The sequence below is a fragment of the Methylobacterium sp. J-118 genome, from assembly GCF_057836565.1.
The window spans coordinates 4,665,962-4,719,775 of sequence record NZ_JBYQFA010000001.1 but is presented as its reverse complement, the minus strand read 5'-3'; the positions used below and the strand labels follow the sequence as shown (position 1 = coordinate 4,719,775).

The 53,814-nt window shown below is 67.4% G+C and carries 59 protein-coding genes, 1 tRNA gene and 1 pseudogene (2 of these 61 only partly in view); 29 read left to right on the top strand and 32 right to left on the bottom strand.

The annotated features are described in order from the left end of the window. Positions 1 to 589, bottom strand: the 5' portion of a protein-coding gene (locus AC3IF3_RS23135) for a sensor histidine kinase (protein ID WP_489230487.1). It extends 389 nt beyond the left edge of the window; 589 of the gene's 978 nt are visible here — the first part of the coding sequence; its start codon is at positions 587 to 589; its stop codon lies off the left edge, out of view. A gap of 183 nt (positions 590 to 772) precedes the next feature. On the opposite strand from AC3IF3_RS23135, the gene AC3IF3_RS23130 reads away from it, so the two are divergent. Then, positions 773 to 1,147 carry a response regulator gene (locus AC3IF3_RS23130; RefSeq protein ID WP_243970181.1) on the top strand — a complete coding sequence of 125 codons (375 nt, stop codon included), beginning with the start codon at positions 773 to 775 and terminating at the stop codon, positions 1,145 to 1,147. A gap of 29 nt (positions 1,148 to 1,176) precedes the next feature. Here the strand turns inward: AC3IF3_RS23130 and AC3IF3_RS23125 are convergent, their stop codons facing one another. The 9 genes from AC3IF3_RS23125 to AC3IF3_RS23085 all read right to left on the bottom strand — a co-directional run bounded on the left by AC3IF3_RS23125 (position 1,177) and on the right by AC3IF3_RS23085 (position 14,087). Then, on the bottom strand, positions 1,177 to 3,831 hold the full coding sequence (locus AC3IF3_RS23125) for an ATP-binding protein (RefSeq protein ID WP_489230486.1): 2,655 nt from the start codon (positions 3,829 to 3,831) through the stop codon (positions 1,177 to 1,179). Positions 3,832 to 3,999: 168 nt separating this feature from the next. After that, positions 4,000 to 5,088, bottom strand: coding sequence for an acyltransferase family protein (locus tag AC3IF3_RS23120; RefSeq protein WP_489230485.1), 1,089 nt, complete (start codon positions 5,086 to 5,088; stop codon positions 4,000 to 4,002). 120 nt (positions 5,089 to 5,208) lie between these two features. Continuing rightward, positions 5,209 to 5,547: a hypothetical protein gene (locus tag AC3IF3_RS23115; protein WP_489230484.1), complete on the bottom strand. Its 339-nt coding sequence runs from the start codon at positions 5,545 to 5,547 to the stop codon at positions 5,209 to 5,211. Next, positions 5,544 to 7,508 (bottom strand): hypothetical protein, encoded by a 1,965-nt coding sequence (locus AC3IF3_RS23110; RefSeq protein ID WP_489230483.1) that lies wholly within the window; start codon positions 7,506 to 7,508, stop codon positions 5,544 to 5,546. The genes AC3IF3_RS23115 and AC3IF3_RS23110 overlap by 4 nt, the downstream gene beginning before the upstream one ends. Position 7,509: 1 nt before the next feature. Then, positions 7,510 to 8,388, bottom strand: a complete 879-nt coding sequence (locus tag AC3IF3_RS23105) for a CorA family divalent cation transporter (protein ID WP_243970188.1) — start codon at positions 8,386 to 8,388, stop codon at positions 7,510 to 7,512. Positions 8,389 to 8,443: 55 nt separating this feature from the next. Further along, on the bottom strand, positions 8,444 to 10,903 hold the full coding sequence (locus AC3IF3_RS23100) for a heavy metal translocating P-type ATPase (RefSeq protein WP_489230482.1): 2,460 nt from the start codon (positions 10,901 to 10,903) through the stop codon (positions 8,444 to 8,446). Between the two features lie 24 nt (positions 10,904 to 10,927). Further along, positions 10,928 to 11,392, bottom strand: coding sequence for a hypothetical protein (locus AC3IF3_RS23095; protein ID WP_489230481.1), 465 nt, complete (start codon positions 11,390 to 11,392; stop codon positions 10,928 to 10,930). 47 nt (positions 11,393 to 11,439) lie between these two features. Continuing rightward, complete coding sequence (locus tag AC3IF3_RS23090) at positions 11,440 to 12,018, bottom strand: exopolysaccharide biosynthesis protein (RefSeq protein WP_489230480.1); 579 nt, start codon at positions 12,016 to 12,018, stop codon at positions 11,440 to 11,442. Positions 12,019 to 12,419: 401 nt separating this feature from the next. Continuing rightward, on the bottom strand, positions 12,420 to 14,087 hold the full coding sequence (locus tag AC3IF3_RS23085) for an ATP-binding protein (RefSeq protein WP_489230479.1): 1,668 nt from the start codon (positions 14,085 to 14,087) through the stop codon (positions 12,420 to 12,422). Between the two features lie 106 nt (positions 14,088 to 14,193). On the opposite strand from AC3IF3_RS23085, the gene AC3IF3_RS23080 reads away from it, so the two are divergent. Further along, complete coding sequence (locus AC3IF3_RS23080; RefSeq protein WP_489230478.1) at positions 14,194 to 14,439, top strand: hypothetical protein; 246 nt, start codon at positions 14,194 to 14,196, stop codon at positions 14,437 to 14,439. A gap of 1,211 nt (positions 14,440 to 15,650) precedes the next feature. On the opposite strand, the gene AC3IF3_RS23075 is transcribed toward AC3IF3_RS23080, so the two are convergent. Both AC3IF3_RS23075 and AC3IF3_RS23070 read right to left on the bottom strand, forming a co-directional pair. Then, the gene (locus AC3IF3_RS23075; RefSeq protein ID WP_489230477.1) at positions 15,651 to 16,439 is read right to left on the bottom strand and encodes a hypothetical protein; all 789 of its coding nucleotides are present in this window, start codon (positions 16,437 to 16,439) and stop codon (positions 15,651 to 15,653) included. Further along, positions 16,436 to 17,419, bottom strand: a complete 984-nt coding sequence (locus tag AC3IF3_RS23070) for an endonuclease domain-containing protein (protein WP_489230476.1) — start codon at positions 17,417 to 17,419, stop codon at positions 16,436 to 16,438. The genes AC3IF3_RS23075 and AC3IF3_RS23070 overlap by 4 nt, the downstream gene beginning before the upstream one ends. Before the next feature lie 234 nt (positions 17,420 to 17,653). On the opposite strand from AC3IF3_RS23070, the gene AC3IF3_RS23065 reads away from it, so the two are divergent. From AC3IF3_RS23065 to AC3IF3_RS23040, 6 genes are all read left to right on the top strand, one after another. Further along, positions 17,654 to 17,730: transfer RNA gene (locus tag AC3IF3_RS23065), tRNA-Arg, on the top strand. Positions 17,731 to 17,854: 124 nt separating this feature from the next. Then, positions 17,855 to 18,601 (top strand): transporter substrate-binding domain-containing protein, encoded by a 747-nt coding sequence (locus tag AC3IF3_RS23060; RefSeq protein ID WP_489230475.1) that lies wholly within the window; start codon positions 17,855 to 17,857, stop codon positions 18,599 to 18,601. 61 nt (positions 18,602 to 18,662) lie between these two features. Continuing rightward, entirely contained in the window at positions 18,663 to 18,887 is a 225-nt protein-coding gene (locus AC3IF3_RS23055) for an Asp23/Gls24 family envelope stress response protein (RefSeq protein ID WP_489230474.1), read from the top strand. Positions 18,888 to 19,051: 164 nt separating this feature from the next. Beyond that, entirely contained in the window at positions 19,052 to 19,450 is a 399-nt protein-coding gene (locus AC3IF3_RS23050) for a hypothetical protein (RefSeq protein ID WP_489230472.1), read from the top strand. Then, entirely contained in the window at positions 19,440 to 19,940 is a 501-nt protein-coding gene (locus AC3IF3_RS23045) for a hypothetical protein (protein ID WP_489230471.1), read from the top strand. Before AC3IF3_RS23050 ends, AC3IF3_RS23045 begins: the two co-directional genes overlap by 11 nt. A gap of 568 nt (positions 19,941 to 20,508) precedes the next feature. Next, positions 20,509 to 20,772: a hypothetical protein gene (locus AC3IF3_RS23040; RefSeq protein ID WP_489230470.1), complete on the top strand. Its 264-nt coding sequence runs from the start codon at positions 20,509 to 20,511 to the stop codon at positions 20,770 to 20,772. 44 nt (positions 20,773 to 20,816) lie between these two features. On the opposite strand, the gene AC3IF3_RS23035 is transcribed toward AC3IF3_RS23040, so the two are convergent. Further along, the gene (locus AC3IF3_RS23035) at positions 20,817 to 21,140 is read right to left on the bottom strand and encodes a DUF3761 domain-containing protein (RefSeq protein WP_489230469.1); all 324 of its coding nucleotides are present in this window, start codon (positions 21,138 to 21,140) and stop codon (positions 20,817 to 20,819) included. Positions 21,141 to 21,750: 610 nt separating this feature from the next. Between AC3IF3_RS23035 and AC3IF3_RS23030 the strand changes: the two genes are divergently transcribed. After that, positions 21,751 to 22,134, top strand: a complete 384-nt coding sequence (locus AC3IF3_RS23030; RefSeq protein WP_489230468.1) for a phospholipase A2 family protein — start codon at positions 21,751 to 21,753, stop codon at positions 22,132 to 22,134. A 532-nt stretch (positions 22,135 to 22,666) separates the two neighbouring features. Here AC3IF3_RS23030 and AC3IF3_RS23025 read toward each other — a convergent pair. Then, complete coding sequence (locus AC3IF3_RS23025; RefSeq protein WP_489230467.1) at positions 22,667 to 22,930, bottom strand: GNAT family N-acetyltransferase; 264 nt, start codon at positions 22,928 to 22,930, stop codon at positions 22,667 to 22,669. A gap of 765 nt (positions 22,931 to 23,695) precedes the next feature. On the opposite strand from AC3IF3_RS23025, the gene AC3IF3_RS23020 reads away from it, so the two are divergent. After that, positions 23,696 to 24,820, top strand: coding sequence for a branched-chain amino acid ABC transporter substrate-binding protein (locus AC3IF3_RS23020; RefSeq protein ID WP_489230466.1), 1,125 nt, complete (start codon positions 23,696 to 23,698; stop codon positions 24,818 to 24,820). 148 nt (positions 24,821 to 24,968) lie between these two features. Here AC3IF3_RS23020 and AC3IF3_RS23015 read toward each other — a convergent pair whose 3' ends face one another. Genes AC3IF3_RS23015 through AC3IF3_RS23005 form a run of 3 tightly spaced genes read right to left on the bottom strand, consistent with a single transcriptional unit; the run spans position 24,969 to position 25,914 of the window. After that, positions 24,969 to 25,232: a hypothetical protein gene (locus AC3IF3_RS23015; RefSeq protein ID WP_489230465.1), complete on the bottom strand. Its 264-nt coding sequence runs from the start codon at positions 25,230 to 25,232 to the stop codon at positions 24,969 to 24,971. After that, positions 25,229 to 25,498: a hypothetical protein gene (locus AC3IF3_RS23010; protein WP_489230464.1), complete on the bottom strand. Its 270-nt coding sequence runs from the start codon at positions 25,496 to 25,498 to the stop codon at positions 25,229 to 25,231. The genes AC3IF3_RS23015 and AC3IF3_RS23010 overlap by 4 nt, the downstream gene beginning before the upstream one ends. Then, positions 25,495 to 25,914 (bottom strand): DUF5681 domain-containing protein, encoded by a 420-nt coding sequence (locus AC3IF3_RS23005; protein ID WP_489230463.1) that lies wholly within the window; start codon positions 25,912 to 25,914, stop codon positions 25,495 to 25,497. The genes AC3IF3_RS23010 and AC3IF3_RS23005 overlap by 4 nt, the downstream gene beginning before the upstream one ends. 180 nt (positions 25,915 to 26,094) lie before the next feature. Here AC3IF3_RS23005 and AC3IF3_RS23000 point away from each other — a divergent pair, with 180 nt between their 5' ends. From AC3IF3_RS23000 to AC3IF3_RS22990, 3 genes are all read left to right on the top strand, one after another. Next, positions 26,095 to 26,304: a hypothetical protein gene (locus tag AC3IF3_RS23000; protein ID WP_489230462.1), complete on the top strand. Its 210-nt coding sequence runs from the start codon at positions 26,095 to 26,097 to the stop codon at positions 26,302 to 26,304. A gap of 12 nt (positions 26,305 to 26,316) precedes the next feature. Then, positions 26,317 to 26,520, top strand: a complete 204-nt coding sequence (locus AC3IF3_RS22995; protein ID WP_489230460.1) for a hypothetical protein — start codon at positions 26,317 to 26,319, stop codon at positions 26,518 to 26,520. Positions 26,521 to 27,184: 664 nt separating this feature from the next. Further along, positions 27,185 to 27,679 carry a hypothetical protein gene (locus tag AC3IF3_RS22990; protein ID WP_489230459.1) on the top strand — a complete coding sequence of 165 codons (495 nt, stop codon included), beginning with the start codon at positions 27,185 to 27,187 and terminating at the stop codon, positions 27,677 to 27,679. Positions 27,680 to 27,786: 107 nt separating this feature from the next. On the opposite strand, the gene AC3IF3_RS22985 is transcribed toward AC3IF3_RS22990, so the two are convergent. Then, positions 27,787 to 28,173: a hypothetical protein gene (locus tag AC3IF3_RS22985; RefSeq protein WP_489230458.1), complete on the bottom strand. Its 387-nt coding sequence runs from the start codon at positions 28,171 to 28,173 to the stop codon at positions 27,787 to 27,789. A 134-nt stretch (positions 28,174 to 28,307) separates the two neighbouring features. Here AC3IF3_RS22985 and AC3IF3_RS22980 point away from each other — a divergent pair, with 134 nt between their 5' ends. Further along, positions 28,308 to 28,619 (top strand): GCG_CRPN prefix-to-repeats domain-containing protein, encoded by a 312-nt coding sequence (locus AC3IF3_RS22980; RefSeq protein ID WP_489230457.1) that lies wholly within the window; start codon positions 28,308 to 28,310, stop codon positions 28,617 to 28,619. A 146-nt stretch (positions 28,620 to 28,765) separates the two neighbouring features. Then, positions 28,766 to 29,431: a metal ABC transporter permease gene (locus AC3IF3_RS22975; RefSeq protein WP_489231356.1), complete on the top strand. Its 666-nt coding sequence runs from the start codon at positions 28,766 to 28,768 to the stop codon at positions 29,429 to 29,431. Between the two features lie 502 nt (positions 29,432 to 29,933). Here the strand turns inward: AC3IF3_RS22975 and AC3IF3_RS22970 are convergent. The 6 genes from AC3IF3_RS22970 to AC3IF3_RS22945 form a co-directional block, all read right to left on the bottom strand. After that, positions 29,934 to 31,352 carry a primase-helicase family protein gene (locus AC3IF3_RS22970; RefSeq protein WP_489230456.1) on the bottom strand — a complete coding sequence of 473 codons (1,419 nt, stop codon included), beginning with the start codon at positions 31,350 to 31,352 and terminating at the stop codon, positions 29,934 to 29,936. Beyond that, positions 31,349 to 32,257: a DUF7146 domain-containing protein gene (locus tag AC3IF3_RS22965; RefSeq protein ID WP_489230455.1), complete on the bottom strand. Its 909-nt coding sequence runs from the start codon at positions 32,255 to 32,257 to the stop codon at positions 31,349 to 31,351. Before AC3IF3_RS22965 ends, AC3IF3_RS22970 begins: the two co-directional genes overlap by 4 nt. Next, positions 32,254 to 32,724, bottom strand: coding sequence for a hypothetical protein (locus tag AC3IF3_RS22960; protein ID WP_489230454.1), 471 nt, complete (start codon positions 32,722 to 32,724; stop codon positions 32,254 to 32,256). The genes AC3IF3_RS22965 and AC3IF3_RS22960 overlap by 4 nt, the downstream gene beginning before the upstream one ends. Continuing rightward, positions 32,721 to 33,038 (bottom strand): hypothetical protein, encoded by a 318-nt coding sequence (locus tag AC3IF3_RS22955; protein WP_489230453.1) that lies wholly within the window; start codon positions 33,036 to 33,038, stop codon positions 32,721 to 32,723. The genes AC3IF3_RS22960 and AC3IF3_RS22955 overlap by 4 nt, the downstream gene beginning before the upstream one ends. Further along, positions 33,035 to 33,277 (bottom strand): hypothetical protein, encoded by a 243-nt coding sequence (locus AC3IF3_RS22950; protein ID WP_489230452.1) that lies wholly within the window; start codon positions 33,275 to 33,277, stop codon positions 33,035 to 33,037. The genes AC3IF3_RS22955 and AC3IF3_RS22950 overlap by 4 nt, the downstream gene beginning before the upstream one ends. 674 nt (positions 33,278 to 33,951) lie before the next feature. After that, complete coding sequence (locus AC3IF3_RS22945; RefSeq protein ID WP_489230451.1) at positions 33,952 to 34,212, bottom strand: hypothetical protein; 261 nt, start codon at positions 34,210 to 34,212, stop codon at positions 33,952 to 33,954. 159 nt (positions 34,213 to 34,371) lie between these two features. On the opposite strand from AC3IF3_RS22945, the gene AC3IF3_RS22940 reads away from it, so the two are divergent. Continuing rightward, the gene (locus AC3IF3_RS22940) at positions 34,372 to 34,968 is read left to right on the top strand and encodes a hypothetical protein (protein ID WP_489230449.1); all 597 of its coding nucleotides are present in this window, start codon (positions 34,372 to 34,374) and stop codon (positions 34,966 to 34,968) included. 422 nt (positions 34,969 to 35,390) lie between these two features. Here AC3IF3_RS22940 and AC3IF3_RS22935 read toward each other — a convergent pair whose 3' ends face one another. After that, positions 35,391 to 35,693: a hypothetical protein gene (locus AC3IF3_RS22935; RefSeq protein WP_489230448.1), complete on the bottom strand. Its 303-nt coding sequence runs from the start codon at positions 35,691 to 35,693 to the stop codon at positions 35,391 to 35,393. 98 nt (positions 35,694 to 35,791) lie between these two features. Here AC3IF3_RS22935 and AC3IF3_RS22930 point away from each other — a divergent pair, with 98 nt between their 5' ends. Beyond that, positions 35,792 to 36,064 carry a hypothetical protein gene (locus AC3IF3_RS22930; protein WP_489230447.1) on the top strand — a complete coding sequence of 91 codons (273 nt, stop codon included), beginning with the start codon at positions 35,792 to 35,794 and terminating at the stop codon, positions 36,062 to 36,064. A gap of 45 nt (positions 36,065 to 36,109) precedes the next feature. Here the strand turns inward: AC3IF3_RS22930 and AC3IF3_RS22925 are convergent, their stop codons facing one another. Then, a complete protein-coding gene (locus AC3IF3_RS22925; RefSeq protein WP_489230446.1) occupies positions 36,110 to 36,475 on the bottom strand; it encodes a hypothetical protein in 366 nt (121 codons plus the stop codon). Positions 36,476 to 36,819: 344 nt separating this feature from the next. Between AC3IF3_RS22925 and AC3IF3_RS22920 the strand changes: the two genes are divergently transcribed. From AC3IF3_RS22920 to AC3IF3_RS22905, 4 genes are all read left to right on the top strand, one after another. Beyond that, entirely contained in the window at positions 36,820 to 38,169 is a 1,350-nt protein-coding gene (locus AC3IF3_RS22920) for a hypothetical protein (protein WP_489230445.1), read from the top strand. Then, positions 38,169 to 39,989: a hypothetical protein gene (locus tag AC3IF3_RS22915; protein WP_489230444.1), complete on the top strand. Its 1,821-nt coding sequence runs from the start codon at positions 38,169 to 38,171 to the stop codon at positions 39,987 to 39,989. Before AC3IF3_RS22920 ends, AC3IF3_RS22915 begins: the two co-directional genes overlap by 1 nt. Before the next feature lie 104 nt (positions 39,990 to 40,093). Then, a complete protein-coding gene (locus AC3IF3_RS22910; protein WP_489230443.1) occupies positions 40,094 to 40,525 on the top strand; it encodes a cupredoxin domain-containing protein in 432 nt (143 codons plus the stop codon). Positions 40,526 to 40,686: 161 nt separating this feature from the next. Next, entirely contained in the window at positions 40,687 to 40,938 is a 252-nt protein-coding gene (locus AC3IF3_RS22905; protein ID WP_489230442.1) for a hypothetical protein, read from the top strand. Between the two features lie 245 nt (positions 40,939 to 41,183). Here AC3IF3_RS22905 and AC3IF3_RS22900 read toward each other — a convergent pair whose 3' ends face one another. From AC3IF3_RS22900 to AC3IF3_RS22885, 4 genes are all read right to left on the bottom strand, one after another. Further along, positions 41,184 to 41,474, bottom strand: coding sequence for a hypothetical protein (locus AC3IF3_RS22900; protein WP_489230441.1), 291 nt, complete (start codon positions 41,472 to 41,474; stop codon positions 41,184 to 41,186). Positions 41,475 to 41,713: 239 nt separating this feature from the next. Continuing rightward, entirely contained in the window at positions 41,714 to 42,805 is a 1,092-nt protein-coding gene (locus tag AC3IF3_RS22895; RefSeq protein WP_489230440.1) for a helix-turn-helix transcriptional regulator, read from the bottom strand. Positions 42,806 to 43,294: 489 nt separating this feature from the next. Beyond that, positions 43,295 to 43,459, bottom strand: coding sequence for a Flp family type IVb pilin (locus AC3IF3_RS22890; RefSeq protein ID WP_489230439.1), 165 nt, complete (start codon positions 43,457 to 43,459; stop codon positions 43,295 to 43,297). Positions 43,460 to 43,620: 161 nt separating this feature from the next. Beyond that, positions 43,621 to 43,845 carry a hypothetical protein gene (locus AC3IF3_RS22885; protein ID WP_489230438.1) on the bottom strand — a complete coding sequence of 75 codons (225 nt, stop codon included), beginning with the start codon at positions 43,843 to 43,845 and terminating at the stop codon, positions 43,621 to 43,623. Between the two features lie 460 nt (positions 43,846 to 44,305). On the opposite strand from AC3IF3_RS22885, the pseudogene AC3IF3_RS22880 reads away from it, so the two are divergent. From AC3IF3_RS22880 to AC3IF3_RS22865, 4 genes and pseudogenes are all read left to right on the top strand, one after another. Further along, a pseudogene (locus AC3IF3_RS22880) lies at positions 44,306 to 44,461 on the top strand (HU family DNA-binding protein); the annotation flags it as partial. Positions 44,462 to 44,882: 421 nt separating this feature from the next. Continuing rightward, positions 44,883 to 48,032, top strand: coding sequence for a sensor domain-containing phosphodiesterase (locus tag AC3IF3_RS22875; RefSeq protein ID WP_489230437.1), 3,150 nt, complete (start codon positions 44,883 to 44,885; stop codon positions 48,030 to 48,032). 557 nt (positions 48,033 to 48,589) lie between these two features. Further along, positions 48,590 to 49,585 carry an MCP four helix bundle domain-containing protein gene (locus tag AC3IF3_RS22870; RefSeq protein WP_489230436.1) on the top strand — a complete coding sequence of 332 codons (996 nt, stop codon included), beginning with the start codon at positions 48,590 to 48,592 and terminating at the stop codon, positions 49,583 to 49,585. 136 nt (positions 49,586 to 49,721) lie between these two features. Continuing rightward, a protein-coding gene (locus AC3IF3_RS22865) for an IS5 family transposase (RefSeq protein WP_489230435.1) occupies positions 49,722 to 50,527 on the top strand; the annotation gives its coding sequence in 2 pieces (ribosomal slippage) (positions 49,722 to 50,058 and positions 50,058 to 50,527; 807 coding nt in all). A gap of 88 nt (positions 50,528 to 50,615) precedes the next feature. Here the strand turns inward: AC3IF3_RS22865 and AC3IF3_RS22860 are convergent. Beyond that, positions 50,616 to 51,068 (bottom strand): hypothetical protein, encoded by a 453-nt coding sequence (locus tag AC3IF3_RS22860; RefSeq protein ID WP_489230434.1) that lies wholly within the window; start codon positions 51,066 to 51,068, stop codon positions 50,616 to 50,618. An 11-nt stretch (positions 51,069 to 51,079) separates the two neighbouring features. Further along, positions 51,080 to 51,370, bottom strand: a complete 291-nt coding sequence (locus tag AC3IF3_RS22855; protein WP_489230433.1) for a hypothetical protein — start codon at positions 51,368 to 51,370, stop codon at positions 51,080 to 51,082. An 88-nt stretch (positions 51,371 to 51,458) separates the two neighbouring features. Here AC3IF3_RS22855 and AC3IF3_RS22850 point away from each other — a divergent pair, with 88 nt between their 5' ends. The 4 genes from AC3IF3_RS22850 to AC3IF3_RS22835 form a co-directional block, all read left to right on the top strand. Then, the gene (locus AC3IF3_RS22850; protein ID WP_243970340.1) at positions 51,459 to 51,683 is read left to right on the top strand and encodes a helix-turn-helix domain-containing protein; all 225 of its coding nucleotides are present in this window, start codon (positions 51,459 to 51,461) and stop codon (positions 51,681 to 51,683) included. A 261-nt stretch (positions 51,684 to 51,944) separates the two neighbouring features. Then, entirely contained in the window at positions 51,945 to 52,232 is a 288-nt protein-coding gene (locus tag AC3IF3_RS22845) for a hypothetical protein (RefSeq protein WP_489230432.1), read from the top strand. Between the two features lie 249 nt (positions 52,233 to 52,481). Next, positions 52,482 to 53,150 carry an SOS response-associated peptidase gene (locus AC3IF3_RS22840; protein WP_489230431.1) on the top strand — a complete coding sequence of 223 codons (669 nt, stop codon included), beginning with the start codon at positions 52,482 to 52,484 and terminating at the stop codon, positions 53,148 to 53,150. 298 nt (positions 53,151 to 53,448) lie between these two features. After that, on the top strand, positions 53,449 to 53,814 hold the 5' portion of the coding sequence (locus AC3IF3_RS22835) for a hypothetical protein (protein ID WP_489230430.1). 27 nt of this gene lie beyond the right edge of the window; 366 of the gene's 393 nt are visible here — the first part of the coding sequence; it begins with the start codon at positions 53,449 to 53,451; the stop codon falls past the right edge of the window.

Below are 53,814 nucleotides of genomic sequence, written 5' to 3'. Positions count from 1 at the left end.
TGCCGTGGTCCGACCCGTGCCGGCGCGTCGCCAGGGTCGTTGCCTCGTGCAGGACTCCGAACCGCCGGGAGAGGTCCTCGGCGAAGCTCGGGGCCGACTTGGCTTCCCGGGCGACCATGGCGGTCAGCGCCCTGGCGACCGTGAACATGTTCGAGACGCGGTGGGCCAGTTCCGCGGTCAGCAGCCGCTCGGCCTCCTCGGCGCGCTTGCGATCGGTGATGTCGAGGAAGATGGCCTGCACCCACTCCCCGACCCGGCCCTCGTCACCGCCCACACCGCGGGCGGAGATCCAGCGGGCGTCCGCCCCCGCGCCGATGCGGAAGTCGAACGCGTAGGCACGCGGCTCGGTGGCGCTCGCCGCCCAGTCCAGCATCATCGCGTCCCGGTCCTCCGGGTTCACCTGCGCGAACAAGGTGTCGATGCCCACGGTGGATTCGGCGGTCCCCCAGAACGTCCGGCACAGGCCATCGAGCTGCGCCAGGCGACGCTCCGGGGACCAGGCCCAGAGGCCGACCCCGCCCCGGTGGATCGCGCCGGTGAAGCTGGCGAGGGTCCACGCGTCGCCGGTCAAGGCAGGATCGTCAACCATGTGCGTTCTGTTCGGTCTGGGAGGCAGGAGGGCCGGTTTCAACCGACGGGACTGGAAACCCGGCGCCGGCCCGTTTGCTCCATGCCGCGGCATGCGCGCCGTCACGGACGGATGCCGACGCGACACATGCGCAATCGCCGTCGTGGCCGTGCAACCGATGGCGGCCTTGCCTGTTGACCGGCCATGTCGCTGAAGCGCGCCCCTGAAGCATCCATCATCCTCGTCGTGGAAGACGATGATCTCGTGCGGATGAATGCCGTCGCGTTGCTCGAGGATGCCGGGTTCGCGGTGATCGAGGCGCGCCATGCGGACGAGGCGTGGTTCATCCTGCACGAGCGGTCGGACATCGGCGTGCTGTTCACCGATGTCGACATGCCGGGCTCGATGTGCGGGATGACCCTGTCCGAGCGCGTCCACCAGGCCTGGCCCGACATCCGCCTGGTGCTGACCTCCGGGCGGCATCGCTTCGCCGACCGGGACGTGCCCGACCACGGCCAATTCGTGCCGAAGCCCTACAATCAGGCCCAGGTCGTCAGGGCCATCCACAGGGCGGATTGACGGACGGCACCCGTCGCCGGACGACCGGATCACCCCTGGCTGGTGGCCTCCTCGGCCGGCATGGGCGGTGATTCCGCATGGGCCGGCGGGCGGAAGCGCTCCATCACCTCGTGGAGTTCATCCCAGTCCAGCGGCTTCTGGAGGTAATCGGTGGCGCCGAGGGAGAAGGCGAGGTTCCGCTCGTTCAGAACCGTCACGATGACCACGGGCGTGCTGCCGAGCTCGGCATCGCCCCGGAGCGCCCGCAGCACCGACCACCCGTCCATCTGCGGCATGGTCACGTCGAGCAGGACCACCCGCGGCTTCAGGGCCCGGGTCTTCTCCATGCCCTCCCGGCCGTCGGCCGCCACCGCCACCCGGAACCCGTCGCGCTCCAGGAAGCGGGCGACCAGCTCCCGCGTCGCCGGGTCGTCGTCCACGACGAGGACGAGGCCCTGTCCGGGGCCATCGGCCTCGGAAGGCCGGCCCTCCGTATCGGGCAGGGTCGGGGCCGCATCGCCGGCCGCGGTGCCGGCGATGCGCGCGGGCATCGACACCGTGAAGGTGGTCCCGCGTCCCTCGTCGCTCGCCACGGAGATCGCGCCGCCCAGCATGCCGACGAAGGCGCGGGTGATGGAAAGGCCGAGCCCGGTGCCGCCGAACTTGCGCGTTGTCGAGGCATCGGCCTGGGTGAACCGCTCGAACAGCCGCTCCTGCTGCTCGGAACTCATGCCGATGCCGGTATCGGCCACGCGGAACGTCAGCCAGTCGCCCCCCTCCCCCGCGTCACGCCCGACCGACAGCGTGATCTGCCCCGCCTCGGTGAATTTGGCGGCGTTGCCGAGGAGGTTGATCAGGCATTGCCGGAGCTTGGTCACGTCGGTGCGCGCCTCGCCCAGGTCCGCGCCGAGGTCGAGGCTGAGGACGTTGCCCTTCTTGGCGACCAGCGCCTCGACGGTCGAGGCGACGTCGCGCACGACGGATTCGACCGAGAAATCCTCGACATAGGTCTCCATCCGCTCGGCCTCGATCTTCGAGAGGTCGAGGACGGCGTTGATCAGCCCGAGGAGATGGCGGGCGTTCGCCTCGATCTTGCGCATGTCGGGCAGGAGGTTCTCGTGGCCGAGATCCTCCATCTCCTCCTGCAGCATCTCGGAATACCCGATCACCGCCGAGAGCGGGGTGCGCAGCTCGTGGCTCATGTTGGCGAGGAACTCGCTCTTGGCCCGGTTGGCTTCCTCCGCGGCGTGCTTGGCGGCCGCGAGCTGCAGCTCGGCGCGCTTGCGTTCGTCGATATCCGTGACCACCACGACGGCTCCGACGACGCGGCCCTCGTCGTCGCGCATCGGGACGCCGGAGAACCCCACCCAGGCGCGGGTGCCGTCCCCCCGGCGATAATCGACCTCGAGCTCGGCGGCCGCCGCGCCGTCCCGCGCCACGCGCACGAGCGGCCACTCCGCGGGCGCGACCGGGCGCCCGTCCGCGTGCAGCCCGACCCAGTCGGTGGAGGCGCCGTCGAACGCCCCGGGGGGCATCGCCTGCCCAAGGATGGCCTCGACCCGGGCGTTGTGCCCGACGATGCGGCCGCTGGGGGCCTCGGCGATGAGGACGCCGACGGGCAGCGTCTCCATCACGGTGCGCAGGGTCGCCTCGCTGGCGCGGATCCCGCGGCGCGCCTCCGCCTCGCCGGCCTCGGCCAGGCCCGCCGGGATCGCCCCGGCGAACAGGGTCGCGATGCGGAGGTCGCGGCCCGAGAACGCGTCCGTATGGCTCGACTGCAGCTTCAGGACGCCGATGGTCGCGTGGCCCCGCAGGATCGGGACGCAGATGGCGGAACGCAGGCCGAGCTGCGCCAGGAGTTCGCGCTTGACCCGGGGGTCGAGGACCACGTCGGGGCAGAGCACCGGCTTGCCGGTCGTCAGGCAATGGCCCGCGAGGCTGCCGTCGATGGGGACCCGCAGGCCGGCATGGGCCGCCAGCGTGCCGCGCGCGGCGCGGTAGGCGAGCGCGTCGCCGTCGCGCAATTCGATGACGCCGCCCTCGGCCTGGGGGATGGCATCCATGACGCCGCCGACGAGGGCGTCGAGGATGGCGTCCCGGTTCCCATCCGCCCGCGTGACCGCAGCCTGTGCGGCGATCAGGGCGTTCTGCTGCGCGATCAAGGCGGTCTGGCCCGCCAGGATGCGCTCCCGGTCGGCGGTCCCGCGGCGCAGGTCCATCTGGGACATGACCTGCCCGGCCAGCGCCCGCAGGGCTCCGGCCTGCCGGTCGTCGAGGCCCCCCGGACGGGGGACGAGGTCGATCACGCAGAGGCTGCCGAGACGCTGGCCGCCCCGCTCCTGCAACGGCGCGCCGGCATAGAAGCGCAGGTGCGGCGCGCCGGTCACGAGGGGATTCTCCCGCGTGCGGGGGTCCTGGGTGAGGTCGGGGATCACCAGCAGATCGGGGGCGCCCAGGACATGCGCGCAGACGGACTTGTCGAGGGATGTCTCGCACGGCGCGAAGCCGGCCCGCGCCTTGAACCATTGCCGGTCGCCCGCGACCAGGCTGACGAGGGCGACCGGGGCCGCACAGGTCATCCGCGCCAGCTCGACGATGTCGTCGAACCCCTCCTCCGGGGGCGTGTCGAGGATGTCGTAGTCCCGCAGCGCATCGAGGCGGCGGGCATCCGCGACCGCGGGGGGCAGTGTGATCGGGTCGGTCATGGGCGGCTCGCTGACGGGGCTGATGCACTCGCCTTCGCGAGGCCGCGTTCCGACGCGATGCAGATAGCCGGGACCCTCGACAACCCGGTGGCCCCGTCCTGGTTGCCGCGACATCGATCCCCATCGGCTCCGAGGGCCGCGGCCCTCTCGGGCCGAGGGCGGCGGTCCTTACGGGCCGAGAGCGGGCTTGGCGGCCAGCGCTTCGCCCGGGCCAAGGCCGGCCGCGCCGCTTGGCCGGTATCGGAGCGCCGGCCGCTCGACCAGGTACCAGCTCAGGAGACCGAGGGGGATGGCGGCCGCGAGGGCCAGGGCCGCCTCCGTCCAGGGGGAGATTCCGGGCACCCGGGCGACCAGCAGGTTCTGGATCGGCCAGGCGTAGAGGTAGAGTCCGTAGGAGGGGTCGACCTGCGCGGTGGCGCGGCTGAGGGCGTTGGGGCGCACCGCGAAGGCGAACCAGAAGATCAGGTAGCCGCCGAGGATCGCGAAGGCCGGCTCGGCCAGCGGCGGGCTGAACATCAGCGGCAGGAGCAACAGGGCGGCGAGCGCCGCGCCCCGGCCGGTATAGGCGATCCGGTCGGCGAAGAGCTGGAAGCCGCCGCCGCAGGCGAACACGAAGGTGAGGCGGATCATCTCCGACAGGGCGCCGAGCCCGTCGCCCGGCTGGCCGATGGGCAGAAAGAGGCGCCGCAGGACCAGGAGGCCGCCGAGTCCCGCCAGCAGGGCGAGGTAGCGGCCCCGCCGCCGCAGGGCGCGGGCGGTGCCGACGAGGCCGAGCAGCAGGTAGCAGCCGAACTCGCAGGGGATGGTCCACATGGAGCCGTCGAGCAGCGGGTAGGGCAGCGTCGCGAAGGCGCCCGGGACCATCGGCATGAGCAGCAGCGCCAGCCGGACGAGGGCCTCCGGCGGCGAGGCGGCCGCGAGGTCGCCGCCGGCCAGGGGGGCGACGACGGCGATGCAGAGGAGCGACGCGACCACGAAGGCCGGGTAGATCCGCAGCACCCGCCGCATCAGGTAGTCCGGGAAGGAGCGCTTGGCGCGGTAGCTCGCGGTGATCAGATAGCCGCTCACCAGGAAGAAGCCGTCGACCGCCACCTCCCCGAGGGACAGGGTGCCGAAGACCCGCGTGAGCAGCTCGCGCGACCGGTTCCCGTCCACCAGTTCGGGGGCGTGGGCGAGGATCACCAGGACCGCGAACAGCAGGCGCAGCGACCCGAAATTGTTCGCCCGGTCGCCCCGGCCGCCCGCCGCCTCCGCCACCCCTGCCCGCTCCGCGATCCCTCTGACGGGGTCAGGGGCCGGCAAACACGGCGCGAATGCAAGGGCGCGGCGGCCACACCGGTGCCGGATCTGCGGCCACGCTTCAGGGCCCCGACAGCCTCACGCCCGGGCCGCCGCCGCGCTCAGATCGGCCCGGAACGCGTGGATCATCGCCGCGCGCCGGCCCGGGCTGACGAGGAGCCGGACGGCCGGCGGCGCGTCCCAGAACACCGTCACCTCGCCGTCGGTGAGCACCGCCCAGAGGGTCACCGCGGCCGCCCGCACCTGGAGGACCCGGTCCGACAGCCACACGGCCTCGGGACGGCCGGGGACGAACCAGCGCGACAGGCGCTCGTTCCAGTGGGCCAGGTGCGTGTCGAGCCGCGCGTCGATGAGCGCGCGCCGGTCGCATCCAGGCGGCCAGGCGACCGGCATCCGGAACAGCAGCTCGCGGCTCACGCCACCGCCTCCAGAGCGCTCCGCGCCGACGCGGCGGCCGGCTCGGCGCCCGCGTCACCGCCCGGACCCGGAGACGGCTCCGGACGCCGCCCGGCGGTCCGGCCGAGGCGCCCTTCGAGGCCGATCCAGAGCCCGGCGGTCACGGCGGTGCCGGCCACCACGACGCCGAGCGCCGACAGGCCGGCATAGACGCAGGCGCCGATCAGCACCGTGTTGACGGCGATCGTGATCTTCTTCACCGCCGCCTCCTCGCCCTGGGTCGAGCGCACCAGCGCGACGATCGCGCACAGGCGCCCGAGATCCGGCGCCGACAGGCCGATCGGCACCGCCCCGTCGCCGGTGAGGAAGGCCGGCCCCACGGCCACCGGCACGTCGGAGCGGGCATGCGGATCCGCCCCGTGCACCGCGTGGACGTGGATGATCCGGTGCCCGAGGAAGCGCTGCTGGGCGAGATAGCTGGCGGGACTGTGCACCGCGCTGCGGACGAAGTGGCGCGTCGCCCCGAGCCGGGCCGCGAGATCGTCGGCCTCGTCCGCGTGCCCCGGCCGGAACAGCACGGTCTCGCGCAGACCGAGTTCGGCCATCCGGCCGCCGAACGCGCCCGGCGGCAGGCCCGCCGGGTCCCAGGCGACGCTGTCGTCGAGCAGGATCTCGTCGGCCTCGCGGATCGCCAGCAGCGCCCGGAAATCGTGCACGACGATCCCCTGCTCGGCGAGGCGCAGGGCGATCTCGGCGGCGGCGATGCGCCGCTGCACGAGCACCGTGCTGAAGAAGTCCGGCCGCAGCACGGCCTGCGCGAGCGCCGTGCCGCCCGAGAACAGGGCCGAGGCGCCGACGCAGAGCATCAGCGGCGTGCTCGCATCGGCGAAGGCCGTGGCCGCCCGGGAGCGCGGCTCCGTGGCGAAGATCGCGATTGCGGCCCCGGCCGCGCCGCGCAGGGCAGGCCGGTCGTCGCCGGCCGCGGCGGCGAGGCGCTCGAACAGCCGTATCTCGGCCCGGCGCAGGGCCGCGCGGGTCACCAGATCCCAGGTCCGGAACAGCCACAGCATGAGCGCGGCGGGCAGGTGGTCGCCGTTGACCAGCGCCAGGGCCGACAGGAGCGTCAGCACCGTCGTCACGTCCGCCCGGCGCTGCCGCAGCTGCCGCCATGCCTGCCGCGCCGTCGGCCACGAGGCGACCGCCAGGGCCGCCGCGCTCGCCGGCAGGAGCGGCGGGAAGGCCGCCGCGCCGAGCGCGAGGGCGAGGTTGGCGTTGAGCAGGACGGCCCCGCCCTCCGGATTGGTGAAGGGCGCCACCGCGCGCCGGCGCAGGATCGCCTCGATCGACTCGGCCTCCGAGACCAGCCGCAGGAGACCGTGCGGGTCGCTCGGGTCGCAGCGGAGGTCGAGGAACCCGCCCCGGGCCGAGCGGCCCTCGACCGCGACCACCCCCTCGCACCGGGCCAGGACGGCCGCGACGATCGCCAGCGCCGCCCGGTCGCGCAGGGCGTGATGCGACAGCCGGACCCGGTCGCCGCCACGGGGCTGCAGGCGCCAGGTCGAGAGCAGGCGGCCCGAGCGCCATACGGTGACGGGTTCCTGCCAGACGCGCTCGGCGACTTGCCGGGTGAAGGCGGAGCTGCGCAGATTCTCCCGGGGGCCCGTGTCCCGCATCACCCGGGCGATGGCGCGCAGCCCCGCCCCGGCCGCGACCGGCGCCCCGAACCGCAGTTCGATCCGCGCCGCCGCGAGGTCGAAATGAAGCCGCTCCAGCCGGTCGAGCCGCAGGCAGCGGTGCAGGAACGCGGACAGGTCCGGCTCGCGGCCGAGCTGCCCGGCGACCGGCCCTGTCAGGATGACCCGGGTCCCGACGACCCTGACCGCGAGCGGCGGGACCGCCGAGAGGGCGCGCCGGGTCGGCGAGGGACTTTCTGGTGAGCGATTGGCCGGCGCGAGACCGGTCTGCAGGATCGCGGTCGCCATCTCAGACGAAGGCCACGACGAGGGCGGCGACGCCGAGGAACTTCATGCTCTGGTTCTCGTCGATGGTGATGAGGCCCATGGTCGAGTCGAGCAGGAAGGAGATCTCCGCCGAGAGCTGCCCGTTGTAGTCGCGCAGCGACGCGACGTCCTTGCCGATCAGCTTGAGCTGGGCCACCGTTTCCGGGCCCGCAAAGTGCCGCTCGTTGGTGACGATGAACGGGATGATCGTCGCCACCGTGACGGCGGATTCGCGCAGGTTGGCCACCAGGGCGTTGCGCCGGCCGAGCCGCTGCACGATCGCCTTCAGGTCGCGGAAGCTCGTTCTGCGGCGCAGGCCGCCCGCCCGGCGGATGCCGCCGCGGGGGGCTTCGCCGTCGGCGAAGATCTCCGTCGTCAGGGCGTTGAGGTCCTGCTCAACCATGCGCAGCGTGCTGGCGAGCTGCCCGACGAGGGTGTCGAGGAGGTCCACCAGCATGTCGGCCGCCGTGTCGACCCGCGGCAGGCCGCTGCGCCGGCGCGGCTCGGCATAGGTGCGGAAGGCCTGGAACTCGCCCTGCCGCATGCTGATCAGGCGCTGGCGGTCGGCGATCAGGCCGACCGGGAGATTGACCGGTACATCGGCCTCGAAGGACGGCAGCCAGCAGATCAGGTTGAGCGCGTCCCCCTCCACGAAGATGCGGCTCGATTCCTCGATCTCGTGGAGCTCGTCCGGGCTGAACAGCTCGACGCCGAGGGTCGCGGAGACCAGCGCGCATTCCTCGGGCGTGGCGGCCAGGAGGTCGACCCAGAGGGACTGGGCGAGCCGCGCGCGCCGCTCCTCCGCGGGGAAGCGGTCGAGGGGATGCAGGCAGGTCTCGCCGCGGACGAAGGTCAGGATCACGGCGTGTCGGTCCTCTGTGGGGGCGTTCGGGCTGCGCGCGGACGGCGCCGGGCGGTCACCGGAGGAGGTTGATGACGCCCGCCGTCCCCGCCCGGCGCTGGAGCGGGCGCAGGGCGTTGCCGAGGGCGCCGAGGGCGGAGACGTTGTTGAAGAACACCGAGTGCCAGAGGTTGAAGCCGGCCAGGAACACGCCGGCCACGCAGATGCCGTTGGCGCCGCGGATCAGGGTCCAGCTCTGGCCGACATTGGTGTGCAACTCCCGGGCGATGGTGAACAGTTCGCCCATCCGCCGCAGGTTGCCCTCCAGGAACACTACCTGCGCGGTGTCGGTGGCGATCCCGGCGGCGCCGCTCAGCGAGACCGAGACATCCGCCTGGCGGAGCGCCAGGGCGTCGTTGATGCCGTCGCCGACGAAGCAGACGCGGCGCCCCTCCCGCTGCAGCCCCGCGATGACCGCCGCCTTGTCCTCCGGCAGGACCTCGGCGAAGTAGCGGTCCATCCCGAGCTGTCCGGCGAGCTGGCGGGTCGGCCGGTCGTGGTCGCCCGACAGGATGATCAGCTCCCGGATGCCCCCGGCGCGCAGGCTCTGCACGGCGTCGGCCGCCTCGGGCCGCTGCGACGGGCGCAGGTCGACCAGGCCGGCCGGCGCGTCGTCCACGCCCATGTAGATCAGCGTGTGACCGGCCTCGCGCCGCGGGGCCATGGCGCCGTCGAAGGAATCCGGGAAGGCGAGGCCCTCCCGATCCATGAACCGGCGGCTGCCGAGCCGCACCCGCCTGCCCTCGATGGTCACGGTGAGCCCGAAGCCGAGGGCGTATTGCGAGGCGTCGAGCACCGGCAGGGGGCCCCCGCCCTGCGCGTGGTAGTGATCGACGATCGCCCGGGCGATCGGGTGGGAGAAGTTCTGCTCGGCCGCCGCGGCCAGCCGCAGCATCGCGTCGGGCGCGTGCGCGCCGCAGGCCACCACCTCCCCGACCTCCGGGACCGAGCGGGTCAGCGTGCCGGTCTTGTCGAACACCACGGTGTCGATCTTGGGCAGCGTCTCCAGGGCGCGGCCCTGCTTCACCAGGATGCCGGAGCGGATGCAGGCCGACAGGGAGGTCACGACGGCGAGCGGCGCCGCCATGCGGATGCCGGTGCCGAGATCCGAGTTGATGACCGCCAGCGCGGCGCTCGACCCGATCAGGCCGCCGGCCAGCGCCGAGACGCCGAGCGCCGGCACCACGATCGAATCGGCCAGCGCCTCGCCCCGGGACTGGAGTTCCAGCTTGTGCGCGACGGTCTCGCGCAGGATGTCGGCGATCTTGCCCGCGGTGGTGTCCCGGCCGGCCCGCTCGACCCGCACGCGGATCTGGCCGGCGACCAGCAGGGTCGCGGCCAGCACCGGGTCGTCGGCGCCGCGCTCGACCGGGGCCGCCTCGCCGGTGAGGGCCTGCTGGTCCAGCATGCCCTCCCCCGATTGAACCGTCCCGTCCACCGGGACCGCCTCGCCGGTGTTGACGACGATCACGTCCCCGGCCCGGATCTCCTCGACCGGCACCTCGGCGGTGGAGCCGTCCGCGCGTTCCAGGCGCACGATGCTCGGCTGGCGGCCGAAGGCGTCGACGAGGAGCCGCGCCGATTGCGCCTGGGTCCTGCGCAGCAGCGTGCGCCCGACGCTGAGGAAGAAGGCGGTCATCGCGCCGGCGAAGATCTCGCCGGTGAACAGGCAGGTGGTGAAGATGATGCTGTCGAGCACGTCGACGGCCAGCCGCCGCTCTCGGACGAGGACCCGCGCGGCCTGGCGATAGCTGGGCAGGGCCGTGGCGAGCATCAGCGCGGTGCCGGCCGGCAGAAGGGCCGGCGCCGCGAAGGTCGCCACGCCCGAGAGCATCAGGGACGCGGTGGCGACCGGCAGGTCGAGCCGCTGCAGGACCGGGCCGACGGCGTCGCCGGCCCGGCCCCGGACCGCCCGGTGCAGCCCGTGGACGATCTGCTGGGGATGGATCAGGGCCGGGTCGAACCGGACCGTGAGGCTTCCGCCGATCCCGTCCACCCGGAAGGCGAGGAGGCCGAGCAGACCTTCGAGGCCCTCGGCCACGGCGTCCCAGACGGGGGGGCGGCCGCGCAGGCCGGGATGCCGGAGCCGGAGCAGCCCCGGCCGCTCCTCCTGGCGGATCCAGTCGCTGATCAGACGGCCGTAGCGGAAGAACGACCGGCGGCGATGGCTGCCGGCCTCCGGATCGTCGAGGTCGACGTCGAGATCGAGGGGGTCCGTCGGCCGGGTGCGATAGGTCGCCACCACCGCGTCCCGGGCGCCGGCCACGTGGCTGATCTCGGCCTCGCGGAGCTTGCGGTCGATCGTGACCGACCGGACGGCGGGCGCGGCCAGCGTCACCCGCAGGAAATCGGCGGTGCGGTCGGGCGAGGCGAACCATTCGGGGCCGCCCACCACGAAGCGGTCCGGCCCCGGGATCCGGACCGAGAATCGCGCCGATCGGGGGGTGGCGAAGGCGTCGGAGCCGATGGAGGACATGGTGCCGGACCGCGGCGGCGGATTCTAGCGCTCGCCTTCGAACTGGCCCGCCAGGGCGTCGATCCGGGTGCGGGTGTCGCCGTCGACATGGCCGTTGCGGAGGGGGGCGCCGTGGGACTCGGCCGCGTGCGGGTCGTGCGACCCGTGCAGGTCCGTCGGCGGAACCGACGCGGCCGCCTCCTCCTTCAGCAGGATGCGGCGGGAGCGGGCCGAGAGGGCATCGTGGCTGCCGTCCGAGAGGCCGCGCCGGACCGCGCTGCCGTCCGGCAGCAGGTCGTGCACGTAGGTCGCCGCGAAGACGCTGCCGTAAGCCAGCGCGTAGCTGAGGGAGTACACCCCCGAGCCGACGACCCGCTTGGTCGTGGCCGCGGCCCGATGGGCCGATTCCCGCGCATGGGCGGTCGGCACGTCGAGGGCGCCGGCGGCGGTCTCGAGCGTCTCGCCGAGGATTGCGAACGGATCCTGGGCGGTGGCTGTGGAAGAACTCATGACGCGGTTGTCCTTGCGGGGATGACGAGGAAGCGAACGGGGTTGGCTCAGGCCAGCAGGGCTCCGAAGAGCCATTCGGTGAGCGCGAGCGCGGCGCCGGCCATCAGGGCCGCGGAGGCGGCCGTGAGCAGGAGGCCGGCCGCGATCAACAGGCCGTCCCGGCGGATCAGGCCGATCGCCAGGATGAAGATGGTGAGGGCGAGGGGCGCGTTCGTCCCCGGGATCGGCAGCGCGATCAGCAGCGCCAGGATGATGACGGCGACGCCCACGACCCGCTGGCCGCCCTTGCCGTGGAAGACCGCGCCGCGGGGCCGCGTGACGCCGTCGATCCGGCGCAGCAGCGGCAGCATCGCCCGCACCGCCCGCTTGAGCGGCTTGGCCGGGATCCGCTTGTCCAGCAACGCGGGCGGCAGCCAGACGCGGTCCCGGGCCGTGACCATCTGCGCGCCGATCATCGCGGTCGGGATGGCGATGACGAGGGACACGCCCGGAACCGGGACCGGTATGATCTCGGGCACCGCCAGGGCGGCGAGGGGGATGCCGAAGGCGCTGGTCTCCAATCCGCCGAGCAACTCCCGGACGGTGATCATCTCCGCATCGCCCCGGCGCAGGACGGCCGCGAACAAGCGTGTGAGATCGCTGGCGTCAACCGCGTCGCGCGGCGCATGAGCGCGTGCGATACCTGAGCCAAGACCTGGAAGAGCGAGTTCGGCGGTCATGACGAGATCTGCGGGGCCGAGGGATAGACTTTCAGCCACTCGAACGTCATGGGCTGCTTCCTCCGGACGGGCGCAGGATTCTAATCTGCGGGATGGGATCAGCTTCAAGGGAGAACCATGACATCCGTATTACAGGCCGCGGCGCCGACGATCCTCTATCCGGACCAGTGCGGAACCTTCGCGGCGTGCACCTCGGGCCTGTCCAGATCTGGACAGGCCCGAGGCCGGTGCGTGGTGATGGCCGGGCCGGTTGTCCCTGCGGCGGCGCGTGCCCTGGAGCATCATCCCGAGAACGGCCGCCGGGGCGGTCAGGCGTCCCGGGTCCGGGGGGCCGCCACGGCCGAAAGCCGGGCCTGACGCACCACCTCCTCGGGCGTGGGCGGGTTGGCCGGGTGGTAGGACAGGCAGAGCGGCGTGCGCAGCCGGGCCGGACGCCCCGACCCCTCGGTGGCGAAGTAGAACTCCCCGGCCCCGAGCTTGCCGATATCGGCGGCGGTGCCGCCATTGGCCGCGAGGATCTCCTGGGCGGCCGCGATGGTGGCCGGCGCGCTCTGCCGGCCGAAGAACTGGGTGGTGCAGTTGGAGACGACTTGGTTGTGGATGCCGCGGGGCACCTGCGTCGCCACGATCATCCCGAGCCCGTACTTGCGGCCCTGCGCGACGAGCTTGATGCCGCTGCCGAGGCTCGGCGACGCCCGCTGGGCGGGCAGGAAGGTCTGCGCCTCGTCGACCACGTAGAGCATGCCGCGGGGCGACGGGTTCTTCTTGATCCAGCCGAACAGCGTCATCTGGAGCCGGTTCACGAAATCCTCCCGGGCCGCCTCCGAGGCCAGCCCCGACAGGTTGATAACCGAGATGCGGGTGCGCGCCGGGTCGGGGCCGAAGAACAGGTGGCGCGGATCGAGCACCGTGCCCTCGACCTTGAGCAGCGGGTTCGTGGCGATCGCCGCGCGGAGCTGGTCCGCCATGCCGGCCGCGTGCTTGGCGGCGTTGCCGATGTCGCTGATCCCGTCCGGCAAATCGGCCAGCAGGGCGATGAGATCGCCGAGTTTGCCGCCGCGCTCCGAAAAGTGCTTGAGCGCCCCCGCGAGCACGCCGCGCAGGAGATTGGTCTTGGCGCCGGCCAGCGGCCCGAGGGTCTCGGCCGCCATCTCGATGGCCTGCTGGCGCTCGTCCCGGTCCGCGCCCAACTCGGCGAAGTCGGGCAGGACTGAGAGGAACAGCGGGTTGCCGGCATGCACCCCCGGCGTCCAGACCACGACCTCGACCCGCCCGGCATAGAGGGCCGCCTTGCGCTCGTCCTCCGGGGAAAACCCCTTCGGCCGCTCCGGCCACGGGTCGCCGAGCCGCGAGAGATCGTTGTTGGGATCGATCACGATGGCGGGGATTCCCGCCAGGGCGGCCTCCTCCACGAGGCGGCGCAGGAGCACGGTCTTGCCGGAGCCCGAACCCGCGATGATCGCCGTGTGGCGGGGCAGCAGGCGCAGCGGCAGGCTGACGGCGGGCGCATCGGGGGTGAGCCGATGGCCGACCGGGATCGCGTCCGGGGCGGTCGCGGGCGCCGGCTCCTCCACCTCCACCTCCACCTGCGCCGGCGGCGAGCCGGGCTTGTCCGCGGGGGTCGGCCCGGACTCGGCTTTCGGCGCGGTTCTGGGGGCGGCCTCCGGAGCGGCCTTGGCGGCGGCGGGGCGGTCCCCCGGTCCTTCGGCATCCGATCGTGCGTCCGGCGCGGCCGGGCTCGCCCCGCCGCCCGCGTGGTCGAGGCCCGCCGCCTGGAAGAAGGCGGTCTTCACCAGCGGCTGCTCGGCGCGGATCCAGCGCTCGAACCGGTCGGAGACGCCCTCCGCCTGGGCCCAGGCGTGCAGGTCGCGCAGGCCGACGAAGACGCGCAGATCCGCGTCCGAGGGGTCGATCGCCCGGCCCCCGGCCGCCGTGAACGCCTCGACGAGCTGCTTCGTCTTGGCTCCGCCCGGCATCGGCCCGCGGCGGACCAGCAGCAGGTCCCGGTCGGGGGATCCGGGCCGAGATGCCGGAGGCCGTCAGCGCCGCCCGCAGGCGCGCCTGGAACGCGATGGCGTTCTGGTGCTGGAGCGCCCGGTAGCAGACGTGCCGCTCGCGGTCGTTCTCATCGTGGTGGATGAAGATCAGCCGTCCGTGGAGCGGCGGGATCCTCTGGTCGGGCTCGCCCTTGCTGGCGACGTCGAGGGTGTCGTCGGGCTCGTCCTCCAGGGCGTAGAGATCGAAGACGTCGCGCAGCAGCTGGCCGAGCCAAGCGTCCTCGTCGCCGCGGATGCCCGCGATGTCGGCTGCCTTGGCGGCGACGGGTAGGTCGAATTCGGTGGGGGGGTTCGACGTCGGGGGTGACGCAACGACCACGCCGAGGTCGTCGCACTCGGTGACCGCCCCCTCCGCGAGGCAGCGGCGGCGGAAGGCGTCGCAGCGCATCAGCAGGGTCCGGGGCATCATGTTGGCCGCCGCCGCCGCCGCGATGGCGGGCTCGCCGAACGGCCAAGTCGGGGACTTGGCCTTGAACCCGGCCTCCGCGTAGGCCGGGGCCAGCCGGCCGGCTACCAGCGCGGCGGCGGCGGCCCGCTCGTTCATGCCCAGCAGACCCATCGGCTCCGCGAAACGGTCCGGCATCGGCGTGAGGCTGCGCGCGCTGAGGCGCTCCCAGGATTCCTCCAGGCAGGTCACCACCGTCATGCTGCGGTCGCAGACGACATTGACCTCGAGCAGGCCCGCGGCCAGCACCTCGGCGAGGCCGGCCTCCGCGTCGAGCCCGTCCTGGGCGGCGAGCCGGCTGCTCTCGATGATCCCGTCGATCTGGTCGACCGCGACGATCGTCGGCCCGCTGAGCGCCATGATCCAGCACATGCCGCGCACGAGCTCGACCGGGGCCGGCGGCGGCGTCTTGAAACCCAGGGCGGCCCGCTCCGTAGGATCCGCGTCGTAGCCCTGCAGCCAGGCATGGGCGAGGCCGACCACGCCGAAATCCTGCGAGCGCAGCAGGCACAGCGCCCGGAACACGTCGAGGTGCTTGAGCGCGCGGCCGGCATCGACCCGCATCAGCGCCGTGACCAGGACGTCGACGATCCGACGGGCATCGATGTTCGGGGTGTTGAACGCGGCCTCGACCTGCGTCTCGACGCCGAAGCGACGGGCTACGCCCGCCAGCACCGCATCCGATTGGCGCCGCCCGTCCGGCATCGTCTGCAGCAGGGCGGTGACGAAGCTCAGGGCGGCGCTGCGCCAGAAATCCGTCAGGCCGAGGACGTCGAGGGGTACGAACCACGCCCCCGTGCGCCACGCCTCCTGCCGGATCTGCCCGATCAGGTGCGTCTTGCCGACCCCGGCCGGGCCCACGAAGACGCGGCCCAGCGCCCGGTCGGCGGGCTTGCGAGCCTTGGCCTGGAGGCCGGCAATGAGGTCCGGGACGAGCCGCTCGTTCGGGCTGCCGGTGGGTGGGGTATCGACCCAGATGCTGTCGAGGGTGCGGACCCAGTCGAAATCGACCCGGCGCAGGGCGTCGAGGGCATCGGTCATGATTGGATCCGGAGGATGTGGAAGGGCTCGCCCGCGGGGCTGAACGCCGCGTCGCGCTCGGCATCATCGAGCGACCGGGGATCGCTGAACTGGCTCAGCCGTGCGGTCCTGTCGCCGCTTGAGATCGCCAGGAGACCCGCATCGACCGTCGCGCGGTCGAGGTCGGCGAGCTCGGCGCGCAGCGCGCTCAGGCGCACGGGCCGGGCCCGCTCGCCGCCCGTCAGCGCCAGATAGGCCGCCTCGATCCGGGCGCGGAGCTGCTTCGGGCCGGGCGGTTTCTTGGGACTTTGCGCTTTCGTGGGACTGGGTGTTTTTTTGGGACTTGGCGATTTCTTGGGACTTGGCGCTTTCTTGGGGCTGGGTGTTTTCTTGGGAGTTGCCGTCTTCGGCGGCTTCGACGCCTTCGGGTCTTTGGCGGACTTGACCGCGGGGGCCCGCGCCGTTGCGGGTGGCGGCGCGTCGGGAACGGGTCCGATAAGGTCCGCGAGGGGGCGCCCGGTTGCCGCGAGATCGGCCGCGATTCGTCCCAACCAATCCTGCAGCACCCGGAAGGCCGGCGGCAGGGCTGCGTCCAGATGGCCCCCCGCCCAGTTCCAGCCCCTGTCGGTGACGGTCAGCCGCAGCGCGCGCCCCTGCGTCTCCACCGTGATATAGCGCCCCGCGATCAGCGCCTCCCGGTCGGCCTTCCTGACCTCCGGCACGAGCGTGCCCTGCAGGGCGGTTCCGCCCCGGCCGAGGAGGCACCACAGGAGCAGGGCCTGCTGCGGCGTCGGCGACTCACTCATCGGCTCATCTCGTCCTGCGCGCCGGGCCCGAGGCGGATCACGGCGCGGATCTTCTCGATCGCCAGGGGAAGGTCGGCCGTGACCTGATCGTTGGTCAAGCGCAGAACCCGGTAGCCCGCGGTCAGCAACTCGTAGTCCCGGTGGCGGTCGTTGCCGAACTTGGGCTCGGCCCGGTGCTCGGGGCCGTCGAGTTCCACGACCACGCGGCGCGTGCGGCACAGCAGGTCGACCCGCGGCCGCACCCCCGAGGCGCCCACCGGAACCAGGGCGTTGCAGACGAACAGGCCCGCGAGTTCAGGATCTTGATCCAGCGCCGCCGCGACCCGGCGCTCGATCGCGCTCGCCGGGAGCCCGCCGGCCGGCGGGATGAAGCGCTCCGCCGCCGGGCGGTCCTCCGCGGCGAAGGTGCGGGCGCCGTAGAGGATCCGGTCGTAGGGCGCCGTCTCGGGCGGCTCCGCGGCGAGGGTGGCCACCACCGCGGCCCCATGCCGGCCGCACCATTCCAGGGCCTCGATCGTCGGGCGGGCGCGGGCCGCCGAGGCCGGATCGATCTCCCAGATCAGGACGATTCCGGCGGGGTCGATCGCCCGCGCGAGGCGGAGGAGTTCGTGATCCTGCCCCAGCGTCCGGAAGCGCGGCCTCAGGCCGAGGCGGGCGCGCTTCGACGCCGCCTTCAGCCACGGATCGGCGGTGACCGGGGCAAGGGACGCGTCGCCGCCGTGCCAGTGCGGCCAGCGGTCGAGGGCCAGCTCGGCCAGGGCCTCGAGGATCCGGTCGATGAGCGCCGTGGCGGTGGACCGGTCCGCGCCCTCGACCAGTAGCGCGCCGCGGTCGCTGCCCTCCCGCACGAGGGTGGCGAGGGTGGCGCGGCCGATGCCCAGGACGACGAGGCGCTCGCCCGGCCCGAGGCCGGCGATGCGCCGGGCCACGTCGTCCGCCGTGATCCGCGGCCGCGCCGCAGTGCCGTGCTGGAGGGTCAAGGGCAAACCGAGGCCGTGCTGCCGGCGCGCCGTCGGCGCCTGCACGCCCTGCCGCCGTTTATCGGACCGTTTCAGCACAGCCGGGCGCCTCTGGCTACGGCCACCACATCTTCTGGTTGTCGCATCAGGGCAGAGAACAGGCCCGCCCCCGCCGCAGCCGCTCCGGTGACGAAGAGCGGCGGATCGGCGCCGTTGCGCTGGCCGTGCGGTTGGGTTAGGACACCGGCGCGGCTAGCACCCGTAGCTCAGCTGGATAGAGCGTTGCCCTCCGAAGGCAAAGGTCACACGTTCGAATCGTGTCGGGTGCGCCAATCATTTGAATGACTTAAAGGGCGGTGCCCTGTGGTCGGGAATTGGCTGCGGAAGCACTGCGGAAGCAGGCGGCTCGAACCTCTCACCTGTTCGCTCCTCGCCGCGGCCGCCCTCCTCGCCAGCATGACGATCTCAAGCGAAGCTCAGGATGCGGTTGTAAAGACCGAGCTCGCCCCGACCGGCGCGCTCAGGGTCGGCCTGATTGAGGCCCCCTCCCCCGGCCTCATCTTCGTCAGTCGCGCCGCTGACGGGAAGCCCGAGGGCGTCACGGCCGACCTGAGTGCCGACCTAGCCGTGAAGGCTGGGTTGCCGCTCGCCGTGACCCTGTTCCCGAATTCGGGAGCCGCGGCCGCGGCGCTCCAGGCCGCGACGATCGACGTAAGCTTCATGCCGGTCGATGCGACCAGGCGGCAGATGCTCGAGTTCGGGCCAGGGTACTACGATCTGGAAAGTACCTACCTAGCCAGCGCCGCCTCGGGCATCGTCGACGTCGCGCAGGTCGACCAGCCGGGCGTCCGCGTCCTGGCGATCGCGGGCACCACGACGTTCCGCGCCTCCGCCCGCACTCTGACGCACACGCAGCCCGTGGCGGTCCCGACCGTGGCCGAGGCCGTGGAGCGGATGCGCGCCGGCCAGGCGGAAGCCTTCGCCCTGTCGCGCGATACGCTGCGGCCGGTCGTCCAGCAGGTCCCGGGCTCGCGGATCGTCACGGGCGGCTTCCAGCGGACGCAGGTGGCTGTTGCGCTGCCGAAGGGGCGGCCCGGCGCCCTTGCCTATGTGACCGATTGGTTGGATGGAGCCAAAAAGACCGGCTTCGTCCGGCGCGTCTTCGATGCCCGCGGCTTCCGTGGTGATCCGGTCGCGCCATGAGCAACTGGCTCTTCAGTCAAGGAGACTTGCGGCACCGCGCGGTGCGAGAAGAGGCCTGCTGATGCCGATTCCCACCGTGATCCTGTTTGGCTTCGCTCTAATCGGTACCATCGTGATGGCCGTCGGTTGGTCGCAGGATCCGGGCGCACCGACGCCCTGGGAATGGTTCGTCGCCAAGATGACCGAGGGCGGCGTCTGGACGGGGCTATTCCTGTCTCTGCTGGCCGTCGGCTACTTCGCTTGGCGAAGCGATCGGCCTAGCAGGAAGCACAAGGGACCGAACTGACAGCCGCCGGCTTCATCTTCATCGAGGAGAACGGCGAGGGGCGGGGGGGGGGCTGGGGAAAGCTGCGGTTGATGCCGATTGACAAACTTAGCCTAGGGTAGCATTTCGCCACGCAACTGGGCCGCAGAAGAGGAGCCCACCGGCTCGCCTCTCGGTCTTATCGAATGAAGCGCAACCGCTTTTTCCTCGGCGGTTTACGAGGCACGCTTCTGCAGCTGATTGGGGCGATGGCCCTGTTCAAGGCGCTGATCTCAGGGGTCGGCGATGTGGTGTCTCAGGCCGCGGAGACGTGGCGGAACCTGCGAAGTTCCGATGACGTTGGCGCCTTGTTCAGTGACCTACGGTCGCTTGGCGCTTGGGCTGCTGACACCCTATCTGTCTGGAACTTGGTCGAGGTTGCGCTAGCAATCCTCGCGATTTTGGTTACGAATTGGCTACGCGTTTTGTTGTATGTGAAGCCCCGTCGAGCCTTCGAGGAGGCAGTGGCAAAGCGGGTTAAGGACAGGCTTCCGGGTACGAGAAAATTGAGGCAGCGCAAGAAGGACGATCAGAATGTCCGTTGAACTCATCCTGTGGTCCTGCGCCCTCGTTTTCGCATATGCTGTGATCGCCAATCGCCTTCTGCGCTTCTCGCAGCCCCTGAAACTGCGCGCAATCGAGATTGCTGGCGAACTCGCTCGCGATCCGCGCTTGTCGAATGAGCGGAAGCTGGAAATTCAGCGCATTATCCCCCTGATCTCGACTCGACGCCTTGCCTGGATGTTCACGGTCGGTGTCAGCGTCACGTTCCTGATGATCCTCCTGCGTGGCAGCCGGCATGAAGGCCCGACAACTGGCGTGCCTGCCGAGCTTCGTAAGCAGTGGTCGACCATGATCACACTCACCATGCTCAGCGCTGTTGCGAACAGTCCTATGGCCGCCCTTCTGTTTGGAATTCAGGTTATGGGGGTCACCTTCTTCGTCTCCTTCGGTAAGCTGGCTGATGTCCTACTGCTTCGCTCAGCGGAGCGCATATCAGGGAATGCTTGCGCCGTCGGTCCCAAGATCGCCTGACTCCTCGCCGCCCTCGCTCTCATCGTCGCTGCCGGTGGGGCGCAGGCTCAGAGCGGGGCCTGACCTCGCAGCCGTCGATTGGTACACTGCCTGGCGATGCACAAGCTCCCGCCTGCCAGCCTGTACCGCCTCCGCCTGCTTTCTGAGACTGGTGCACGCTTCTATCCGGTGACCGCCTACATGCGTCGCTTGGAGGTGCTCGGCCTTGTAGCTGCCACTGGGCGGACGGATCTCGAGAAGGACAGCGCCGAGTACCAGATCACCGATGCGGGTAGGGCCGAGCTGGACGAGCGCTATGGGCCAGCTTCGCTAAAACCCGGCCGAAGCTGAAGCTACTTCGCCTTCGCAATTTGCGGCCTATGGTTCTGTACGCTCGGCCTAGTCCCGATTTGATCATGGGGCGGAGGAGCGTCCGATTTCACCAGCATGTGAGCCGAGCCGATACGCAACGCGGCTCGGGAGCTGTATGGCAAAAGGCAATTGCCCGATTGTGCCAACGCTGGGTAGGTGGCCGTCCCGGGTCGGGACCATGGGGGCAGTTCGTTGTGGGGCAGCCAGGAGCATCGGCATGGATGACGAGGACCGCGACTACCAGCATTCCGACCTGTCCGGGGCCTTCACCCGCGACGACATCGACGTCGACGTCGAGATCTACCGCTTCGCCGGCACACAGGACCGCTGGCAGCTTAAGGTCGTCGCCCTCGGCGGTGGCTGCACACGGTGGGCGCAGACCTTCGAGACTGAGGCGGAAGCCTACGCGGCGTTCCTCGCGATGGTCGAGGCGGACGGTCTCGACACCTTCACTCGCGCACGGCCAGCTGGGCGACACTGACCGCACGAAAAAGCCCGCCTGCGGCGAGCCGGGCGGGCTGATGGCTACTGACAACAGTTCTCGCTGGCCGATATCCAGCAGCTGACGCCGTGATGATGTGAGCAGGTTCCTTGCCGATGCTGGCTGAAACTCCAGTCGCCATCACCGCAGCGGGCGGTGGCGTCCGGTGGCTTTTTGCACCTGCCGCCCTCCTTTGGCGCCTCGCGCTCAGGTACCGGGATGATGCAGCCGTCACTGTTGGGATAGTGAGGTCGACCACGGGCCTCATCGTCGGTGAACACCGGACACGCGCCGCGAGCTGAAGCATGATCGAGCGACCCTAACAGCCCCGCGCCGAGTAGTGCGAACGCGATCAGTCTGACCTTCATCTCGTGCCCCGGTAGTGTTCTGTTCGGGCTCCACGGTGGCGATGATTTTGGCCAACGAAAAGCCCCGCGCGGTTAGGCCGGCGGGGCTTCGTTGCAGCAACTGCGAATGATGCAGTGTCTCAGCGCCGCGACCCTCGCCTCTGGACCCAGGTCATCGAGGGCCGCCGCATACGATGGCGCCGCATCATCCGCACTGGGGCAACCATGCTGGACGTCGCCGAAATGCCGGTGACAGGTCCGGCGGGCACAGCAGCTGCCGGCAGAGAGAGAATGGCTAGGCCGGCTGCAGCGAGCGACGCGAGTGCTAAGATGCGCATGGAGTTTCTCCGGGCCTCAGCGCAGGAGGTGCGCATCAGACCGAGAGGAAGCGTTGGCGCATCCCATTGGTTCAACTGCTCCCGTCCGCCTTCGCCATCTACCGCCCGTCGTCTTGCATGGGATCGCGGATGAGGTTGGTGAACGGATCTGATGTCAGCGACGCGGGTGGGGCGTCATTTGAATAGGGGTAGTGCTCTGGAGCACACCGCGAAATGACGTCTGGTGATTAACCACATCTCGCACCTGCAGCGCCGATGGGACTATGCGGCGGAGGTGCTGGAGGGTCTCTATCATGTTGACTCGCACCGTCGTCAGCCTCGCCGCCCCCGTCTTCCTCATCGCCTGCTGGGCTGCTCCGTCCTTGGCACAGCCGGCCGCCAATGGCGGGCCGAAACTACTCATCCACGGCAACTACTGCGGCCCGGGCAACAATGCTCCGCTGCCGCCAATCGACGCTCTCGATGCGGCATGCGCCCGACACGACGCCTGCACGCCGGATGTCGGTCTGCCTTCGAAGGCATGCAATCTCCGGCTGGAGCGTGACGCAGAGGCAGTCGCCCGCGATCCGCACCAGCCGGACGATGTCCGCGCCTTGGCTGGCTTCGTAGCCTCTTTCGCGGCATCCAATCCGTCCAGCGGGACTTTGACGGTACTCCCCGCGAGATTAGCTCGTTGATGCACTGGCGTTTCAGCCTCCGTCCGCCTGCGGCCATCGTCAAAGAAAAAGCCCCGCGCGGCGGTGCCGGCGGGGCTGAAGGTCGGTCTGGGAGGACTAGGTGACGCCTGGCAAGCGGCGGGCCAGCTATGGCGGATTCTAAGGAGCGATCCGGGTGGGAAACCTCAGTCCGCCTGCCGCATCTGCGCTCCGTTCCGCTGGTCAAACGATCGGACGCCGGTTGTTCCGCCAAGCTGCCACCGACGCGCTGCGGGCCTCGAAGGCTTAGCGTAGTGCGTGCCAGGTTCGCCTTGGCGCTCCGCATTAAAGCCGTGGAGTAGAACCGCTCCGGGGCCGAACGTGCGTTGCATCTCCGCGCGCCAGATTCGGTCTGTGATAGCGAGGGCGCTCTCGTCTGGGTAGGCGGCGTGATCCATAGAGGGCCGCTTTGGCTCCCCTTTCCGCAGCACCAACGCTGCCAGATGTGCCAAGCTTTATTCTGACACCCTGCCGAAGCCGGGGTGGCCGAGCGGGAACTTGGCTTAGGCGCTACTCAAGCAAGCAGACCGCGATGCGCGCTATGCCCGTGCAGCCAAGCCCGAGCGTAATCGCACAGAGGAACGAGCCGCTCGCCCCGTGACCGGACGTGGGCCGCTACGCTTTCCATGAGCCGATCAGCCGCCCCCATGCCGCGCAGGACCGGTGGCGCATAGACGTAGGTGATGACGATCTGGCCGGGCTCGCGACTGTAGCTTGCGAACGCAATCTGGTCGCCGACATGCAGTTCGAACCGGCTCTGCTCGGGGTTGTCGCGCATCGTATCTGTCATGCCGCCTTCAGGCATCGCTCGGCCTCGATCAAGGGACACGTCATGCACGAGGGCCTTCGGATCCGAGGCTACGATGCATCGGTGCGGCCCCCCAAGGGTCACTTGGGAAGCCCAATGGTTGAATTCGAGGTAGGGCTGCTGATGCGGGCCGGATCCCGTGAGGACGTGGTTCGGCCCTGTGCCGTTCGGCATTCGAGCCGGAGCGACGGATGCGATGTAGCGCGTGGTCGTGACGACGGGACGGTGGCGAGTGCTGAGCAACCAGGGAGCGAACGCCTTCAAGGGTTACTCGGGGAGCGGGTTTTTATAGGGGGCGGCTAAGTCAGGAGCATGCCGATGGTAATCCGTGTTGAGGTGTGGGGCGAGACGATCGCCCTCACCGTGCATTGACAATCAAAATCGATCTGGATCGCTTATGGCGAATACAGGGGGGAAACGCTACGAAGGCAAAAGCAGAAGTGCCAGCACAGCGGCTACCATTTGGCGCGAACAGGCCCGCTACTTCTCGGGTCAACTAGGGCTGCGCCTCGGCCGGCAGTGAGTTTCTACCTACGCCCGCCACGATCCGCTGCTGGGCTGCACTAACTTGTCGCCGCTCAGCCGCCAGTCGGCTTGGGGAGCGCCTCCGGGGCGGCGCCCGGCCGGACGCGGTCGAGGAGCTGCCCAACCGGCAGATAACCACCCCGTGGGCGTCGGCCGAAATCTTGCAGTGGCGCAAGCCTTTGCCTCTGGGCGATGGATTGCGAGAACGTCATGAGAGTATCGATCCCGACCGCCTTCATCCTCGGCCTGCTGACAGCCGGTGCCGCGCAGGCGGCCGAGGTCAAACTTGGTATCGCCGCGCCGATCACTGGGCCCAATGCGGCCATCGGTGCACAGTTCAAGAACGGTGCGAGCCAAGCCGCGGAGGACATCAGCAAATCTGACCAGATCAAGGGCACGACCTTCACGGTCTCGGTCGGCGATGACGCTTCCGATCCAAAGCAGGGCGTGTCGGTGGCCAACAAGTTCGCCAGCGACGGCGTCAAGATGGTCGTCGGCGACAACAGCTCCGGCGTCTCGATTCCGGCCTCCGACGTCTATCTCGACGCCGGCATCATCCAGGTCACACCGTCCTCCACGAACGTGAAGTTCACCGAGCGCGGCATGTGGAACACGTTCCGCACCTGCGGCCGCGACGACCAGCAGGGCGCGGTGGCCGGCGCATATCTGGCCGATCACTTCAAGGGCAAAAAGATCGCCTTTGTCCATGACAAGACCCCCTACGGCAAGGGCTTGGCCGACGAGACCCTGAAGGCGCTCAAGGCCAAGGCCGGCAGGGACGTGATGTACGAGGGTATCAACCCGGGCGAGAAGGATTATTCCGCGCTCGTCTCCAAGTTGAAGTCGGCCGACATCGATATCGTCTATTACGGCGGCTACTACACCGAGGCTGGGCTGATCCTGCGCCAGATGCGCGACCAGGGCCTGAAAGCGCCGATGATGGGCGGCGACGGCATGGTCGACAAGGAACTCGTCGCCATCGCTGGGCCGGCTGCCGAGGGCACGCTGACCACCTTCCCGCCGGACGCCCGCAAGAACCCGAACGCAAAGGGGGCGGTTGCAGCGTTCAAAGCTAAGGGCATCGATCCCGAGGGCTACACGCTCTACTCCTACGCGGCCGTGCAGGTGCTGGCGAAGGCAATGGCTGAGACCAACTCCAGCGACGGCAAGAAGCTCGCGGACTGGCTCCACCGAGGCAAGCCGATCGAGACCGTCGTCGGCACGATCAGCTACGACAAGAAGGGCGACATCACACAGCCGGCCTACATCATGTACGAGTGGAAGAGGGGTACCGACGGTAAGATCGATTACACCGGCCACGAACTGACGCAGTGAAGCCCGAACCTCGCATCAGTGCTCGGTGACGAACTGGGCCGCCCACTCCTCCGCGGTCAACTCCGAGCTGTTGAGATACAGCACGCCGTTGCTGACCGGCGCCCGGCCCTGGACCGTCCAGCGCTGGTAGTCCGTGAAGGCGGCCGCTCTACTGCGCCGCTTTCTGCTGCTGCTGGGCCTGCCAGTCCGCGATGAACGCCTCGATCTGGCCGGCGAGGTCCTTGTCGGCAGGCATCGGCGACTCGCGCAGGTTCGTAACCATCGCGCCGAAGGACGGCCACTCGGTCGCCATCTCGTTCAGGCCGAGCACGATTTGGCGGTCGAGGTCCGCGTCGGATATGCGCGCCAGCCCGCTGAATCGAGAGCTTGCTTCCAGCTTGGCGATCTTCGCCTCGATCTCTTTGATCCTCATGATAGCCGCGCCCTCAGATCCCGGTAGTACGTCGCCACGTCGTGGTCACACGATCGGATCCGAGCGATGAGCCTGCGCTGCTCCGGATCCTCGGCCGTGTCCCATTCGTCCATCAGTTCGTCGATACCGCCGGCCTCGGTCGCCAGCTTGTGCAGATGGTCGAACAGCACCCGCTCGACCTGTTCGTAGGACAGGTGGTCGAACCGGCCGGTGCCGCGCTTCGCCTCCAGTCGCGCAAGGCGGGTCTCGATCTCTCGGATCCTCATGCGCCCTGTCCCTCCAGTGCGGCGAGGCGCCGATGCAGATCTGCGGCCGTGATCGCCTCAATGTGAGCGCTTACTGCTTTGCCGACGTCGGCGGCCTCAGAAGGGGTGATCTCGCCGGAGGACACGGCGCGCAGCAGGGCGGCCGTCGCCTTCGGCAGATCCTCGGCGGTCTCGATCGTAGGCAGGTCGAACGTGATGGAGCGGTCCCGGCGCGGCGACAGCAGGCGGTCGAGGCACAGCTTCATCGCGCCGCCGTCGCCTTCAAGGGCAAGCTCGATCGCCTTGCGGGATAGCTTCTCGGCCTCGCCCTCGAAGATCGCCTCCAGGGCCAGCGTGGAGCGGTTGCGCGAGCCGCGGGGGCGGCCGGCGGGATTGCCGGACTGGCCGGGCTCAAAATGGGTGTCCTCGCTCGGCATGGCGCAACGTCCGGTCGGGGTGGTCCTGTAAACAACAGGGCAAAAACAGAAGGATGATAGATAGCACTGGCTATGGAATTTCACGATAGGTGTTCGTGATTCTGTCGTGTCATGGCTCGAGGTGAAGAGCGGATACCGATGGCATCGGTCCTCGTTGGTCCCTGACACGGAGAGCGTCCGATGTCCGACGAACCGAAGAGCACGAACACAGAGGATCTCGCCAACAGCGAGTACGACGCCGAGCGCCGGGCTCGGGTGGGTACCGAGCAACGGTCCGTTCCTCCGATCAGTCCCAAAGCACCATCAGGCCCGGCACAGCGTCCAGATGTCGGCTTGGCACAGAAGGGGACTGACGAGGAAGCGGTGGCGAAGCGCGAGACCGAGATTTGAGAGGGCTGCCACATGGCTGATGAACCGATCGACACCCAGGCCCAGCGGATGCCCCAGGGCAAGCCGCCGAGCGAAGGGCTGGCAAATACGCCGCAGGACACCGCTACCGGCGCGATCAAGCCGCAGGACGGCCCGATGGAGCGGCCAGGCACAGAGAAGGAGGAGGCCGTTCAGGGCGGCACGAGCCTCGGGGCGAAGCGCGACAGATCAAAGTGAAAACTGGATGGCCTGCCCTATGCCTGGGGTCGCTAAAATCTCACGTCGGTGCAGGCTCCAGGATGACCGGTGATATCGTCCCCCAAACTCGCGGCTGGCAGGCAGCCATAGCAACAGCACGAGAGGCAGAGCCGCCGATCCTGCGGGTCAGCGGTGAAATCGAACTCGGCAATACGAACGAGCGACCGCTGCTCAGTTTCTCGGAGCCACAAGGCACTGATCCCAAGGTCATGAACTTGGACGTGGAGGTCGTCATCGACGGGCCGAGCGAACTGGCGATGCGCTGGGCACCAGTCGAGTTTCAGTGTCCGGTGCCGGAAGCGCCGCCGACAGGCGTCCGGCTGCTCTGGATGGGCGTTGAAATTGCCCGATTATGGCCTTGTGTTGAACCCGGCTCGCGTCGTCGCGAACCTTGCTGGTGGCGGCTGAGACAAGCGTCATCTGCCGGACGGCTTCGACGCCGGCGTTGTAGGCGGCTTCCTCGCGCGGCGTCATGGTCTCGCCTTCCCACCGGGGCCGGGCAACAGGTTGGCCCACACAGCTCGCAGGACCGCGGTGCGGGCGTCGGCGCGGTCGGGATCGGCCTCTCATAGTGAGATTCTAGCAGTTGGCTGCGGCTTTGCATTGCACTCCCCATCATACCGTGATGGCGAGGAAGCGAACGATGCGTTCGATCTTGGCTGTGATGTTGGCGATGTTCGCACCGGGTGCGGTCCAAGCCGCCTGCGCCCTGATGCCGATTCCGGAGACGGCAACCGCGCTCCGGACCTCCTTCGATTCCCGTATGCAGCAGCTCGGCATCGGAGAGTGGGCTTCTGGCGTCGAGACGCCACAAGGGACGATGTACAGTTCGAAGGCGACTCGAGTTCAGTTCTTCACCAAAGATACGGGCGGTCTGATCGCGGAAACAGGCCTCATCTTGCCCGCCGAGGGGACGGCGGCCGATGTCGCACGCATGGACGCCGCGGCGACCTTTCTCGCTGCGTACATCTCCGGAGCGACCGAAGGCGACCTGCAGACACGCGTAGGGCGTGCGATCGCGGATACCCGCAAGAACGGCACGATCCAGGCCGTGCGCGAGGGCAACACAGTCCTGATGCTCTCCAGTCCGGAGCCGGGTGCCGTGACTCTGGTGGCCGGGCAAATGCGTTGCCAATGAAGTCGGCATCGGCGTCGTAGTGGCATGACGCTGACGTCCCTCATGGTGGCTCGTCCTTGAGCTGCGGATCTGGCCGGAGCGGCGTAGCTCGCAGGATGTGACAGCGGTCATTCGATGGGATGACGCTCGACCTCGTCTTGAGGTGGGCATGCTCGAGCCGCGAAGCGCCGCACCTTGCGGGCCTTGGCATCCATGCCGGGGCTGATGCCGGAGTCTCGCAGGCGGCCCCACTCCATCTTGTACGCCTCGGCCGCAGCAGTGGCGGTGAGGCTGTTCTGGATCAGGATTTCACGCCGCAGCGGCCCGTCGTCGTCATGGTTGCGCAGGGCGCGCAGTAGGTTCGCCTGGACCAACTCAAGGTCGTTGGTGGCGTTGGTGAACAACGGCGCCTTATCTCCCAGTTCGACGGGAGCGCGCTCGATCGCGTCGAGGGATATCCGGGCCGGCTCGTCGGGGAGGCCGCCCATGGTCACGCCTTCATCGATCACCAGCACGGCCGAAGCAACGCGTGAACGGCCAAGCCGTCAGATTCATGAACGAGCGGCCCAGAACTGGTTCAGCGTGCCCGGCTCATTCTCCTGGCATCCGGTCCGGCACGCTCGGTCCGACGGTTTCAGGAGGTCGTGTCATGGTGTGCTCCAAGATGCTCGGGCTGGCTGCGGTGATCGCGGCAGGAATGGCGACCGCATCGACGGCAAATGCCGCTCCGTTCGGATACGGCCCGCCTGACGGTGGCGTGCTGATCGAGCGTGTGGCCGGCGGGTGTGGGCCAGGCTTCCACCCAAACCCGTGGGGACACTGCCGTCCGAACGATCGTGGGTGGGGCTATGGTGGCCCCCGTGGCTACTACGGCGACAGACCTGGGTACGGGTATGGCCGGGGCTACGATCGGGGCTACGGCGGCTACGATGGCCCCCGACGGTTCTACGGCGGCTACTGATCCCAGCAACGGGCCATGACCCTGAGGAGCATGGCCCGTCATCTCACCGGGGAATAGGTGGGCGTCGGATGAAAGGCGGCGGACCGGCTGAGATCCCGCGCTACATCCTCTTGGATCGAATTCAGGAGGCTCGCGTGAAGCTGATCATGGTACCGGCCGTCGTTGGCCTGCTGACGCTGCCGGGCGCAGTTCTGGCCGCTCCAACGCCCGAGCGCATCAGGGGAACCGTTGAGGCAGTCGACGCCGGTTCGATGACCGTCCGGACGACTGACGGCATCACCGCCAACATCGCGCTGACCAAAGACACCAAGGTCGTCGCGGTCAGCAAATCAAGCCTCAGCGCCATCACGGACGGCACCTTCGTTGGCACCGCCACGAAGGGCGACAATCCTCCGCAGGCTCTGGAGGTGCATATCTTCCCCGAGTCCATGCGCGGGACCGGTGAAGGGCACCGTGACTGGGACACGATCCCCGACACCCTGGCCGGCGGCGGTCGGACGAAGAGCGCGATGACCAACGGCACGGTGAAGGCCGCCGCTCCAGCGCCCAGAGTGAAGAGCGCTATGACCAACGGCACGGTGTCCAAGGGTACCGCTGCCAACGGCGAGCAGATGCTCACGCTGACCTACGACAACGGCCAGTCGAAGACGGTGGCGGTATCCCCGCAGACGCCGATCGTGGCTTACGAGCCTACCGATCAGTCCGCCATCCGCTCTGGCGCGAAGGTCTTCGTCACCGCCGAGCGGGACGGAGACAAACTCAAAGCGATCCGTACCGCGGTAGGCAAGGACGGCGTCACGCCGCCGATGTAGGTGGCAGCGGCTGGCGGCGAGCCAATCGCGAGTGCGGCACGCGGGCTCCAACGCGTCCGGATCCGTCTCGGCCTGGGCGAGAAGCCTGCACAGATCCGCGCCGCAAGGGTCGATCAGAAGGCGAGCGGTCTGCCGGAGCGATCGAAGGCGCGCGCGCCGCTCAGTCTCGTCCAGGTTGGGGCGGAACGGTCCCCGGGCGTCGGCGGCGAGGATCATAATCGACGGTCCCTGTGCCTGGTGGGGCCGCGAGAGTGGAACATGGTGGAACAGTCCGGCACGCGCTAAGCGACTGTTCCCGTTGCCTTGTTCCGCTGTTCCTCTTGTTCCTCTTTAGAAGATAAAAGGAAGCCGACCGCACTCGCGGGCCGTATGCGCGCCCGTGCGATTTTCCCGGCGGACATCATCACTGGAACGCCACATGCGGAACAGTGGAACATGCCCTATAAAATCAATGACTTGCGCTGATCCGGCTCTGGCCGGATGCGGATCGGAGCGGAACACTTCAGTCCGGCTCCTGCCATTCGCGAAGTTCCGGATCATTCCAGCGCCAGCCGGGATACCGGGCTTCCCACTCATGCCGGAGCTGTTCCAGAGGCGGGAATTCCCACCCGCGGCGCCGCATCACCTTCTTAGCGTTGGAGCACCCGTGCTTCTTCAGGTAGGCGCCGAGCAGGTGGTCGCTCCAGAGCTTGAGCCTGGGCGAGATTTCGCGGGCCTGATCGTAGAGCCCGCGCTTCCTGACGGTCTTGGTGCCGAAAGTGGTGCTGACCTCCTCCTCGTAAGAATTGGAGACAGCCCATTCGGGCCCGCGATCAGAGGCGCCCCACAGTTTGCCGGATTGTAGCAGCTCGACCCACCACGAGTCTTCGGGGCGTAGGCTCTGACTCTGCTGCTCCAGAAGGCCAGCGGTCTTTGGGATCCGGCGCGGGTGCCAGTCGCCGAGGTCGTGAGCCAGCATGTCGTACAGCATAGCGGCGAGGCCGCCGTTCGCGATCTCGGCGTAGAGCGGCCGGAACCAAGTCTCGTCCTGCATGTGGTCAGCCGAGACAGTGAACACCGCATACCGGCGCTCATCCTCACCGGCCGGCACGATCCAGTCCTCGTTCGAGGCCATGATGATGTGCAGCATGTTCGCGACCGTGATGCCGTCGCGGCCCTTGGCCTCTATGAATAGGTCCGGCTCGGTCACGAGGCGCTTCAGCGAGCCTTCCGCGCCCTTGTCGCCGGGCCAATAAGCCTCATCAGCGAACAGCAGGCAGGCATCGCGCAGGTGGCCGTTGAACCGTCCTGCCAGGTGCTCGGCGCTGCTGATGTGCGTCCCGTGCTGGCCGAAGATTTGGCAAAGCGCGTTCCCGAGCGTGCCCTTGCCAGTACCCTTCTTGCCCTTGAACACGAGGGCAGCCTGTGCCCGCTCGGCCGGGTGCTGGACCGCCCAGGCAACCCACTTAAAGATGTAGTTGGCTGCAGCCACGTCGTTGTCGGCCAACACCTCCTTGATGTGCCGGTACATTCGGGGCCATAGACCCTTCTTCGGTTCGATCCCCCAGCCACGCCAGAGATTCAGCCGCCCGTCGACCTCTTGGCCGACGCCGGGCTGGAAGGTGACGCCTTCGTACTGCCGGCGATCAGGATGCTTGAGCCACCAGTGCCCGAGCGGGATCTTCTTGTCCTCGCCGATCCGCACGGTGCGGTTGAGGTGGAAGTTCCGGAAATCCTCGAACGGAAGGTACGTCGCCACCTCGCGGGTATGCCCCTTCTGCCGGTGCGGCTCGAAGGTGAGGACGCGGGTTTTCCCGCCCTCACGCACGACGCAGTACTTCTCGTTCAGGGCGTCGAGATCATCGCCGTCGGGTTTCGGCGGCGGGCTGTTTGCGGCAGTGAACGGACGCTCCTTGGCGTAGTCGGAAGCTGGCCGCATCATGCCACCTCGCGCAGAGCGTCGTTGAGGTCTTTTCCGACGGTGGGCAGCACTACTGATACAGCGCGCCCGGCGCGGATCCAGCGATGGCCGCAGTCGGACACGGCATTGGCGCTGGCAGTATCGCGCTCCTCCAACAGGATGAGGCGCTGCACCCCGTCGAGGACCGGCAGGCGACCCATCGCGCCGGCGCTCCCCATGGCCCAAACGCCAGGGCCGTAGCCGAGCTGCTTGGCCGACAAGGCGCTCTCGATGCCCTCGCCGATCGCCACCGTCTCGGCGGCCGGGGTCAGCATGATCGCGGTGCCCGCAGCCGGACCGAGCATCTTGCGGTCGATCTTCTGCCCGTCGGGGGTCAGGGCGGTCCGGTGTACGGCCCGCACCTCGCCGGTGAGCACGTCCGACATGGCTGCAACCATCATCGGCGACCTATCGAGGCCCCACGGTCCGCGCGGGTGGTAGCGCAGGGCCGAACCGGCTACTTCGTCGGTCAGTTCGAGCCCGCGGCTGCGCAGGTACGTCTCGGCCGGTGTGCCGCGCGGGTCTCGCGCCTCATTCCAAAGCGCGACGGCACGTTGCTGTCGTTGTAGGATCTGAGCGCGCTCAGCCTCCTCGGCCTGACGGCGCATGACCCGGCGGTTCATCTCCTCTGCCGGGCTGGGGCGACGGTCGTGGCTCCGGAAGTCCTGGCGCTCGCCGAGGATCTCCAACGCCCGGTCCTTGGCGGCGATGTGGTCGGCCTCGAACCCGTTGTGGACGTAGGCGAGCAGGTTGCCCGGCGCCCCATACTTCTCGGTGTAGGACGTGCCGCGGTCCGCTGCAGAGTGGCCGATGGTGGGGCACGTCAGGGTGTTGCCGGTCAGGGTGCCGCCGAGCGCGGCTTTCAGCATGTAGAGACGGACGCTCAAGCCGCACCTCCAAAATGCGAGGACGGGTCATCGAAGGTCGCGCCGAGGCGCTGCGCGGCGTCGCGGGCCAATGACACAGCCTCTGCGAGCGAGGCGGCCGCGCCGACAGAGCCGACGGAGTCGCTGGAGGCTGACCAATGGTCGACGCGCCAGCGCCTGTCGGCTTGCCGGTCCAGCCAGATCGAGATTTCGCCTCGGCAGCGTCGGCGCGGCACCGACTGATCCAGCATGACCGCAAGCGGCCCGCTGAGCACCGAGACCGGGATACCTTGGTGCTGGGCGGAGTAGGCCCGCGCGTCTTGGAGCGCGTGTTCCCTGTCCTGCGTGCGCTCCAGAGCGACGTAGCGGCCGCAGGGCAGGAGCAGCCAGGCGATCCACATGCCCGCGGTCGGGCATACGATTACCTCGACGGCGATCGGCGTGCGCTGGGTGGACATGGGCGAGGGGAAGGCGACGACGTTGCTCATGCCGCGTCGCCTCCATCGCTCATGATGTCGCCGTGCCGGATGTCTGGATCGTCCTCCAAGCTGCCGTCGCTCAGGGAGCCGTAGGCGACTTCCGTCCAGTCCGGCTTGGCGTCGGGGAGCCGCCGCAGGCCGGCAGCCTCCTGGCGCACAACTTCGGCGCGGGCCTCGTCCAAGGACTCGAACGAGATGCGCCGGCGCAGGCGGTCGGCGGCGTACAGTTCGCAGCACCACCGGCTGAAATCGAAGCCGAGCCGCACGCTGTCGGGCTCGGGGCGGTAGGCCCGCAGCCGTGGGAATTGCAGGACGGTCGTCATCGGCCATGCCCATCAGCAGCACGGCGCATAGCCTCGACGGCCTGGCTGGCGGTCAGGAGCGCCGCACTGGCGCACCGGAGGGCGTAGGTCAGCCCGCGCCGGTCGCCGATCATGGCGAAGGCGGTCGCGGTCTCGCTGTAGGTGCGGGCAATTTCCGCGGCCTCGGCTGCAGCCTCAAACGCCAGGGCGAGGGGCGCGCCGTCTCCGGCGTACGAGGATGTGGTGAGAGCGGCGTTCATATCCGCCGCTCCGGGACCGAGTACGCCAGGGCGCCGATAACCGCAGCGAGCTCTGGACTGCGGACACGGCCGAGCACCGTGCGGGTACGGAGCTCCTCTACAGGTATAAGATCAGGAGGAGATGTCGGAACCAGACGTCGGAGGTTCCGAGCTGCAGAGGGTCTTTTGCTTGGCATGTTGGCACCTTCTCTTGAGGTGCCGGCAGGAAAATCGGTGGCGCAGGACGTCAGGATGCACTATGTCAGCGGGGCCTAGACGTTGACATGTGACCTGCCGCCGGCTCCGGTTTTCCGGACCGGCGGTGAGTTAGGCAGCGCGGCTCGCGGCCTGCCGCAGTTCGGCTGTCGACGAGACCCTTGGCCCGAGCTTTCCCAGTGCCCACTCGTTGAGATCGGACACTGCGTAGAGTGGGATCCGCCCAGCCTTTCGGAACGGGGGCGAGCCCCCGATGACAGCGAGCTTCGCCAGGGTCTTGGGCGAACAAGGGAAGTACTTCTCGCTGATGTGATGCGCCGCTTCGGAGCGACGGAGCAGCCGCGACGAGATCGGTTGCATTGAGCAACTCCCTCTCGGCGTGAGCGCAATCTCGGTCATAACTGGATCCCAAATTAAGCGCCGGCCGGCTCGGCGCGGGTGGATCCGGCCAGCGGGGGAGCGCCCCGCCGATTGCGGGGTCAGGCGGCGATGGTGTCGGGCTTTATGCCGACGAGCGGCGCGGCGACCCGGGCGGGCACGAACACAGCCCGTCCGATGCTGATGGCCTCGACCCGCTTCTCGCGGATCGCGCGATAGAGCCCCTGCTCGGTGATGCCGATCACCGGGGCGAGGTCGGCAACCCGCACGTTCAGACCATTCCGGATCCGATCGAACACCGCCGCGTGCGAACTGACGGCTGGAGTTCGCGTGCGGGCGAGATTATGGGCCTCGGGCGTCATGGGGCTTCCGTATGTTACCAGTAACACAGATCTACACCCTTCATCGGGGTTTGGAAAGCCCCATGTGTAGCCGGTAACTCATCCCGTTGACCGCCTGCGGGCCGTTGCGCTAGGTTCACCGGGTTTCAGCAGGTCATTTGTACAAACGGGGCCAAAGCGATGCCAAAAGCTCTCAAAGAAGAAGACGGCAAGCGTTATTCTTTAAGTGCCCGGACTACGCTCGAACTCAACCAAGCTCTAAAAGACGCCGCTCAAAAGAACGGTCGTTCGGTTTCGCAAGAAATCGAGTACCGTCTCGAACAGTCCTTCGCGTCCGAACGTATTGAAGCAGAGATCAAATCGAAGACGCCGATGCGTCCCTTTGATGCCAAGACGGAAGCTCTTCTGCGTTCGATTCAACTGGCTGCAGGCACTGCCATGACAAAATTAGATGCGTCTTGGGTCGATAACATCTATGCAAGAGCCGCGGTCAGAGCAGCAATTATCGGAGCTTTCAATTCATACCTAGCGTCGAGTAAGATAGATCTTCAATCATCAGACCTCGATATCGCTGAACTAGAACACGCCAATCGGATCGGACAAGCATTCGGGCTTCTGATGGGCGACTCGAGCGGCTTCGTCGGTGGCGCGTCTCTACTTCGGGAACTCAAGAGCATCCTTTCGCCAAACAATGTCGGCCTCGGCGACGTGCTTGCGCCGGAGGAACTGCGTCGGGATGTCGCATTACGCGAGTTGAATGCCAGTATAGCAGCTTAACTCCAAAGAGCTGGATCAAACTCGATCCGGCGGCGTGTTGTATATACATCTTTGGCGCAGCGTCTAATCTTTCCAGGCGGAAAGGGGGCGCCCATGCGACCGCTCAATCTCGATACCATTCTGATCGTTCGGACCGACCGCGAATTGCATGCGGCTCTGCACGGTGTGGCTCGTCGCGAGGGCACCACGGCCAGTGCCCTCGTGCGCAAGGCCGTCGCCTCGATCATTTCCCCCAAGGATTCGCCTAGTTCGCCCCCGCCGGCCGCTCCTACGGTCGCTCTGCCGATGGCAGCCTGACATGGCCACCTGCGGCATTTCATGGCTGGATCGGCGGATCGACGCTCGGTTTTCAGCAGCATCCGAGCGTGTCCAGCGTGCAGACTTGGCCACTTTGGAAAAGGTTTTGGACGCCCAAGCCGCCATCATCGGCCAGCTTGGGTTTGCCTCACCGTTCGAGCGGCCGACGCGAGAGCGGCTGCGCGAGTTAGAAGAACAGTTAAATGATTTTGCGCCAGGACTGTCATGTCGGCTAAAAGCTCCGCTTTGCTATCCGTCAGATCACGCTTCGGACCAAGCTGAGCAAACATTTCCTGCCAGCGGCGATATTGCATGGCGTTCTCTTCCTCTGAATGAGAAGCCCACATTTCCGAGAGCAGGTGTTCGATGACGAACCCCTGCGCCATGACCATCGCTGCGGTGTTCCGCATGGTCTCTTCGTCCATCATTAGCTCCATCGGTTCGGTTGGCTCCGCCGATGTAGCGCGCTCGCCTGCCACTGCCCCCGGCGGCTGGCTGAGCGTCGCCATTTCAAGGGCCGCCTGACATGAGTGACATCTTGCAGGCCGAAGCCCCCCAAGACGCTGCGGAGCCCGGTCTGACGCCCCTGCAGGCGAGGGCAGAGACCTACCGCTTCGCACTGGCGGGCACGCTCCGCTCGCTCGCGGCAGTCAGCAACGCCACGGCCTCGAACCTCGAAACCTACGGCCATCTCGCCGAGGTGATGGCCCTGATCGCGACCCTCGATCGCCTTCGGGCGCAGGCCGGCGATCAGTTCGAGTGCTTTGGCGCCACCCTCGGCTCCTGCGGGAGCGCGTGACCGTGCCCCGCTTCGCCTTCCTCCGCTTCTCAAACCTGTAGGCGCTCACCCATGTCCGGTGGACTGTCCTTCGGCATGTTGCCGACCTTCGCGGACCTCGATCCGGCCGCGCAAGCTGCCGTGATGCAGCGGCTCCAGGCTCAATTCGGCGGCGATCAGCCCGCGGGGCCTGGTGGCGCTCCGGGTCAGGCTGACCCGCAGGTGCAGGGTCCGGCTCCGGGCCAGGGACCGCAGCCCCCGGCGATGAATGAGGCCGCCGTACAGCGGATGGAACAGGCGACGGCGTCGCCGCAGGATCGCGCTGCGCTCGGTCCCGCGCCGGGCTCGCCGGATCAGCTCCTGTATGACCGCGCCGGGCTCGGTGCCGGCCCCAACCCGTTCTCGGGTTCCGCGGACCCCTTCGGTCAGCATGCCGTGCCTCTTCCGCCGCAGCGGCCCTCGGATGCCGACCTACTGTCCGCTCCGACCGCGACGGGCTCGGTGTCGGGCATGAACCCCGGCATGCCGCAGGCGCAGCAGGTCGCCTCGTCGAAGGCTGTCCCTGGCCGCTGCCGAACCAGCATCTGCCCGCCACACCGGCCGACCGCGCCGCCGAACCTACGGGCGGACCTCCTCCTGCGAGCGCTTTCGATCCGTTGACCGGCCAGGTGACCTCAGGCTCGCCGCGTCCGCTCGGAGCTCCGCAGGGTGCTGTCTCTCCGTCCAGTGCGGCGGCGGCGACCGGCGCATCCACGGGCCTGGGTGGGGGCAGCGTTATGGAGAAGTTCGCGCAGGGCGTGGGGGCTGGAAACCCTGATATCGGCAATTTGCTATTGCACATCGGCACCGGCCTGATGAGCAAGCGCGGCTTTGGCGAGGGCGTCGCTGCTGGCCTGCAGAGCTACCAGACCTCTCAGGCTGGATCGCTGAAACAACAGTTGCAGCAGGTCCAGCTAATGCAACAGATGCAGACGCAGAACGCGCTCCGACAGGCCTTCGCCGGCAAGGGCCTGCCGCCGGCCATGGTCGAGGCGGCCGCCCTCGATCCGACCGTGCGGTCGAGCGTCCTGGCGCAGATCAACCGGCAGCCGCAGCAGATCGATTTCAACGGCGAGCGCTACATGGGCGTGCCCGGCACGGATCCGAGCACGTGGCAGCATCTCGGCTCGGCCGGTGCGCCTCTCGATCAGGAGGTGAAGAAGGCCGACGCGCTAGCGTCCGTGGCCGACAACCACAAGGACGACACGATCCGCTACATCACGGATCCGAACACCAAGCAGCAATACCCGTTCAACGAGAGCGCCTACCTGCGGGCTCAGACGGGTGCGGGGCGAGGGGCGGCCGGTTCAGGTGCTGGAGCCGCTGGCGCGGGCTCGCAGGCGGGGTCAGGTAACGATGCACCCCCGCTCGGGCCGCCGATCACCGGCAAGGGCCCGACGCCCGCCGAGGAGTCCGAGCAGCGGGTCATCGGCGACGCGCGCGGCAAGATCCTGTCGAGCGCCATCGAGGCCGGCGACCCGGCCCGCAAGCGCATCGCGGTCACGGACCAGATGGCGGCGGCCCTCAACCAAGCCGCGCCGAACATGACCACCGGCCCGCTCTCGAGCTCCATCATGACCGCCAAGGAAGCCCTGGCGGGCGTACTCGGCCGACCGATCGAGGGGCTGTCCGGTCAGGAGATGCTGAACAGCATGGGCCCGATCCTCGCGGGCGAGGCGGCCAAGGGCATCACCAGCCGGCCGGCTCTGGCCGAGTTCAAGGCCATCGCCAACGTGAAGCCCGGCCAGCAGTTCAGCGTCGAGGGCAACCGGGCGCTGCTCGATGTCATTCGCCAGAACGCCCAGCGCGAGGCCGACCTCTCCGACCTCGCGGCGACCTCCAAGGACGCACCCGAGTTCGCTCAGAAGCGCGAGGGCTACCTGCGCGACAACCCGCTGATCAATCCGTTCACGCAGAAGCCGTTCGGCTCCGCGTCCGGGGCTGGGCCCGGCATGAGCCTCGGGGCGAACGGGGGCGCCCCGTCTGCGGGCTCACCCGGCGGCGCGGCGGCTCGGTTCCAGCAACTCCGGCAAGGTGGCCTGTCCGCGGCCGACGCTCACGCTCGCATGCTGCAGGAGGGGTACTGATGGCCGACATCGAGGCATTCGATCCGGCCGCCTATGAGGCGTTTAAGGCGCAGGCTTCAGGGGTGAAGCCCGGTGCCATTGAGGCGTTCGACCCCGACGCCTATGCCGCGTTCAAGGCTCAGGCCAGGCGCGGCCCCGGTCCGCAGACTGCGTCGGATCTCGCATTGGGCGGCGAGGATCCATCGCAGAACACGCCCGCCACGGAGACGCCGACCGGCCGGATCCTCGGCACGCCGACCGGTCTCTACGCGGCCGCCAGCAGCGCCATGGATAGCATCCCCGTCGTCGGGCCGATGCTGACCGGTGCCAGTGACCGCCTCGCGGCTGGGATCCGCTCCTATCGCGACGGCACCTCCTACGGCGACGAGCTCAAGCGCATCCAAGACTACGATGCCGGTGCGCAGGCGGCCCATCCGGTCGCCAGCACGGTCGGCAGCGTGGCGGGCCAGATCGGAGGTATCGCGCCGCTTGCTATAGCTGCGCCTGAATTACTCGGAGCGGGAACGGCCGCATTCCCGACGCGGATGTTGGCCTCGACAGTTTCGAGTGGCCTGCTCGGCGGTGCCGATGCTGCGGTCCGGAGCGGTGGCGATTTGCGCGAGACTGAAAAGGGCGCCGCGACTGGTGCCACCCTCGGCCTCGGCGCCCCCGTCCTCGGCGCAGCAGTCGGTGCTGGCGTTCGCAAGGTTGGGGAGATGGCCGCCGAGCGCTTCGCCCCAACGGCAGGGTTCGGCTCGGCCGCTGCAGGCAAGCTCGCGGACGACGTGGCATCCTCCGGCGGCGCTGATGCCGTGCGGGCGCGGCTCGCCGATCTGGGCCAGCCCGCCATGCTGATGGACGCGTCGCCGAGTTTCACCGGCCGGGCGCAGGGCCTCGCTGTCGAGCCGGCGACGCGCGGCGCCATCGTGACCTCATTGGAGACCCGAGCGACCGGCGCGAACGCTCGGATCCGTGGTGATGTCGACCAGGCGCTCGGACCCGCTGCGGACCCCGCCACGGTACGCGCGGCGCGGCAGCAGAGCTATGACCAGGTCGTGCCGCCCATGTATCGGCAGGCCGTGGGGCAGCCCGTGCAGGTCGACACGAGCAACGTGCTCGGGATGATCGGCGACCTGCGCAGCCAGGAGAAGGGCCCGGCGGCCGACGCCTTGGCCCGTGCCTGGATCCTGTCGTGGCGGGCCGACCGCCTCGCCAACATGAAGGATTTCACGGCCGGGGCGTCCGACCCCGTGTCGGCGCAGGCGAACTTCCTGCTGCAGGAGAACCCCCAGCTCACGCAGGCCCTGCAGAACGCGCAGAGCCCGCAGGAGGCTAATCGCCTGATGGCGCAGGCCTGGAAGTTTCAGGGGTACGACCAGCCCGGCGGGGAGAACGTGGCCCGGCTCGCCACGACGCAGGCCTACGCCAACAGTCTCGGGAGCGGCCAGGCGCTGCCGGCGACGTCCGCGCCCCGCGGCGCCTCGATGGGCTCGACGGCGCAACGTGGCGGGTTCGGCCTCGGTGGCGTCGTCGGGCAGGGTTCTGCCGTTCCGGGGCAGTCTTCCCCGACGCCCGACGCCGCGTCCCTGGCCGGTCAGCCGACGGCGCTGGACGGGTCGCAGGATCAGGGGCAGCAGCAGGGCGGCTCTTATGGCGGCATCGCCAGCGCGCTCAAAAGCATCGCGGGCGGGCAGCAGAAGCAGGGCCAGAAGGCAGCGGGCGGCGGCGGAATGGCGCCCCCGAAGATGGATGGGCGAGCGATGACCCTGCAGCAGGCCCGGCAGCAGTTCGACGCGAGCCGGTTCTACTCGATGCTGCCGCGGGGCGGGCGGGCCGGCTGATATGCCCGGGGCGCCGGCTCCTCCTGCAGATCGTAGGTCTGGCCGTGCTGCGCTACATTGGGCTCAAGATGGCGAGCGGGGGGGCGGGTGGTCGATCCTGCTACATGGCGATCGTTCAAATTTTACGCGTTCTTCAGCCGCTCCCTTATCGAACGCTCCTGCAAAAAGTTCGCATTGATCCGGGTCGGAACATGCGTGCCTCTAGAACCACCGCCTTATTTCTTGCCTCGACCGTCGCGCTCGCCGCGGCTGGATCGGCTCGCGCGGATCTCTCCAGTGCCATGAGCATCGTGCTGCAGAAGGGCAGGCACTACGCGCCGACCGACCTGTTCCTGCATCGGGGTGACACCATCACACTGGTCAACGGCGACGAGAACGCTGTGCATCACGCCTTCATCGAGGCCGATCGGTTCGCGTTCGATGCCGGCGATCAGGAGCCGGGGAAGCAGGCCACGCTGACGCTTAAGGAGCCGGGCGACTTCATCATTCAGTGCGGCATCCACCCGAAGATGAAGTTCACCCTCCACGTACAGTGAGAGGCAAACACGAAGCCAAGGGAGGGTAGTCAGTTTGGGTGCGGTGACACAACCTGCAGCCGACGCAGGTCATGCGTGCAACTCTGGGTATTTTTCCGAACTCGGGCTGGATGTAACGATTTCGTGAGGGCCGCAGGTCCTAGCGGGATCGGGCACCTTTTATGGACGCGGTTGAGGATCAGCGAGATGTCGTGCTCCACAATCTTGTGAAGCACGCCGGTCCGGCGCGAGCACGGCTGCGTCTATCTCTTCCCGATGCAGCGCGCCTTGTCCACGTCGAGCCCGAACTCATCGCGGGTATCGAGAACGGTGGCGACTGCACGGCTCCACTCATCGTGCTGACGCAGTTTGCCCTGTTTCTCGGCCTTAACGAGCTTGGCCTACCGCGCCCTCAGCCCGCCGGGATGGAGTAGCCGTCCTACCAAAACGTATCCGGCCGAAACTTCAGCTGAGGCCAGCGCGTACCGCTCGCCTATGAGCGAACAACACGACAAGCCCGCGACCCTGGATGCAGCGTTGGCCGTGAAGATCCATGCTGCCCGCGTACGAGGTGCCTACTCGATTGAGACCCTGGCGGCGCTTGCACAGGTCGCCCCCGAGGTGCTTGCCAGACTTGAGGATGGCTTGCCGATCACCGAGGCGGGGGCTCGTGACCGCGTCATGGGCGTGCTTGGCCTGCGTCCAGATAGCCAACCCTATCCTGCCAAGCCGACTGATTTCGGCCGGCGCCCATCGGATTGAGATGGAAGCACGCTGACCCCGTCTGCAACCGTCCAGCCTCCTCCCGCCACGCATCGCGCTCGGTCCGCATGGCCTCGACGAGGGCGTGCATGTTGCCGGCGTCGATCGCGGTTTCCACGAGCATGTCTTGAGCGGAGGCCAGTTGCTCGCGCAACTCGGCGTTCTCGGCCGCCAGCGCCAGAAGTAGGGCGGCCACGACATCGCTCATTCCTGCTCCCGCACACCCCGAGGTGGCGCGTCTAGCTGGGCTCAAGCTTGGCCGCAATCGCGTCCGATCAGCGCGACTACGCTGGCGAGGCCGAACCGAGACTGGGCGTAATCGCGCCCGGTGCTGCTCTGCCGGCTCTCGGCACGCGGCCGGTCGCTGGGTGTATGCTGATCTCGGATGGATAACGGATCGCATTGCGCTGCAGGATCGCGCCTTCCGGCGTCGCTTACGCCGTTTCGTCAGCCCCTGTCAGGCAGAACCACTATCCCGTTCAGAAGGGCCGCCAACTCCGATTGTCGCCCAGTCCCGGTTTTGGCAAACACGGCTTGAAGCTGCGATCGTACAGTGTTCGTCGATACGCCCACTTGGGCGGCGAGTGTGGGCACATTCAGGCCCTTGGCGATATCGCGTGCGATGCGAGCTTCAGCTGGGGTCAGATCGAATAAGCCTTGGACGAGCTTCACATCCGGTACGCGATCTGTGTCGAGTGCTGTGACTACGGCTAGACAAGCGGTACGAGCAAAAACGTCTCTCGCATCTCCAAGAACGGGGACGAGGTGCAGGATCGCCGCTCGGCCACCGATTCCAGCTGGAAGCGGTATCGAGGCGCCACGTGTTGCATTCGGTGCGGCTCGCGCATTTTCAAGCACGGCGCGCAGACTCGCATCGGCCGCTGGATGCGCGACGACCAAGCCGAAGGGTCTATCCTGAAACAGAGTCGGGATATGCTCTGCGAACCGGTCGTTGGCTGCCAGGATCTTGCCACTGAAAGACAGGGCCGCCGCTGCAAGCCCGAGTGCCTCTAGATCGCCGACCGTAGCCTCAAACCGTAGCTGGCTGTACCGCGCCGCCAGGAGCGCCGCGCGCGCGAGATGAGGGCGATAATGATCGAGGTGCTCGGCCTGAACCCGGGAGAATGGCCCCTGATCGTGACGCCGCTCGATGTTGACGACAAGCGTATCGCCATTCGGAACCGCGATGGCGGTCCCGAGATGCCAGCCGCCTCCGAGGCGTCGCATATCAGCGTACATCGGCTCCCGGTCGAGTTCCTCGTCGGTGAACAGATCGAGGTCGGTTAGAAATCCAGCATGATCGCGCCGGACCCCGCGTTCGACGAGGGGGTTTTCCGCCATCCAGCCAGCCGCCAAAAACGCGTCGAAGAACTCTGTGGTAGCTTCTGAGGCGGTCCATCGCGTCGCTTCAGGTGTGGCGGTGAAAAGCATGCCACCCCAGGCGCCTGTCATCTGAGACAGGCGATCAAGCAGCGACGGCCACGCCTCCGGAATATGAGCGGCCTCATAGATGTCGCCGAGAAGAATTTCGTCGATCACGGTTGTAGATAGCCTAATGCGCTAGAATGACCGGGGACCAACTACATGAAATTAGTTTCAGTTGCGTTCGACAAATCGACCGCCCGCAGGCCCCACCGCATGGCTTGACCGCCTTGACCTCCCGCGAGAATTCTCGATCGGTCGAGGTCGACCGCTGCCGCTCGGCAATCTGATCAAGGATGTCGTGCTGCAGCGGGGACGGGTGATGGCGGCAGTTGGCGAGACCTGACGTCGTCACCCAGAACGGCACGCAGATGCAGAAGGCGGATTGAGGTTCGGAACAGCCTGCCTGCTCGCGGGTCTACGAAACATCCTTCGATCCCACCCTCAGCCCCGTAGGCTCAGCCGGGCCGGGCTTTTTTATCACTGCTCAAAAATTGTATTCCTGCTTCGTTGCAACCACTGGTCGAAAATAATAGATAGAAGCGGTTCCAGATCGAGACACTCCTTCAGCCCGCCCGGTTCGCCGGCGCGGGCTTTTTCGTAACCTCAGTTCAGGTTGCCGGCGATGGCGCTGAACTTTGCAGCGAGCCGTGAACCCACGAGCCTGAGCGAGCCGATGATCACCACGGCGATCAGAGCAGCGATCATGCCGTACTCGATAGAAGTGGCGCCGGTCTCATCACGAATGAATTGCCGTAGCAGCTGAGGCATCGCACGGATCCTGCGCCGATTATGGCATCACGAACCTGTGATAGCGTCGGCGCGTTTACGGACTGTGAAGATCTGGTTCCTGCGGCATCTTGCAGAACCACAGGCGGCAGACAGCGGAGGCCGCACAGCTCAGCCTCCGCCACCGCACCGGCCCTCACACGTCAGCCAGCGCCATGGCCGCCCTTGGCGTTGTCGGGTTGGGGCGTAACCGGCCGGTTGTCGTAGCCGCCGCTCTCGGGACCCTCACCGGCATCAGGCTCGGGGCTGCCTGGCGAATTCGGGCCACTGCTGCCTGCCGCCGGATCGAGCTTCTTCAGTTCACCGATCGGCCGGCCTGGGGGCACGGTCCCGAAGGCTTCGCGTGCCGCGTCTACATCCGAGCCCATGTTGGCCTCCGTTGAAGTCGTGGGAGGCCAAGGCGCGGGGTCTGACCGAAGTTCCCGGGAGGACTTTTCGGCGGGAGCCTTAGTCCGACAGCACGGCGACGAGCGAGAACGATGTAGCGAGTACGAACGTGCCTACGACGAGGGATGAGATGAGCAACATGGGAGGACTTGGGGGCTGAATGGCTATGCTTCCTCAATGTCTGAGGGCCACTCCCAGTTGCAACTTATGTGTGCATAGCCGCTCACCACTTGCGGGCCTTCCCGAACGTGGCTGCGATGCAGGGCCTGGCCCGGTATGGGCAATCACCTTCGTATCGGCCGCTCGGCCCTGCCCCGATCCGATCGCGGGGCGAGGGAGCGTCCGATCTCACCAGCGGTCGAGCCGATACGCAAAGCGGCCCGTAGCTGAGAGTGCTGGGGAACGGTTGCGGTCCGGTGACCGAGGCGGCATCGGTCACGCATGATCCTATCCGAGCTCGTCATTCGCATCGCAGAGCAGAGCCCGCACCTCTTCAACCGGGACGTCGAGCGGGTAGTCGACGCCATCCTCAACCGGATGACGGAGGCCCTAGCGGATAGTGACCGCATGGAGCTGCGCGACTTCGGCACGTTTGCCACGTAGGAGCGTCGGCCCGCGCCCGCCTGCCCCGCGAGACCAGCCGGCCCGACCGCTGCGCAATTCTGTCGCTGGAGCTCGACGCGCTCGCCGATCGGGTCCGACAGCTCCTGCCGTCGCATTGGGACCAGGAGCGCTCCCACGTTGAGCGGGACGCGATTGTGCGAGCGCTTCGGCGGTTGGTGCGGTCTGCGTCTTCACACTTATAGTCGAAGTAGCAAAGCGGCGTTGATCCCGAAAGCCCTTCTGCCCTAGGCAATAACGGCATTCCGCTTTAGACATTCATCTACAGTCAAGAATTTATTAATTTGCCTTGATTTCCATCTAGAATATGCATCTGCTTCCAAAGGCTCGCTTAGCGAGCGGTTTATTAATAATAGGTGGGAATAATCGCGCTCGATCGAGTTGTGTCGAGCCGCTGATGCCGAGCCTCCCAAGCGTACCTTCCGAACTGGTTTCTGACCTCATTGCGTCGGATGTCCAAGGGGATCCGCAACTCGATGCCATCTGCCGAACCGCCACCGCACTCTTCGGCACGCGCTACGCCTTCGTCTCACGCCTCGATGCTGAGTGTCAGAGGATCCTCGCTCGCGAAGGATTGGAGGTACTCACGACGCCGCGCTCCGTAGCATTCTGTGCCGTCACGATCCTCGGAGTGGTGTACCAACCTCTCGTCATCCCCGACACCCACGAAGATCGGCGTTTTGCCGCCAATCCGTTCGTAATCGGCGAGCCGTTTCTGCGCTTCTATGCTGGGGTTCCGATCGTTCTTGGGGACGGTGAAGATGGTGCCACTGTCTGTATTGCCGACACAGCGCCGCGCCACGGCTTCGGGGCTGACGAGCGGCGGCAATTGCATGATCTGGCGATGCTGGTTGAGGCTATCCTGCGCGGGCGTCGTGCACAGAACGAGACGACATTGGCACTGCTGAAGGCAGAAGAAGCCAGCGCATCTCTTCGAGCCGAGATCGACCGGCGCAATCGGAGCGAGGCACTGGCCGTACATCAGCAAACGTTGCTGGAGGAAGCGCAAGAGGTCGAGCGCTTCGCCGAAGAGGCTGCAGGCTTCGGACGATGGACGATCCAGCCCGCACAGGGCACCGTCATCTGGTCGAACGGCATGGCGCAGTTGCTCGGTCGGGAGGATTTTGCCGAGCAGGTTCTGGACCTTGAGCAGCATATCGCCTGCTACCACCCAAGCGAGCAGGAGGATATCCGGAAAGCCATACCCCGAGCTGATGACAAAGCAGACGGGCCAGCGGGTGGGTTCACCCGGCGCGGTCGCATCTTGCGGCCGGATGGTGAAGTGCGGGACGTCGTAGTCCACGGGCGTACTACGCGGGATGCAACGAGCGGCGCAGTGGCAGCGAGCGGTATCACCCTCGACGTGACGGACCTGATGCGTTCTGAGGACCGGCTCCATGCTTCAGAAGCGCTCCTGGGGATGACGCTGGAGCATATGGATCAGGGTTTGATTATGACCGACGCGGATGATCGCGTGCGAGTCTGTAATCGTCGCGTCGCCAAGCTGCTTGGGATACCCGAGGAGCTGCTTGAGGATGGGATGCCGTTCGATCGTGTCCGCATCTATCAGCGAGATCAGGGTGAGTTCAGTCACTTACCGGATCATCTGAGGCATTGGTTGGAGCACGGTGATCCTAAGAATTGTGTCCCAGATTACGAGCGCACCCGCCCAGATGGCACGGTGCTCCAGGTTCGCACGCTCCCGCTGCCTGGAGGAGGTATGGTGCGCACCTTCACCGACATGACCGCGTACCGCGCCGCTGAAGCCGCAGAACAGGAAAGCGAGAGACGCTTCCGCCTTCTCGCAGCAAACGCGAGCGATGTCCTCATTTTAGGCAGCCCCAACATCCGTCGTACTTATGTTTCCGCTGCTTCACTTGAAGTTCTCGGCTACGAACCCAGAGAATTAATTGGAACAAATCCGTTAGATATGATCCACCCCGACGATGTTAATGTCTTTAATGAGAATTGGTCACAACTATTCAGCGGCGACAACAAGCGACCAACTTTTTGCCTTCGGCATCTTCACAGAGATGGTAGTTACATCTGGATCGAGACGTCTGCTAGCCTGCTATACGATGAGCATAAAACTCAGCCAAATGGCTATGTCGCCGTACTTCGCGATGTGACGGCTCGCCGAGAAGCGGAAGAGCGAATCCGCCATATGGCCCTGCACGATACGCTCACGGGTCTGCCCAATCGAGCTCTGTTCCGCGACCGCCTCGACCAAGCCATCGCGCATGCTGCGCATACGCACAGCCCCTTCGCCGTGCTCGCTTGTGACCTCGACCGGTTCAAGGCGATCAACGATAGTCTCGGTCATCCTGCCGGCGACGTTCTTTTGCGCGTCGTAGCTGAGCGGATGCAGTCGGTACTGCGACCCTACGATACCGTTGCCCGCCTCGGCGGGGACGAGTTCGCGATCGTTCTCGCCTATCTCGACGAAGAGTCTGCGGCGCCTTCCCTCGCCGAGCGGCTGATTGCAGCTGTGGGCGAGCCGATCTTCCTCGACGGCCAATCGGTCGAGGTCGGCGTCAGTGTCGGCATTACGGTCGCCTCAGAGAACGACGGCGACGCCGACGAGCTGTTCAAGCGCGCCGACATGGCCCTCTACGAAGCCAAGGCCGGCGGTCGCAACACCTACCGTACATTCTGCCCGGCCGTCGGAGCCCGCGTTGCCACGCGCGGACAGCTTGGGTTGGACATGAAGGAGGCGATCCGGCGCGGTGAGTTCCGCCTGGCGTACCAACCGGTCGTAGACGCGACGACCGGCAAAGTTGTCAGCCTGGAGGCGCTGATGCGCTGGTCCCATCCAGCTCGCGGTGAGATCTCACCGGGTGAGTTCATCCCGCTGGCGGAAGAGAATGGGCTGATCGTACCGCTAGGCGCCTGGGCACTGCGGGAGGCCTGCCGCGAAGCGCTGAACTGGCCGGAAAAGTTGCGGGTTGGGGTCAACGTGTCGGCCGTACAGTTCCGTAGTGGGCTGGAGGAGGCCGTGCTCGTCGCCCTGGCGGAAACGGGATTGCCCGCTCACCGACTGAAGTTGGAGGTGACCGAAAGCGTGCTGATGCAGGATGGTGATGCCGTGATTGCGTGCCTCCACCGACTGCGCGCGCTTGGAGTCATCATCGCGCTCGACGATTTCGGTACTGGTTACTCGTCGTTGGGCTACCTGCGGCGCTTCCCCTTCGACAAGATCAAGATCGACCGAACCTTCATTCGCGACATCACCGACCCGGATGCGGCGGCGATCGTGCGGGCGGTCGTCAGCATCGGCGAGCGGCTTGGCATGGGCATCGTTGCTGAAGGTGTCGAGACCGCCGAGCAGCTTGAGCTTGTCCGCCGGGAAGGCTGTACGCAGGTGCAAGGTTTTCTATTCAGCCGACCGTTATCACCGCAGGACGCGCAAGCCTACGTTCTGTCTGCCCAAGCAGTCTCAGTTGCAGCCGGTTCGACACCTCCGGTCTCCCCACCTAAGCGTCGGAGAAAGCCTCCCGCAGCCTTGCTGCCGGCATGTCCGGCTAGTCGGGCCCCGCAGGTCGCGTGAAGCGCTCGTACGTTAGTTTTAGTCATGTCCGGGCGGCTGTCCAGTTTGGACAGCGCTGCCGTCAGGCCGCCTCGGCCGCCTTGTTTCCGCTCTGTATTTTAGGGGGGGCGGGTGGCTCCACGGGCAAGCCGTGCCACCGCTATTCCCCGTTAGAAAACGGGCCGCGAGCCCTCGAACGCACTGTTGTGCGTGCTGCTCTCAGCCGGTGTCCAAGTTAGACAAGGCCGCCGACAACAGGCTGGTCCGAGCCCTCATCCATGCTGTTCGGATGCTGTTAGCAGCACGAACTCAGACGTGCGGTACTGTTTGGTTGCGACCCGACCTGTTCGGTTGCGGCCCTTGTCTCACTTCCTTTAAAGCAGACAGAGCTATGAAAATTATCTCGCTGCGACCAGATTTGGTCCTAAGGACATATCTAAACATATTTATCAGTATAGTTCATTCGGTATTGCGGCCACGAAGTAAATTTCATAACCAACAAGAGGCAAAACTATTAATCTCAAATTAAGCATGATGCGTCATTTCCACGCTGAGATCTGGCTTGGAAAAACGCTGAGATGAACTTCAACTTCACCGTAAGGGCACGCCTAATCGCGTCGTTGCTCGTCTTGCTCGCCCTATCCGTCGGACTTGGTGGCTTCTGCTATAGCCGCATAAATGCCCTTACCGTGTCCATCGACGAGCTTGGCGGCAATACCCTGCCGTCTACCCGGATCCTCAGCCGCTTGGCCACGGATTTCGAGGCCCTCCGCAGCCGGCAACTGGCCTACCTCGTCTCCAGCGAAGAACGCCGGCCTCAATCCCTGCCGCGCCTGCGCGCCAGCATGGCCGACATCGAGGCGGACTTGAAAGAGTACGCGCCCTATCTCAGCGACGGTGAAGATGCCCTTTGGAAGGCCGTGACGACCGCGGTGCCTGCTTATTCACAGATGGGAGAGGAGTTCCTGCGCCGGATGCAGGCCGGCGAGACGAAGGCGGCCACGGACCATCTCTTGGACGGCATGCTGCCGAACTTGAACGCGGCCCGCGCGGCCATAAAGGCCGATATCGCCTTCAACGACACGAACGGCAAGCAGGGCGCTGCCAATGCCAGAACTCTATCCGAGAGCGCCCGCGGTGGGATCGCGGTGGTGCTTGTTGTCGTCGTCGTCGTCACGCTGGTGATCGGCTGGATGTCCGTCTTCACGATCTCGGGCCCTGTCCGCCGCATGGCGAGCGTCATGAAGCGGGTGGCCGATGGCGACACTGACCTCGCAGTACCGAATGCCGGCGAGCGGAGCGAGATCGGCGAGATGGCCGCCGCAGTGCAGGTGTTCAAGGACAACCTCGTCCGCACCCGCAAGCTCGAAGAGGAGACCGCCCTGGCCCGGGCCTCCGCCGAGGAGCAGCGCAAGCGCGTGATGCGGGACATGATCGCGACGGCGGCCAGCAACTCGGCACCGACGTCGAGGAAGCGCAGGGACCGGCTGTGCGACGTGTCGGGGCGGACAGGCGTCACGGCTTCCCACGGCTCGATCTCGCCCGGGATCGGCTCGTCGGGCAGGTTGCGGTAGCGGCGATCCACCGGGAGCCGGTGGCGCTCGGCGGTGGCGACGGGGCGCACTGGGACGGGCTGGCTGAAATTTGGGATGCGGGCATAAGAGCGCCTAACAGAACGGCACCGAGCGGGGTTTTCAGCGTTGGTTTGGCATGGCCAGACTGCTTCTTCCCGTTGATCTCTGGGATGAGATCGCGCCGCTCCTCCCGCCGCCTCGGCCGCGTCCGAAGGGCGGGCGTCGTCCAATTGAGAACCGGGCCGCACTCACGGGCATCCTGTTCGTGCTGCGCTCGGGGCTGCCGTGGGAAATGCTGCCGGCCGAGATGGGCTGCGGCTCCGGCATGAGTTGTTGGCGGCGACTGCGGGATTGGCAGGCGGCGGGCGTTTGGAGCCGTCTGCATGACGTGTTGCTGGAGCGCCTGCACGCAGCAGGGGAGATCGACTGGAGCCGGGCTTGCCTGGACAGCGCGTCTGTCCCGGCCAAAAAGGGGGGCCTGCCACCGGCCCGAACCCGACGGACCGGGGCAAGGCGGGCACGAAGCGCCATCTCGTCACCGACGCGCGCGGCACGCCGCTCGGCTTCTGCCTGAGCGGTGCCAACCGGCACGACACCGTCATGATGGCGGCCACCCTCGATGCCATCCCGTCTGTGCGGAGCGGTCGGCGCGGACGACCGCGACGCCGTCCGGACAAGCTGCACGCTGACAAGGCCTACGATGCCAGACCTCGCCGCCAGGAGTGCCGAGCGCGGGGGATCGTCCCACGCATCGCACGTAAGGGCATCGAGAGCAGCGAGAAACTCGGTCGTCACCGTTGGGTCGTGGAGCGCACCCACGCCTGGTTCAACCGTTTCCGTCGATTGCCCATCCGCTATGAGCGACGCGCAGACATCTACGAGGCCTTCACGAGCTTCGCCGCCAGCCTCATCACCCTCAACCAGATCAGACGGTTCTGTTAGGCGCTCTAAGTCATCGTTCGGGCTCCGTGATGGGCTCGTGGGGTCGGCTCGGTGGTGAAGGGGGCGCCCCGCGGTGGGGCGCGTCAGGTCAGGCGGCGGGCGGCGCCAGGCCTGAATTCAAGGCCCAAGCGGGGTGATCGCCCTCGGGGCCGTAGAGGTCGGGGAACAGCATCCACAGGCGCTGCTCGATGCGGGTGAGCAGGTCGCTGCCAACGTCCATGGCGTCGTCGCGCAGGGCATCGTCGTAGAAGCGATCGTGATCGCCATGCATGTCGCCGGACACGTACTCGGCCAGCACCATGCCGATGACGGCCGCGCCGATCTCGGCCTGGGTGGCGGGCGAGAGCCTGTGCCACGCCTCGGCGGGCGTGAACGGGAGCGGCATGCGGGCCCAGAGCGCGGCGTGGTCAGGCAGGCGGGCGGTGTCGCCGCCGCTGAGGGGACGACCCCGCAGATTTGCGGGCACATCGGCAACCGCAGGAGCGGCGGTGGCGGCGAGGAGGCCGGCAGCGAGGGCACGGCGGTTGATGCGGGCGGACATCGGTGCGGGCCTCAGTGAGCGGCGGCGCTGCGGGCGGCCTTGGCGACCTGCCAGGCGGCTTCCAGAGCGGAGGACATCGCCTCGCGGCGGGAGACGCCGCAGCGCTCCATGATGCCGGGGGCGGCCTTGCAGGCGGCGGCCATGATGGCGGCGCGATCGTACTGGCCGGCGGTGGCGAGGGGGCGGGTACGGGCGCCGAACTGGATCAGGGCGCGGGCCGAGAGCAGGCCGGCGGGGATTACCGGCTTGCTGTCGTGGAGCGAGCGGGAGATGCGGTTCCAAGAGACGGTGCGGTAGGGCATGGCGGGCACCAAGTGGTGTAAATCTCACCACTAGTGGTAACGCCTACACCGGTTTGATGTCAACCACATTCGGTGATAAAATCACCATATGAAGCCGTTTCAATGCCGAATGGCCCGCGCCGCACTTGGGTGGACCACGCAGGATCTCGCGCGCGAGGCCAGCGTGGGAGCCAACACCATCAACCGGTTTGAGGCCGGTCAGGACGCGCGTGTCAGCAGCGTCGATAAGATGCGGGCCGCCCTCGAAGCGGCAGGCGTCGAGTTCATCCCGCAGAACGGCGGCGGGGCCGGCGTGCGAATGCGCCAGCCGTGAGCCCGCGCTGGGCCCGGATCGGCGGGACCGTTTCGCTGGCGGGGTTTACCGTCATCGTCACGGCCTTGGCAGTCTGCCGGCTCGTGGGCCTCGTGCCATAACCGCCGGTCTGGAGTTCATCCCCGAGAACGGCGGCGGGGCCGGAATTTGGTTCCGGGAGCGCAAGGGGTAGCATTCTCGGCCGCGAGCAGTTGCCACACGGTTTACCCGGAACAACGATCGGTGAGCCCCCTTCCCTTAAGTTAAGAAACTGGAGGAACCATGTCCAAGGCCCTGAATATCGCCGCCGCCACTGCGATGCTCACGCTGTCAGCGAGCTTCGCTGTTGCCGCTCCTTGCAATGTCGGCACGACCACGAATGCAGCTACCGGGAAGGATACCAGCTCGAACGTCGATGGCGGTTCGACCGCAAAGGTGAGCCCTGGTGCCAAAGCAGAGTCTCCCGGCACGGTCGGCGCAATGAACAACACCGGCGCGGCGATGAAAGATGATGGCTCGAAGAAAGCGCCCGAAGGTCAGCCCGTGAAGCCCGGCGCTGATAACTGCTGAGCCTGCACCACCGATCGCGCCAGCTTGGTGCAGCCGACTAGCATCCCGATCCGGGATCACGTCAAACGAGGCCGTTCCGTATCCGATAACCGCCCTCCCCCATATTGCGTCTCGGGCCGTGTCGCGTACCGGCCCCTCGCCGTGAGGAACGGCATTAAGCCCCGCCGACCCGTGATTGGACCGGGCGGCGGGGCAGTGTTCGACATCTCGCGGTCCTGATCGTCACCGCGGCCTCGGCGAGCCTGCTGTATGTGCAACCTCTACAGCCTGATCCGCTCGCAGTCCGCGATCGGCAAGGCGTTCAGCGTCGAACGCGATGACACCGGCAACCTGCCGCCGCTGCCCGGCATCTTCCCGAACACGGCTGCGCCCGTGATCCGCATGCGCGACGGTGCTCGTGCCCTGTCGATGATGCGCTGGGGCATGCCCTCCCCGGCCTTCGCGCTGAAGGGTAAGAAGGTCGATCCCGGCGTCACGAACGTCCGCAACACCGCCTCGCCGCACTGGCGCCGCTGGCTTTCGCCCGAGCACCGCTGCCTCGTGCCGTTCACGAGCTTCAGTGAGAACGAGAAGGCCGCGGACGGCTCGCACCCGCCCGTGTGGTTCGCCCTAACAGAGGACCGGCCGCTCACCTGCTTCGCGGGCATCCTGGTCGAGGGCTGGCAGAGCGTGCGGAAGGTAAAGGACAGCGAGACGACCGACGACCTGTATGCCTTCCTAACCACCGAACCGAACGCCGAGGTCGGCGCCGTGCACCCAAAGGCGATGCCGGTAATCCTCACGAAGCCGGAGGAGTGGGCAACGTGGCTGTCGGCACCCTGGTCGGAAGCGAAGGATCTCCAGCGTGCCTTGCCGGATGATGCTCTCGTAGTCGTCGCCCGAGGCGCGCGCCGGGATGGGCGAGACGACGCGGATTAGCGGCGGCGGGGCTGACGGAACAGCGAGGGCTCTGCCCTGCTTCAACGATTCGTTAACCATAACGGCTGAGGTAGCTGTCAGCGATCGGCTGGAGGCTGAGCGTCGAAAGAGCAGCACCGAGACCCGGATGTACGGTCTCGTGGTGCCGCCTCCTTGGCGCAATCGCAACAAGCCCGCACCTGGAACACCAGGGCGGGCTTTCTCATCATATGGGGCGGCGGGGCTATTCCAATCCATGTTGAGCAAGGTCGCTTCTGGCCGCATGGTTTGACGGTGACGCTTGCCGTAGCTCAGCCGGATGGCATCCGATTTCGCACCCACCATGCTCCCGAACGCCGCTGCCGTGTGGCGCAGCGCCCTTGAGGATCTGTCCCCGCACGCTTCACCATGCCGGTATCTGACGCCTACCCGCTGGGTGCCGATCCGCGAGGCTGCCATCGATTTCTGCGACCGGCTCGGGGCTGAGGCCCATGCGCTCGGTTGGACGGCGGCCGAGCTGTTCGCGCTTCATCCAGAGCATGGAAGGCTGCGGATCGACTACTGCGGGGTGATGATGGTCTCCGGGAGCAAGGTTTTGGCGGTGGAGCCCACCAGGGTCGTGTTCGCAGACGGCTCAGGCTACCGGACCAAGCAAGGTCAGGTCTGGGGCATTCCGGTCTGGGAG

Bases quoted from the DNA above. Each gene is read 5' to 3' on its own strand.
- AC3IF3_RS22935 (WP_489230448.1), bottom strand. From the start codon at position 35,693: ATGATGGACGAAGAGACCATGCGGAACACCGCAGCGATGGTCATGGCG.
- AC3IF3_RS23040 (WP_489230470.1), top strand. From the start codon at position 20,509: ATGGATGACGAGGACCGCGACTACCAGCATTCCGACCTGTCCGGGGCC.
- AC3IF3_RS22910 (WP_489230443.1), top strand. From the start codon at position 40,094: ATGGCGATCGTTCAAATTTTACGCGTTCTTCAGCCGCTCCCTTATCGA.
- AC3IF3_RS22860 (WP_489230434.1), bottom strand. From the start codon at position 51,068: ATGTCCGCCCGCATCAACCGCCGTGCCCTCGCTGCCGGCCTCCTCGCC.
- AC3IF3_RS22885 (WP_489230438.1), bottom strand. From the start codon at position 43,845: ATGGGCTCGGATGTAGACGCGGCACGCGAAGCCTTCGGGACCGTGCCC.
- AC3IF3_RS22930 (WP_489230447.1), top strand. From the start codon at position 35,792: ATGAGTGACATCTTGCAGGCCGAAGCCCCCCAAGACGCTGCGGAGCCC.
- AC3IF3_RS22995 (WP_489230460.1), top strand. From the start codon at position 26,317: ATGGCTGATGAACCGATCGACACCCAGGCCCAGCGGATGCCCCAGGGC.
- AC3IF3_RS23125 (WP_489230486.1), bottom strand. From the start codon at position 3,831: ATGACCGACCCGATCACACTGCCCCCCGCGGTCGCGGATGCCCGCCGC.
- AC3IF3_RS23035 (WP_489230469.1), bottom strand. From the start codon at position 21,140: ATGAAGGTCAGACTGATCGCGTTCGCACTACTCGGCGCGGGGCTGTTA.
- AC3IF3_RS22905 (WP_489230442.1), top strand. From the start codon at position 40,687: ATGGACGCGGTTGAGGATCAGCGAGATGTCGTGCTCCACAATCTTGTG.
- AC3IF3_RS23110 (WP_489230483.1), bottom strand. From the start codon at position 7,508: ATGGCGACCGCGATCCTGCAGACCGGTCTCGCGCCGGCCAATCGCTCA.
- AC3IF3_RS23050 (WP_489230472.1), top strand. From the start codon at position 19,052: ATGAAGCGCAACCGCTTTTTCCTCGGCGGTTTACGAGGCACGCTTCTG.
- AC3IF3_RS22890 (WP_489230439.1), bottom strand. From the start codon at position 43,459: ATGCCTCAGCTGCTACGGCAATTCATTCGTGATGAGACCGGCGCCACT.
- AC3IF3_RS22980 (WP_489230457.1), top strand. From the start codon at position 28,308: ATGGTGTGCTCCAAGATGCTCGGGCTGGCTGCGGTGATCGCGGCAGGA.
- AC3IF3_RS22915 (WP_489230444.1), top strand. From the start codon at position 38,169: ATGGCCGACATCGAGGCATTCGATCCGGCCGCCTATGAGGCGTTTAAG.
- AC3IF3_RS22850 (WP_243970340.1), top strand. From the start codon at position 51,459: ATGAAGCCGTTTCAATGCCGAATGGCCCGCGCCGCACTTGGGTGGACC.
- AC3IF3_RS22845 (WP_489230432.1), top strand. From the start codon at position 51,945: ATGTCCAAGGCCCTGAATATCGCCGCCGCCACTGCGATGCTCACGCTG.
- AC3IF3_RS22950 (WP_489230452.1), bottom strand. From the start codon at position 33,277: ATGAACGCCGCTCTCACCACATCCTCGTACGCCGGAGACGGCGCGCCC.
- AC3IF3_RS22920 (WP_489230445.1), top strand. From the start codon at position 36,820: ATGGAGAAGTTCGCGCAGGGCGTGGGGGCTGGAAACCCTGATATCGGC.
- AC3IF3_RS22975 (WP_489231356.1), top strand. From the start codon at position 28,766: ATGGTACCGGCCGTCGTTGGCCTGCTGACGCTGCCGGGCGCAGTTCTG.
- AC3IF3_RS23020 (WP_489230466.1), top strand. From the start codon at position 23,696: ATGAGAGTATCGATCCCGACCGCCTTCATCCTCGGCCTGCTGACAGCC.
- AC3IF3_RS23100 (WP_489230482.1), bottom strand. From the start codon at position 10,903: ATGTCCTCCATCGGCTCCGACGCCTTCGCCACCCCCCGATCGGCGCGA.
- AC3IF3_RS23005 (WP_489230463.1), bottom strand. From the start codon at position 25,914: ATGCCGAGCGAGGACACCCATTTTGAGCCCGGCCAGTCCGGCAATCCC.
- AC3IF3_RS23075 (WP_489230477.1), bottom strand. From the start codon at position 16,439: ATGAGTGAGTCGCCGACGCCGCAGCAGGCCCTGCTCCTGTGGTGCCTC.
- AC3IF3_RS23130 (WP_243970181.1), top strand. From the start codon at position 773: ATGTCGCTGAAGCGCGCCCCTGAAGCATCCATCATCCTCGTCGTGGAA.
- AC3IF3_RS22970 (WP_489230456.1), bottom strand. From the start codon at position 31,352: ATGATGCGGCCAGCTTCCGACTACGCCAAGGAGCGTCCGTTCACTGCC.
- AC3IF3_RS23045 (WP_489230471.1), top strand. From the start codon at position 19,440: ATGTCCGTTGAACTCATCCTGTGGTCCTGCGCCCTCGTTTTCGCATAT.
- AC3IF3_RS23025 (WP_489230467.1), bottom strand. From the start codon at position 22,930: ATGCGCGACAACCCCGAGCAGAGCCGGTTCGAACTGCATGTCGGCGAC.
- AC3IF3_RS23030 (WP_489230468.1), top strand. From the start codon at position 21,751: ATGTTGACTCGCACCGTCGTCAGCCTCGCCGCCCCCGTCTTCCTCATC.
- AC3IF3_RS22960 (WP_489230454.1), bottom strand. From the start codon at position 32,724: ATGAGCAACGTCGTCGCCTTCCCCTCGCCCATGTCCACCCAGCGCACG.
- AC3IF3_RS23060 (WP_489230475.1), top strand. From the start codon at position 17,855: ATGACGATCTCAAGCGAAGCTCAGGATGCGGTTGTAAAGACCGAGCTC.
- AC3IF3_RS22945 (WP_489230451.1), bottom strand. From the start codon at position 34,212: ATGACGCCCGAGGCCCATAATCTCGCCCGCACGCGAACTCCAGCCGTC.
- AC3IF3_RS22940 (WP_489230449.1), top strand. From the start codon at position 34,372: ATGCCAAAAGCTCTCAAAGAAGAAGACGGCAAGCGTTATTCTTTAAGT.
- AC3IF3_RS23055 (WP_489230474.1), top strand. From the start codon at position 18,663: ATGCCGATTCCCACCGTGATCCTGTTTGGCTTCGCTCTAATCGGTACC.
- AC3IF3_RS22870 (WP_489230436.1), top strand. From the start codon at position 48,590: ATGAACTTCAACTTCACCGTAAGGGCACGCCTAATCGCGTCGTTGCTC.
- AC3IF3_RS22840 (WP_489230431.1), top strand. From the start codon at position 52,482: ATGTGCAACCTCTACAGCCTGATCCGCTCGCAGTCCGCGATCGGCAAG.
- AC3IF3_RS22900 (WP_489230441.1), bottom strand. From the start codon at position 41,474: ATGAGCGATGTCGTGGCCGCCCTACTTCTGGCGCTGGCGGCCGAGAAC.
- AC3IF3_RS23015 (WP_489230465.1), bottom strand. From the start codon at position 25,232: ATGAGGATCAAAGAGATCGAGGCGAAGATCGCCAAGCTGGAAGCAAGC.
- AC3IF3_RS23010 (WP_489230464.1), bottom strand. From the start codon at position 25,498: ATGAGGATCCGAGAGATCGAGACCCGCCTTGCGCGACTGGAGGCGAAG.
- AC3IF3_RS23085 (WP_489230479.1), bottom strand. From the start codon at position 14,087: ATGCCGGGCGGAGCCAAGACGAAGCAGCTCGTCGAGGCGTTCACGGCG.
- AC3IF3_RS22955 (WP_489230453.1), bottom strand. From the start codon at position 33,038: ATGACGACCGTCCTGCAATTCCCACGGCTGCGGGCCTACCGCCCCGAG.
- AC3IF3_RS22990 (WP_489230459.1), top strand. From the start codon at position 27,185: ATGCGTTCGATCTTGGCTGTGATGTTGGCGATGTTCGCACCGGGTGCG.
- AC3IF3_RS22855 (WP_489230433.1), bottom strand. From the start codon at position 51,370: ATGCCCTACCGCACCGTCTCTTGGAACCGCATCTCCCGCTCGCTCCAC.
- AC3IF3_RS22925 (WP_489230446.1), bottom strand. From the start codon at position 36,475: ATGCTGACCGAAGGGGTCCGCGGAACCCGAGAACGGGTTGGGGCCGGC.
- AC3IF3_RS23000 (WP_489230462.1), top strand. From the start codon at position 26,095: ATGTCCGACGAACCGAAGAGCACGAACACAGAGGATCTCGCCAACAGC.
- AC3IF3_RS23095 (WP_489230481.1), bottom strand. From the start codon at position 11,392: ATGAGTTCTTCCACAGCCACCGCCCAGGATCCGTTCGCAATCCTCGGC.
- AC3IF3_RS22875 (WP_489230437.1), top strand. From the start codon at position 44,883: ATGCCGAGCCTCCCAAGCGTACCTTCCGAACTGGTTTCTGACCTCATT.